The sequence below is a fragment of the Vagococcus jeotgali genome (genome assembly GCF_035918315.1).
In the GTDB taxonomy this organism is placed as follows: Bacteria; Bacillota; Bacilli; order Lactobacillales; family Vagococcaceae; genus Vagococcus; species Vagococcus jeotgali.
The window spans coordinates 980416-1038086 of sequence record NZ_CP142146.1 but is presented as its reverse complement, the minus strand read 5'-3'; the positions used below and the strand labels follow the sequence as shown (position 1 = coordinate 1038086).

General features: G+C 32.9%; 59 protein-coding genes and 1 riboswitch (2 of these 60 only partly in view). Of the genes, 40 read left to right on the top strand and 19 right to left on the bottom strand.

Features of this window, described 5'->3' with window-relative positions; translation table 11 throughout:
• The 6 genes from VSF34_RS05370 to VSF34_RS05345 all read left to right on the top strand — a co-directional run.
• Positions 1–528, top strand: partial view of a hypothetical protein gene (locus tag VSF34_RS05370; RefSeq protein ID WP_326716341.1) — the 3' portion only. 288 nt of this gene lie to the left of the window's left edge; only the last 528 of its 816 coding nucleotides appear in the window; its start codon lies beyond the left edge, outside the window; it ends in the stop codon at positions 526–528.
• 42 nt (positions 529–570) lie between these two features.
• Positions 571–1908, top strand: coding sequence for a UDP-N-acetylmuramate--L-alanine ligase (gene murC, locus VSF34_RS05365; protein ID WP_326716340.1), 1338 nt, complete (start codon positions 571–573; stop codon positions 1906–1908).
• 42 nt (positions 1909–1950) lie between these two features.
• Positions 1951–2637, top strand: a complete 687-nt coding sequence (locus VSF34_RS05360) for a Bax inhibitor-1/YccA family protein (protein WP_326716339.1) — start codon at positions 1951–1953, stop codon at positions 2635–2637.
• A 149-nt stretch (positions 2638–2786) separates the two neighbouring features.
• On the top strand, positions 2787–3167 hold the full coding sequence (locus tag VSF34_RS05355) for a GntR family transcriptional regulator (RefSeq protein WP_326716338.1): 381 nt from the start codon (positions 2787–2789) through the stop codon (positions 3165–3167).
• Positions 3168–3316: 149 nt separating this feature from the next.
• Complete coding sequence (locus VSF34_RS05350) at positions 3317–4486, top strand: IS256 family transposase (protein WP_326716337.1); 1170 nt, start codon at positions 3317–3319, stop codon at positions 4484–4486.
• 92 nt (positions 4487–4578) lie between these two features.
• Positions 4579–5517, top strand: a complete 939-nt coding sequence (locus tag VSF34_RS05345) for a DUF5808 domain-containing protein (protein ID WP_326716336.1) — start codon at positions 4579–4581, stop codon at positions 5515–5517.
• A 120-nt stretch (positions 5518–5637) separates the two neighbouring features.
• Here the strand turns inward: VSF34_RS05345 and VSF34_RS05340 are convergent, their stop codons facing one another.
• Entirely contained in the window at positions 5638–6807 is a 1170-nt protein-coding gene (locus tag VSF34_RS05340; RefSeq protein WP_326716335.1) for an IS256 family transposase, read from the bottom strand.
• A 139-nt stretch (positions 6808–6946) separates the two neighbouring features.
• Here VSF34_RS05340 and VSF34_RS05335 point away from each other — a divergent pair, with 139 nt between their 5' ends.
• The 3 genes from VSF34_RS05335 to VSF34_RS05325 are packed head-to-tail and all read left to right on the top strand — an operon-like array spanning position 6947 to position 8832.
• Entirely contained in the window at positions 6947–7159 is a 213-nt protein-coding gene (locus VSF34_RS05335) for a PLDc N-terminal domain-containing protein (protein ID WP_326716334.1), read from the top strand.
• Between the two features lie 3 nt (positions 7160–7162).
• On the top strand, positions 7163–8071 hold the full coding sequence (locus VSF34_RS05330) for an ABC transporter ATP-binding protein (RefSeq protein ID WP_326716333.1): 909 nt from the start codon (positions 7163–7165) through the stop codon (positions 8069–8071).
• Positions 8068–8832 carry an ABC transporter permease gene (locus VSF34_RS05325; protein ID WP_326716332.1) on the top strand — a complete coding sequence of 255 codons (765 nt, stop codon included), beginning with the start codon at positions 8068–8070 and terminating at the stop codon, positions 8830–8832. Before VSF34_RS05330 ends, VSF34_RS05325 begins: the two co-directional genes overlap by 4 nt.
• Before the next feature lie 63 nt (positions 8833–8895).
• Here VSF34_RS05325 and VSF34_RS05320 read toward each other — a convergent pair whose 3' ends face one another.
• The gene (locus tag VSF34_RS05320) at positions 8896–9855 is read right to left on the bottom strand and encodes an IS30 family transposase (RefSeq protein ID WP_326716331.1); all 960 of its coding nucleotides are present in this window, start codon (positions 9853–9855) and stop codon (positions 8896–8898) included.
• 196 nt (positions 9856–10051) lie between these two features.
• Here VSF34_RS05320 and VSF34_RS05315 point away from each other — a divergent pair, with 196 nt between their 5' ends.
• The 4 genes from VSF34_RS05315 (at position 10052) to coaE (ending at position 14725) form a co-directional block, all read left to right on the top strand.
• Entirely contained in the window at positions 10052–10510 is a 459-nt protein-coding gene (locus VSF34_RS05315) for a dihydrofolate reductase family protein (protein WP_326716330.1), read from the top strand.
• 97 nt (positions 10511–10607) lie between these two features.
• Complete coding sequence (polA, locus tag VSF34_RS05310) at positions 10608–13262, top strand: DNA polymerase I (protein WP_326716329.1); 2655 nt, start codon at positions 10608–10610, stop codon at positions 13260–13262.
• A gap of 12 nt (positions 13263–13274) precedes the next feature.
• Positions 13275–14105 (top strand): DNA-formamidopyrimidine glycosylase, encoded by an 831-nt coding sequence (gene mutM / locus VSF34_RS05305; RefSeq protein WP_326716328.1) that lies wholly within the window; start codon positions 13275–13277, stop codon positions 14103–14105.
• An 11-nt stretch (positions 14106–14116) separates the two neighbouring features.
• Positions 14117–14725 carry a dephospho-CoA kinase gene (coaE, locus tag VSF34_RS05300; RefSeq protein ID WP_326716327.1) on the top strand — a complete coding sequence of 203 codons (609 nt, stop codon included), beginning with the start codon at positions 14117–14119 and terminating at the stop codon, positions 14723–14725.
• Between the two features lie 100 nt (positions 14726–14825).
• On the opposite strand, the gene VSF34_RS05295 is transcribed toward coaE, so the two are convergent.
• The 8 genes from VSF34_RS05295 to VSF34_RS05260 all read right to left on the bottom strand — a co-directional run bounded on the left by VSF34_RS05295 (position 14826) and on the right by VSF34_RS05260 (position 21965).
• Positions 14826–15137 (bottom strand): FtsX-like permease family protein, encoded by a 312-nt coding sequence (locus tag VSF34_RS05295; RefSeq protein ID WP_326716326.1) that lies wholly within the window; start codon positions 15135–15137, stop codon positions 14826–14828.
• A 170-nt stretch (positions 15138–15307) separates the two neighbouring features.
• Entirely contained in the window at positions 15308–16549 is a 1242-nt protein-coding gene (locus tag VSF34_RS05290; RefSeq protein WP_326716325.1) for an IS256 family transposase, read from the bottom strand.
• A 58-nt stretch (positions 16550–16607) separates the two neighbouring features.
• Positions 16608–17588: a hypothetical protein gene (locus VSF34_RS05285; RefSeq protein ID WP_326716324.1), complete on the bottom strand. Its 981-nt coding sequence runs from the start codon at positions 17586–17588 to the stop codon at positions 16608–16610.
• Positions 17589–17591: 3 nt separating this feature from the next.
• The gene (locus VSF34_RS05280) at positions 17592–18551 is read right to left on the bottom strand and encodes an IS30 family transposase (protein ID WP_326716323.1); all 960 of its coding nucleotides are present in this window, start codon (positions 18549–18551) and stop codon (positions 17592–17594) included.
• A gap of 93 nt (positions 18552–18644) precedes the next feature.
• The gene (locus tag VSF34_RS05275) at positions 18645–19406 is read right to left on the bottom strand and encodes an FtsX-like permease family protein (protein WP_326716322.1); all 762 of its coding nucleotides are present in this window, start codon (positions 19404–19406) and stop codon (positions 18645–18647) included.
• Positions 19407–19408: 2 nt separating this feature from the next.
• Complete coding sequence (locus VSF34_RS05270; protein ID WP_326716321.1) at positions 19409–20167, bottom strand: ABC transporter ATP-binding protein; 759 nt, start codon at positions 20165–20167, stop codon at positions 19409–19411.
• Between the two features lie 111 nt (positions 20168–20278).
• A complete protein-coding gene (locus tag VSF34_RS05265) occupies positions 20279–21082 on the bottom strand; it encodes a sensor histidine kinase (protein WP_326716320.1) in 804 nt (267 codons plus the stop codon).
• Between the two features lie 190 nt (positions 21083–21272).
• On the bottom strand, positions 21273–21965 hold the full coding sequence (locus tag VSF34_RS05260) for a response regulator transcription factor (protein WP_326716319.1): 693 nt from the start codon (positions 21963–21965) through the stop codon (positions 21273–21275).
• A gap of 146 nt (positions 21966–22111) precedes the next feature.
• Between VSF34_RS05260 and nrdR the strand changes: the two genes are divergently transcribed.
• From nrdR to dnaI, 3 genes are read left to right on the top strand one after another with little or no spacing between them, the layout of a single operon-like run.
• Positions 22112–22570, top strand: a complete 459-nt coding sequence (gene nrdR, locus VSF34_RS05255) for a transcriptional regulator NrdR (protein ID WP_326716318.1) — start codon at positions 22112–22114, stop codon at positions 22568–22570.
• Between the two features lie 16 nt (positions 22571–22586).
• On the top strand, positions 22587–23978 hold the full coding sequence (locus tag VSF34_RS05250) for a replication initiation and membrane attachment family protein (protein WP_326716317.1): 1392 nt from the start codon (positions 22587–22589) through the stop codon (positions 23976–23978).
• Positions 23978–24913: a primosomal protein DnaI gene (gene dnaI, locus VSF34_RS05245; protein ID WP_326718028.1), complete on the top strand. Its 936-nt coding sequence runs from the start codon at positions 23978–23980 to the stop codon at positions 24911–24913. The genes VSF34_RS05250 and dnaI overlap by 1 nt, the downstream gene beginning before the upstream one ends.
• Before the next feature lie 144 nt (positions 24914–25057).
• On the opposite strand, the gene VSF34_RS05240 is transcribed toward dnaI, so the two are convergent.
• The gene (locus tag VSF34_RS05240) at positions 25058–26443 is read right to left on the bottom strand and encodes an ISNCY family transposase (protein ID WP_326716316.1); all 1386 of its coding nucleotides are present in this window, start codon (positions 26441–26443) and stop codon (positions 25058–25060) included.
• 174 nt (positions 26444–26617) lie between these two features.
• On the opposite strand from VSF34_RS05240, the gene VSF34_RS05235 reads away from it, so the two are divergent.
• Positions 26618–27178: a YceD family protein gene (locus VSF34_RS05235; RefSeq protein WP_326716315.1), complete on the top strand. Its 561-nt coding sequence runs from the start codon at positions 26618–26620 to the stop codon at positions 27176–27178.
• A gap of 56 nt (positions 27179–27234) precedes the next feature.
• Positions 27235–27414, top strand: a complete 180-nt coding sequence (gene rpmF, locus VSF34_RS05230; RefSeq protein ID WP_326716314.1) for a 50S ribosomal protein L32 — start codon at positions 27235–27237, stop codon at positions 27412–27414.
• Between the two features lie 217 nt (positions 27415–27631).
• Here the strand turns inward: rpmF and VSF34_RS05225 are convergent, their stop codons facing one another.
• The 3 genes from VSF34_RS05225 to plsY all read right to left on the bottom strand — a co-directional run bounded on the left by VSF34_RS05225 (position 27632) and on the right by plsY (position 31207).
• The gene (locus VSF34_RS05225; RefSeq protein ID WP_326716313.1) at positions 27632–29017 is read right to left on the bottom strand and encodes an ISNCY family transposase; all 1386 of its coding nucleotides are present in this window, start codon (positions 29015–29017) and stop codon (positions 27632–27634) included.
• A 17-nt stretch (positions 29018–29034) separates the two neighbouring features.
• Positions 29035–30411 carry an ISL3 family transposase gene (locus VSF34_RS05220; protein ID WP_326717153.1) on the bottom strand — a complete coding sequence of 459 codons (1377 nt, stop codon included), beginning with the start codon at positions 30409–30411 and terminating at the stop codon, positions 29035–29037.
• 163 nt (positions 30412–30574) lie between these two features.
• Positions 30575–31207, bottom strand: a complete 633-nt coding sequence (gene plsY, locus VSF34_RS05215; RefSeq protein WP_326717977.1) for a glycerol-3-phosphate 1-O-acyltransferase PlsY — start codon at positions 31205–31207, stop codon at positions 30575–30577.
• Positions 31208–31341: 134 nt separating this feature from the next.
• Here plsY and VSF34_RS05210 point away from each other — a divergent pair, with 134 nt between their 5' ends.
• The gene (locus VSF34_RS05210) at positions 31342–31761 is read left to right on the top strand and encodes a CoA-binding protein (RefSeq protein ID WP_326717976.1); all 420 of its coding nucleotides are present in this window, start codon (positions 31342–31344) and stop codon (positions 31759–31761) included.
• 127 nt (positions 31762–31888) lie between these two features.
• Here the strand turns inward: VSF34_RS05210 and VSF34_RS05205 are convergent, their stop codons facing one another.
• A complete protein-coding gene (locus VSF34_RS05205) occupies positions 31889–33064 on the bottom strand; it encodes a GNAT family N-acetyltransferase (RefSeq protein WP_326718027.1) in 1176 nt (391 codons plus the stop codon).
• A gap of 171 nt (positions 33065–33235) precedes the next feature.
• On the opposite strand from VSF34_RS05205, the gene lepA reads away from it, so the two are divergent.
• From lepA to VSF34_RS05180, 5 genes are all read left to right on the top strand, one after another.
• On the top strand, positions 33236–35071 hold the full coding sequence (gene lepA, locus VSF34_RS05200; protein ID WP_326717975.1) for a translation elongation factor 4: 1836 nt from the start codon (positions 33236–33238) through the stop codon (positions 35069–35071).
• A 424-nt stretch (positions 35072–35495) separates the two neighbouring features.
• Positions 35496–36314, top strand: a complete 819-nt coding sequence (locus VSF34_RS05195) for a hypothetical protein (RefSeq protein WP_326717974.1) — start codon at positions 35496–35498, stop codon at positions 36312–36314.
• Between the two features lie 60 nt (positions 36315–36374).
• A complete protein-coding gene (locus VSF34_RS05190) occupies positions 36375–36716 on the top strand; it encodes a hypothetical protein (protein WP_326717973.1) in 342 nt (113 codons plus the stop codon).
• Positions 36655–36999, top strand: a complete 345-nt coding sequence (locus tag VSF34_RS05185) for a hypothetical protein (RefSeq protein ID WP_326717972.1) — start codon at positions 36655–36657, stop codon at positions 36997–36999. Before VSF34_RS05190 ends, VSF34_RS05185 begins: the two co-directional genes overlap by 62 nt.
• 86 nt (positions 37000–37085) lie before the next feature.
• A complete protein-coding gene (locus VSF34_RS05180; RefSeq protein ID WP_326717971.1) occupies positions 37086–37388 on the top strand; it encodes a hypothetical protein in 303 nt (100 codons plus the stop codon).
• A gap of 157 nt (positions 37389–37545) precedes the next feature.
• Here the strand turns inward: VSF34_RS05180 and VSF34_RS05175 are convergent, their stop codons facing one another.
• A complete protein-coding gene (locus VSF34_RS05175; RefSeq protein WP_326717970.1) occupies positions 37546–37728 on the bottom strand; it encodes a hypothetical protein in 183 nt (60 codons plus the stop codon).
• Positions 37729–37927: 199 nt separating this feature from the next.
• Positions 37928–38986 (bottom strand): IS30 family transposase, encoded by a 1059-nt coding sequence (locus VSF34_RS05170; RefSeq protein WP_326716505.1) that lies wholly within the window; start codon positions 38984–38986, stop codon positions 37928–37930.
• Positions 38987–39129: 143 nt separating this feature from the next.
• Positions 39130–39229: riboswitch (guanidine-I (ykkC/yxkD leader) on the top strand.
• Between the two features lie 57 nt (positions 39230–39286).
• Here VSF34_RS05170 and VSF34_RS05165 point away from each other — a divergent pair.
• From VSF34_RS05165 to VSF34_RS05125, 9 genes are all read left to right on the top strand, one after another.
• The gene (locus tag VSF34_RS05165; protein ID WP_326717969.1) at positions 39287–39619 is read left to right on the top strand and encodes a DMT family transporter; all 333 of its coding nucleotides are present in this window, start codon (positions 39287–39289) and stop codon (positions 39617–39619) included.
• Positions 39620–39934 carry a DMT family transporter gene (locus tag VSF34_RS05160; RefSeq protein WP_326717968.1) on the top strand — a complete coding sequence of 105 codons (315 nt, stop codon included), beginning with the start codon at positions 39620–39622 and terminating at the stop codon, positions 39932–39934.
• Positions 39935–40011: 77 nt separating this feature from the next.
• Positions 40012–40941 carry a manganese-dependent inorganic pyrophosphatase gene (locus VSF34_RS05155; protein WP_326717967.1) on the top strand — a complete coding sequence of 310 codons (930 nt, stop codon included), beginning with the start codon at positions 40012–40014 and terminating at the stop codon, positions 40939–40941.
• A 164-nt stretch (positions 40942–41105) separates the two neighbouring features.
• Entirely contained in the window at positions 41106–41414 is a 309-nt protein-coding gene (locus VSF34_RS05150) for a WxL protein peptidoglycan domain-containing protein (RefSeq protein ID WP_326717966.1), read from the top strand.
• An 84-nt stretch (positions 41415–41498) separates the two neighbouring features.
• Positions 41499–42557 carry an IS30 family transposase gene (locus VSF34_RS05145; protein ID WP_326717965.1) on the top strand — a complete coding sequence of 353 codons (1059 nt, stop codon included), beginning with the start codon at positions 41499–41501 and terminating at the stop codon, positions 42555–42557.
• A gap of 88 nt (positions 42558–42645) precedes the next feature.
• Positions 42646–43320: a DUF3324 domain-containing protein gene (locus tag VSF34_RS05140; protein ID WP_326717964.1), complete on the top strand. Its 675-nt coding sequence runs from the start codon at positions 42646–42648 to the stop codon at positions 43318–43320.
• 191 nt (positions 43321–43511) lie between these two features.
• Complete coding sequence (locus VSF34_RS05135; protein WP_326717963.1) at positions 43512–44459, top strand: DUF1803 domain-containing protein; 948 nt, start codon at positions 43512–43514, stop codon at positions 44457–44459.
• A 64-nt stretch (positions 44460–44523) separates the two neighbouring features.
• Complete coding sequence (locus VSF34_RS05130) at positions 44524–44865, top strand: thioredoxin family protein (protein ID WP_326717962.1); 342 nt, start codon at positions 44524–44526, stop codon at positions 44863–44865.
• 17 nt (positions 44866–44882) lie between these two features.
• A complete protein-coding gene (locus VSF34_RS05125) occupies positions 44883–45284 on the top strand; it encodes a thioredoxin domain-containing protein (RefSeq protein ID WP_326717961.1) in 402 nt (133 codons plus the stop codon).
• Between the two features lie 135 nt (positions 45285–45419).
• Here VSF34_RS05125 and VSF34_RS05120 read toward each other — a convergent pair whose 3' ends face one another.
• Positions 45420–46697: an ISL3 family transposase gene (locus tag VSF34_RS05120; protein ID WP_326716709.1), complete on the bottom strand. Its 1278-nt coding sequence runs from the start codon at positions 46695–46697 to the stop codon at positions 45420–45422.
• A gap of 119 nt (positions 46698–46816) precedes the next feature.
• The gene (locus VSF34_RS05115) at positions 46817–48115 is read right to left on the bottom strand and encodes an ISL3 family transposase (RefSeq protein ID WP_326717960.1); all 1299 of its coding nucleotides are present in this window, start codon (positions 48113–48115) and stop codon (positions 46817–46819) included.
• 327 nt (positions 48116–48442) lie between these two features.
• On the opposite strand from VSF34_RS05115, the gene VSF34_RS05110 reads away from it, so the two are divergent.
• The 7 genes from VSF34_RS05110 to carB form a co-directional block, all read left to right on the top strand.
• The gene (locus VSF34_RS05110; protein ID WP_326717959.1) at positions 48443–49348 is read left to right on the top strand and encodes an RluA family pseudouridine synthase; all 906 of its coding nucleotides are present in this window, start codon (positions 48443–48445) and stop codon (positions 49346–49348) included.
• A 194-nt stretch (positions 49349–49542) separates the two neighbouring features.
• Complete coding sequence (gene pyrR, locus VSF34_RS05105) at positions 49543–50082, top strand: bifunctional pyr operon transcriptional regulator/uracil phosphoribosyltransferase PyrR (protein ID WP_326717958.1); 540 nt, start codon at positions 49543–49545, stop codon at positions 50080–50082.
• Positions 50083–50216: 134 nt separating this feature from the next.
• Positions 50217–51509 carry a solute carrier family 23 protein gene (locus VSF34_RS05100; RefSeq protein WP_326717957.1) on the top strand — a complete coding sequence of 431 codons (1293 nt, stop codon included), beginning with the start codon at positions 50217–50219 and terminating at the stop codon, positions 51507–51509.
• Between the two features lie 15 nt (positions 51510–51524).
• Entirely contained in the window at positions 51525–52451 is a 927-nt protein-coding gene (locus tag VSF34_RS05095; protein ID WP_326717956.1) for an aspartate carbamoyltransferase catalytic subunit, read from the top strand.
• A 10-nt stretch (positions 52452–52461) separates the two neighbouring features.
• Positions 52462–53745 (top strand): dihydroorotase, encoded by a 1284-nt coding sequence (pyrC, locus tag VSF34_RS05090; RefSeq protein WP_326717955.1) that lies wholly within the window; start codon positions 52462–52464, stop codon positions 53743–53745.
• Between the two features lie 3 nt (positions 53746–53748).
• Positions 53749–54831, top strand: a complete 1083-nt coding sequence (locus VSF34_RS05085; RefSeq protein ID WP_326717954.1) for a carbamoyl phosphate synthase small subunit — start codon at positions 53749–53751, stop codon at positions 54829–54831.
• A protein-coding gene (gene carB, locus VSF34_RS05080) for a carbamoyl-phosphate synthase large subunit (protein WP_326717953.1) crosses the window boundary here: on the top strand, positions 54824–57671 show its 5' portion. Its footprint extends 332 nt past the window's final position; 2848 of the gene's 3180 nt are visible here — the first part of the coding sequence; its start codon is at positions 54824–54826; its stop codon lies beyond the right edge, outside the window. The genes VSF34_RS05085 and carB overlap by 8 nt, the downstream gene beginning before the upstream one ends.

The following is a 57671-nucleotide window of genomic DNA, read 5'->3' as shown; positions in this document are numbered from 1 at the left end:
TATACAAAAAAAGAAGTGACTAAAAAGGAAGATAAGTCAAAAACACTTCAAGAAGAAGAGGAAGTATTGGTTAGACAATTAAATAATCAACAATATGTTGAGCCTAAACATCAAGAATACAAATCACCTCAATCAAGTTTTTCAAATAAACTATATGAAACAGATCACTCGGGACGTGCGAAATATAAAAAACGTGAGCATCGTTCAGTTAAGTTTGAATCGTCATATAGTTTACCTGGTAAAAATAAGAAAACAATCTTTAAACCAAAGCACATCCCAGTCTCTATGATTGAAGAAGAAGTTAGCCAGCCACTTGATTCACCTGAAAAAGATGAAGTGATGTCTGATATTTTAAAATTAACAAGAGATAACATGATGATGATGATTGATGATGCAGTAATGTTAGATGATGACCATACTGGTGCTCAATCTGATAAAAAGATAAATAACCGCTTAGAAAAATCACTTTCAACTATTATGGAAGATGAAGCTAATATTAATAAAAAAAATAATTATTTTGATAAATAATAACTAGCAATTAGTGTATTTTAATGAAAGAGGAGCTTTTTAATGGAAATAAATCATAACAAAACATACCATTTTATAGGAATTAAAGGAACAGGTATGAGTGCCTTGGCTTTAATTTTAAAGCAAAAGGGATTTGATGTTCAAGGATCTGATATTGATAAATATATCTTTACTCAACGAGATCTGGAAACCTCAGGAATTAAAATTTCTTCTTTTGATGAAAAAAACATTCAAGATGATATGATTATCATTGCTGGTAATGCATTTCCTGATACACACATTGAAATTCAGACAGCTCTAAAAAAAGGACTTCCAGTTATTCGTTACCACAAGTTTTTAGGGGATTTTTTAGAAAACTTTACAAGTATTGCCATTACAGGATCTCACGGTAAAACGACAACAACAGGTCTTTTATCTCACGTATTCTCTGGAATTGAACCAACGAGTTATTTAATTGGAGACGGAACAGGTCACGGAGAAAAAGATGCTAAGTATTTTTCGTTTGAGGCTTGTGAGTACCGTCGTCACTTTTTAGCATATAATCCGGATTATATTATTATGACAAACATTGATTTTGATCATCCTGATTACTATACAGGAATTGAAGATGTTTATGATGCATTTCAGTCTTTTGCTAGTCAGGCTAAAAAAGGAATTGTAGCTTTTGGTGATGATGACAATTTAAGAAAATTAAAAGCTGATGTCCCTATTTATTATTATGGTTTGACTGATGAAGATGACTTTAAGGCAGTCAATATTAAACGCACGACTGAAGGTTCAAGCTTTGATGTGATGTTTGAAGGAAATACAATTGGTAGTTTTAGAGTACCAGCTTATGGTATTCATAATATTTTAAATGCTTTAAGTGTTGTAGCCATTTCATATTTAGAAGGTTTAGATATGTCAAAAGTTGCTGAAGAAATGGTAACATTTGATGGTGTGAAGCGTCGTTTTAGTGAGAAAAAAGTATCAGATATGGTGATAGTGGATGACTATGCTCATCATCCAGCAGAAATTAAAGTAACTATTGATGCTGCTAGACAAAAGTATCCTGATAAAGAGATTATTGCGATTTTTCAACCTCATACATTTACACGTACCATTGCTCTTTTAGATGAGTTTGCTGATGCTTTAGATGATGCTGATCAAGTATATTTATGTGATATTTTTGGATCAGCTAGAGAAGAAGTGGGCTCAGTTAAAATAGAAGATCTCGGAGAGAAAATCACTAAAGGTGGCGAAGTATTATCACTTGAAAATATGTCACCATTACTTGATTACCATAATGCCGTTACTATTTTTATGGGTGCCGGAGATGTTCAGAAATTTGAAACTGCTTATGAAAAATTATTAGGCCAAACTAGACCTAATACAATGTAATATTTAATTGACCATTATTTTATTTAAGAAAGAGGTTTATTTATGAATCAAAATCCAGTTGTTGAAAAAACAAGTGGCATAACTAAGTTTTACAGCAAGGTTTACGGCTTTCTAGGTTTAGGACTTGCAATCAGTGCTGCTACATCATATGTTGTTTTAATTCCACTTAGAGCGACCGTTTTACCGGCTATTTTAAGTAACCCCTTATTATTTTGGGGACTATGGATTGTTCAGTTAGGATTAGTCGTTTATCTAGGAAAAACTGCTTTTTCTGACTCATCAAAATCATTAGTTGGTTTTATAGCGTACTCTGTTTTAACAGGTATTACAATTTCTATGACACTAGCCATGTATTCCCAAGGCGCTATAATCCGTGCTTTTGTTACAGCTTCAGCTATGTTTATCGCCATGTCACTTATTGGTATCTTTACTAAAAAAGATTTAAGTGGTATTGGTTATGCTTTACGTAGTTTAGTTATTGGTGTGATTATTGGTATTTTATTAAATGCCTTTCTACTAAAAAGTGCACCAGTTGATTACTTTATCACGTTAGCAATGGTTGTTATTTTCTCAGGTTTAATTGCTACAGATAATCAAAAGATTAAAGCCATCTATAATGAGTACGGTGATAAGGGCGCATCAGGCTTAGCTATTTATTGCGCTTTAACACTTTACTTAGATATTGTTAACTTGTTCTTGTCACTTGTTAGAATTTTTGGTAGAGATTAATAAACTATAATAATATAAATTTGACACACTATTTATTAACCATTTGATGGTTGATAAATGGTGTTTTTTCTATTGCTAGCCCATTTTTGTTATAGTTGATATATAACGAAAACCGTTATAGTATATATATAACGAAAGGGGGAACCGTTATGATTTATATTGATACAAAGAGTCTTGTACCAATATACACACAACTTATTTATCAGATAAAACATGCTATTTTAATGGAGGAGTTCATACCTGGAGATGAATTACCTAGTGTTAGGAGTTTAGCAGGAGATATTGGTATTAACCTCCATACTGTCAATAAAGCTTACAAATTATTAGCTGATGAGGGGATAGTTGTCAAAGAAAAAAAGGGGTTTAAAATAAGCTCTACTGTACCAGCAGAGCCTAATGAAGAATATGTTGAACAGATAAAACAAACCATTTACGGATTATTAATTGATGCATCAGTTTACAATATTGATATTGATGAGTTAATAAGACATGGTCAAGAAGATTTAAGGTTAGGTGATATGAATGATTAATATAATGAGTATGATGTTTTTATTTATTGGTGTTCTATTTAGGATAGCGTAAAATATTTTGTGTAAATAGAAATTTAGGGTAGAAAAAAAGAAAGTCCATTCTGTAAAATTAAAGTTACCACACAAAAATTTTATAGGAGGACTTTCTCATGAATAATTTTACTACAGAAATTATGGAAACACTAATCAATAAAGGTGATTTGGATGATTTGTTTCGCCATCATCTAGAGCTAGCTATTAATTCATTATTAAAAGCTGAACTGACAGCATTTCTTGACTATGAAAAATATGATAGATCTGGATTTAATTCAGGTAATTCCCGAAATGGGAATTATTCACGTTCATTTAAAACGGAGTATGGAGAACTAAATTTAGTAATCCCTAGAGATAGGAATGGTGAGTTTTCTCAACAAACATTACCTGCTTATAAAAGAACCAATGACTCTTTAGAAACGACTATTATTCAGCTATTTCAAAAAGGAATAACGATGTCTGAAATCTCTGATTTAATTGAAAAGATGTATGGTCATTATTACACGCCACAAACTATTTCAAACATAAGTAAAATTGTATCTGAAGATGTTTTAGCTTTTAAAGAAAGAACTTTAGAGGCTAAATACTCAGTTATTTTTATGGATGCTACTCATATTCCAGTAAAAAGGAAAACCGTAGCAAAAGAAGCTATTTACATAGTAATTGGTATCCGGTTAGATGGAACCAAAGAAGTTCTAGGATTTACTATTGCTCCAACTGAATCTGCCTACATTTGGAAAGAGATACTTCAAGACCTAAAAGACCGTGGTTTAGAAGAGGTTTTATTAGTTGTAACTGATGGTTTAAACGGTATTCACGATAGCATCCATAGTGTCTATCCAAATGCTCAATTTCAACAATGTTGTGTCCATATCTCTAGAAATATTGCTCATAAGGTTCGTGTTAGTGATCGACAAGAAGTCTGTAATGATTTCAAATTGGTTTATCAAGCAGCTTCAAAAGAAGAAGCTATGAATCAAATAAGTTTTATGATAGATAAATGGAAAAAGCAGTATCCACGAGTAGTTAAATTACTCTTGAATCCTGCTATATTAACTTTCTATAACTTCCCACCATCAATCAGAAGAACTATCTACTCAACTAACTTGATTGAGGGATTTAATAAACAGTTAAAAAAATATACAAAGAGAAAAGAACAATTTCCTAATGAAGAATCTCTGGAGAGATTCCTTGTTTCTCAGTTCAATGAATATAACCAAAAATTTTTAGGCAGAGTACATAAAGGATTTAAGGAAATACAAGATACATTAGAATCAATGTTTTAACTTAAAAAAATGGAATGGATTTTCCATTTACACATAATTCTTGACGCAACCCTATTTAGCATGACTCTCCCTTTTTAATACCACAAAGTATTATGTTTGGTGTCACATTGCCAATTGATGTATTAAACAAAAAAGAAGTCACACAGGCTAAAAAACGGTATAGCTTAATTAATATGGGATTGGGTTTTGTTTTATCTCTTATCTCTTTAAGATTATTTCATTTACCAAGTATTGATGAGCAACAATTCACTATTTGGTTTTTAATTTTTATTATTTTACAATTGTTAGTGGCTAGTGGTATGTATTTTTATAATTACCAACAAATGCTACTAATAAAAAAGAAAGCTTTAGAACATGGTGATACAACAAGTTCGACCATTCCAATTGATTTAAATTTTAGAAAAAAATTAAATATGGTCCCTACTTCACTAATTGTGATAAGTCAGCTAATTATTATTGGTATGACTCTTTATATGACAATTAGTCATCTAGACATGATTCCTAAAGAAATCATTATGCAGTGGGGGTTTGACGGTGAACCTAATCGCATTGTTCCAAAAAGCTGGAGTAGTATTTATAGCTTGATTATCGTTCAAATATTCGTCATGGTAACTTTAGTCATCGCTAATGAAGCTTTTAAAAAGGGAAAACAGCGAGTCACTGGCGTTATCTCTGCAAAAAATAGTCAAAAATACCGACGTATGTCATCTTACTTAAACTTAGTTATGGGGATACTCATTCAAACTTTATTTCTAGCTATCCAACTAACAAGTGTTGTGCCATTTTTAACCTATGTTACATTAGAAAAATTTATTTTTATTGATTTGTTTATTCTATTTGCTGTTATCATCGGAACTATGTTTTTTTACGGACAGTCTGGTAGTCGTTTAAATCATGATAAAAGTAAAGACCAGTACTATGATGACGATAAGTTTTGGAAATTGGGGGTGTTTTACTATAACCCACAAGACCCTTCAGTTTGGGTGGAAAAACGGATGGGATTTGGGTTAACTGTTAATTTTGCTTCATGAAAAAGTTGGGTATTTATTATTGGGATTATTTTGTTTAGTATCTTACTTGTGTTTATCACAACATAATTTGGTTGCGTCAAGAATTATGTGTAAATGGAAAATCCATTCCATTTTTTTAAGTTAAAACATTGATTCTAATGTATCTTGTATTTCCTTAAATCCTTTATGTACTCTGCCTAAAAATTTTTGGTTATATTCATTGAACTGAGAAACAAGGAATCTCTCCAGAGATTCTTCATTAGGAAATTGTTCTTTTCTCTTTGTATATTTTTTTAACTGTTTATTAAATCCCTCAATCAAGTTAGTTGAGTAGATAGTTCTTCTGATTGATGGTGGGAAGTTATAGAAAGTTAATATAGCAGGATTCAAGAGTAATTTAACTACTCGTGGATACTGCTTTTTCCATTTATCTATCATAAAACTTATTTGATTCATAGCTTCTTCTTTTGAAGCTGCTTGATAAACCAATTTGAAATCATTACAGACTTCTTGTCGATCACTAACACGAACCTTATGAGCAATATTTCTAGAGATATGGACACAACATTGTTGAAATTGAGCATTTGGATAGACACTATGGATACTATCGTGAATACCACTTAAACCATCAGTTACAACTAATAAAACCTCTTCTAAACCACGATCTTTTAAATCTTGAAGTATCTCTTTCCAAACATAAGCAGATTCGGTTGGAGCAATAGTAAATCCTAGAACCTCTTTGGTTCCATCCAATCGAATGCCTATCACAATATAAACGGCTTCTTTTGATACGGTTTGTCTCTTTAAAGGAATATGAGTAGCATCCATAAAAATGACTGAGTATTTAGCTTCTAAAGTTCTTTCTTTAAAAGCCAAAACATCTTCAGATACGATTTTACTCATGTTTGAAATAGTTTGTGGTGTGTAATAATGACCATACATTTTTTCAATTAGATCAGAGATTTCAGACATAGTGATCCCTTTTTTAAATAGCTGAATAATAGTAGTTTCTAAGGAATCATTGGTTCTTTTATAGGCTGGTAATGTTTGTTGGGAAAATTCTCCATTTCTATCTCTAGGAATCACCAAATTTAATTCTCCATATTCTGTTTTAAATGAACGTGAGTAATTCCCATTGCGGGAATTACCTGAATTAAATCCAGCTCTATCATACTTTTCGTAGTCAAGAAACGCTGTTAATTCAGCCTGTAATAATGAGTTGATAGCGAGTTCTAAATGACGACGAAATAAATCATCTAAATCACCTTTATTAATTAGTGTTTCCATTATTTCTGTAGTAAAATGAGTCATGAGAAAGTCCTCCTATAAAATTTCTGTGTCGTAACTTTAATTTTACAGAATGGACTTTCTCTTTTTCTACCCTAAATTTCTATTTACACAAAATATTTTACCCTATCCATAATTTTTTAAAAGGAGTTGGTAATTACCAATGAATACTTTATCAGCAAATGACTTTATATCTATGCTACCTTTTTTAATACCTATTCTCATCATTCAATTGGTATTAATGATTATAGCGATTAGAAAAATAATCAAGCAAAAACAATTTCGTTATTTAAATAAGTATGCTTGGCTTATCATTGTCATTCTTTTTCAATTTTTAGGTCCAATTAGTTACTTTATTTTAGAAAAGGAGGGCTAATTATTGTCTATTCTAGAAGTTAAACACCTCAATAAATCATTTGATAGTCAGCCAATATTAGAAGATGTTTCTTTTTCAATAAATAAAGGTGACATTGTTGGATTGATTGGAGAAAATGGGGCAGGAAAAACGACTCTAATGAAGCTCATCATTGGATTATTAAAAATAGATAGTGGCCAGATTACCGTTTGCAATGAGCTGGTAACTTATGGGCATAATAAAACAAATCAATTTATAGGTTATTTACCAGATGTTCCAGAATTTTATGACTATATGACAGCTAGAGAATATTTAGTATTTTGCGGAGGTATTGCTGTTAGCTCAGAAAGCGATATTAATAAACGAGTGGATGAGCTTTTAGTATTAGTAGGTCTAAATGATAGTAACCAGAAAATCAAAAGTTTTTCTAGAGGAATGAAACAACGTCTTGGTGTAGCTCAAGCTTTATTTAATCGTCCAAAACTATTGATTTGCGACGAGCCAACATCAGCCTTAGATCCGATTGGAAGGCAAGACATTCTCAGTATACTAGAGTCAGTCAAACAAGAAACGACGATTATTTTTTCAACTCATATTATTTCTGATATAGAGAAAATATGTGACCGGTTTATTATTTTACATAACCATGAAATAAAACTTGATTTATCTAGATCTGATTTTTTAAAAACATATCGTTCTCAAACGATAGAAATTATTTTTTCAAAGGAGTCATTTCATTTGATTGGTGAATTGTGCGAGTTGTTTCCTTTTAAAAAGGGAAAGACGAATTATCATATTGAGTTAGTTACTGATGATATTTATCAAATGCAACAAGAATTATTTCAATATTTTGTTAAGAAAGATGTTTTTTCAGACAGCATTAGTGTTTACGAAGCCCATCTAGAAGATGTTTTGATAGAGGTGATAAGATGAGACAGTTTACTATCTGTTTAAAAAAAGAATGGACAGAATCCATAAAATCATATAAATTTTTACTTATTGTATCTGTTTTTTGTTTATTTGGATTACTTAATGTCTTCACAGCAAAATTTACACCACAAATTATATCTTTAGTTGTCTCAGAAGAGCTAGCTAGTGTCATACCTCAACCAATTTTATCTGATATATGGATTCAATTTTTTAAAAATGTGGGACAAATTGGGATTTTATTAGTTCTAATTATTTATAGTTCAACTCTAACTTATGAATATGAAAAGGGAACATTGATTTTGCCTATTACAAAAGGGTTATCTAGATGGAAAATACTTATTTTTAAATGGCTCATCGCAATCATAGTGTTTACAATAGGTTATCTATTATCTAGTGGGATTACTTTTATCTATGGTTTAATCTATTTTTCCTACGAGCCAATTGAGCATCTTATTCTAGCGTTGGGTTTATTGTGGTTGTTTACTGTACTTTTCATTACTATTATGTTATTTGCATCAGTAATGATTAACCAGACTTCTGGTGTGTTTTTTATAATGGGGCTATTCTTTTTAGCAATGATGCTTCTAAATGTTGTACCGAGGATTAGAGCATTTAATCCTGTTAATCTTTCACTATGGCCAACCCCACTTATTCAACAAGACATATCAGTGCTTGATACCATACAGCCTATCGTAGTCACCTTGATATTAATTATCCTACTGATCTATACAAGTATTACACAATTTAATAAAAAATCATTATAATATTATCTGAGAATATCAGTTTACTTTTTGAACGTTCAAAGCTAAGATACAGTTTTTCATTTGTCAAATTAAGCTAGACAAAATGTCATTGTCTACATAGCTCAAAAATACTTCTAATGGTGTTTTATAGTTTAATGATTTTCTAGGAATATTATTTCTTTTGGATGCAACAGATTGAATGAAAGATTCATCAACTTCGTTGAAATCCATTTTCTTAGGCAATCCATCCTTACGCAATAGCCCATTAGAATTTTCATTTAAACCTCGTTGTGAAGGTGTACCAGGGTCAGCAAAGTAGATATCAATATCATTTAAGTTACTGATAGATTTCCAGTTAGAAAATTCTTTGCCACAATCAAATGTGATAGATTTAAACAAGTGATTAGGGCATTTTTTTAACCATTCATTTAAGCTATTCTCAATATCTATAGCGTGTCTCCCTGTTGGCTTTAAGGTAATAATAACTTTTGATAACCTTTCAACTAATGTAATAACAGCACTTTTATGATTTTTCCCAACAATAGTGTCACCTTCTAGGTGACCAAATTCACTTTGAAACTCGTTATGCTCAGCGTCTCTCTGATGAATGGTTCGTTTAAATGCTTGTTTACCTCGTTTTTCTTTATGCCCATTAGGTTTTCTTTTACCTTTCATTGATAAAGTTGTGGAATCAAAAGATTCACGCGAGAACAATCTATAAAGTGTCCGAACAGAACAAGAAATAGAAATCTCAGCACGACCGATAATCACGTCAGGAGTCCATCCTTGAGCCACTTTGTTTTGAATATATTTTGTTTCATTATCAGGTAAAGAAATAGGACGCCTTCCACATTTCTTTTTATTTTTTTTGTATCTTTGATAGTAATCTAGAATAGATAATCCCTCATTTAAAGCGTTGTAAACATTATAAATAGTTTGTCTTGATCTTTTTAAAGTATCAGCAACATGTTTAACTTTTTTAGCTTGGTGATAATAAGATTCTATTAAAACAAGCTCGTCTGTAGTAAGATGTATATAGGTCATTTGTGATCACTCTCCTTGTTTTCTTTCGTCGGAAATACAATTTGGACAATTTGAGTGTATCACAAATGATTTTTTTATTTGTCTAGCTTAATTTTACAATCGGCGGTTATAAAAAATTAAGAGGTGTTAGGTAAGGAGTATTTATTTTTACGGGTGTATATCTTTAGACGGATATCTAGCAGACAAGAATCATAATTTGTCTTGGCTTTATGAAACTGGATCAGTGACAGATACTGGTTATGACGATTTTTATAAAAAGATGGATATCACAATTATGGGAAGTAAGACGTTTTCAGCAATTGAGAAATTAGAAAACCGAGATAGTATTTATTCAACAACTAAAAATTATGTTTTTTCAACAAGTAAAATCATTAGTTCTAAAGCTTTTGAAGTAGTATCAAGTGACATTGTTGAATTTATTTCACATTTACCAAAAGACAAAAATGTTTGGCTTGTAGGAGGTAATAAGATATTAAAACCGTTACTAGATGCAGGTATGGTAGACACAATGACCCTTCAAATTGCGCCTGTTTTATTAGGAAATGGTATTCCTTTGTTTACACAAGATGAGGGAGTTAAACGATTTGATTTATTAGAACTTAATCAATATGGGGAGTTTTCCGAATTAGTTTTACAACGACATGATAATAAATAGTTGAAAGATTAGACATCCTCCTTAGGGTGTTTTTTCTTTCGCTTTACGCTTAAAAGTTTGCTAGAATATGAGAAGAAGAACAAGAAGGAGTGTCATGATGGGGAAAAAAGATAAGTTATTATTAGTTGATGGAAATAGTATCGCCTTTAGAGGGTTTTATGCACTCTATCAGTCACTAGATAGATTTAAAAATAGTAATGGCTTGCATACTAATGCCTTATATGCCGTTAATAATATGTTAGAAAATATCTTACAAAAGGAAAAACCAACACACGTTTTAGTTGCTTTTGATGCTGGAAAAACAACTTTTAGACATGCATTTTATGATGATTATAAAGCAGGACGAGCTAAAACACCTAGCGAGTTCAAAGAACAAATGCCCTACATTAGAGATTTAATCGAAGGTCTTGGTATGATGCATTATGAATTAGAAAATTATGAAGCAGATGATATTATCGGGACACTGGCTACAAAATTTGCTAGTCCTGACATGGATGTGGTTGTCTTATCAGGAGATAAAGATTTAACTCAACTTGCCAGTGAGCATGTTAGGGTTGATGTGACAGTTAAAGGTGTGAGTGAAATTGAGTCTTACACACCTGAGCATATTTTAGAAAAATATGAATTAACCCCAACACAAATTATTGACATGAAAGGTCTTGCAGGAGATCAGTCAGATAATATTCCTGGTGTCACTAAAATTGGTGAAAAGACGGCCATTAAACTTTTAAAAGAGTATGGTAGTGTTGAAGGTATCTATGAACACGTTGAGTCAATGAAAAAAAGTAAGATGAAAGAAAATCTTATTAATGAAAAAGAGATTGCTCTACTTAGTAAACGTCTTGCTACAATTGATATTCATTCACCTGTTCCAATTACTTTAGATGAAATGAGCTATCATGGAAGTGACTTAGGAAAACTCATTCCATTTTATAAAGAGATGGATTTTAATGCCTTTTTAGCTAAGTTAGACACCAGCGAAGTTGATGTTGAAGTTAGTGGAAAAACAGAAGTCGAATACGAAGTGGTAGAAACTTTATCAGCTGATATGTTTGAAACCAATATGGCATTTTATGCTGAGATGTTAGAAGAAAATTATCATACATCACCTATTGTTGGTTTTGCTTGGGGGAATGAAGAAAAAATCTATGTTTCAGATAATATGGAACTCTTAAGTGAGCCATTAATGACGGAGTGGTTTGCTAATAAAGATCAGTCTAAAAAAGTATTTGATGCTAAGCGTCAGTACGTGGCTCTAAATCGGTACGGACAACATTTAGAAGGTGTTAAATTTGATATGCTACTGGCAGCTTATGTGGCTGATTCGACAAATAACAGTGATGACTTGTCAGAAATAGCTAATTTTTATGGTTATTATGACGTGGATAGTGATGATGCTATTTATGGAAAAGGTGCTAAACGTGGTATTCCAGAAGATACAAATAGTATGTACGAGCACATAGCTAGAAAAATAATGGCGATTGAAAAGCTATATGAGCAGATTATAGAAAATTTAGAAGAAAAAGATCAAGCAGATTTATTTTATGATATGGAGTTACCTTTAGCCTTTATTTTAGCTGATATGGAAATCGAAGGTATTACAGTTGACGCGTCAAGGCTACAAGAAATGAAAGGTGAATTTGCAGTTAGACTATCAGAAATTGAACAACAAATTTATGAAATCGCTGGAGAAGAATTTAATATCAACTCACCAAAACAATTAGGTGTGATCTTATTTGAGAAGATGGGGTTACCTGTTATTAAAAAAACAAAAACAGGCTACTCCACAGCTGTAGATGTTTTAGAGAAATTACACGATGAGTCTCCAATTATTGAATGGATTTTATTATATCGCCAACTAGCTAAGATTCAATCGACTTATGTAGAAGGCCTACTTAAAGTGATTTTTGAAGATAATAAAATCCACACAAGATATGTTCAAACACTGACTCAAACAGGAAGACTTAGTTCAGTAGATCCTAACCTTCAAAACATCCCAGTAAGATTGGAAGAAGGGCGTAAAATTAGACAGGCTTTTGTTCCAAGAGAAAAAGGTTGGAAGTTATTTGCATCAGATTACTCGCAAATTGAGCTACGTGTTTTAGCTGATATTTCAAATGATGAACATTTAAGACAAGCTTTTATTGATGGATTAGATATTCACTCTAGCACAGCTATGAGAGTTTTTGGTATTGATTCACCAGATGAAGTAGATAGTAACATGAGAAGACAAGCTAAAGCTGTTAACTTTGGAATTGTATACGGGATTAGTGATTACGGTTTATCTCAAAATTTAGGAATTACAAGAAAAGAGGCACAGACATTTATTGACAGATATTTTTCTATGTATCCTGGTGTGCAAACATATATGGCAGACATCGTACGTGAAGCAAAAGATAAAGGTTATGTAGAAACACTTTATCATAGAAGACGTTATTTACCAGATATTAACGCAAGAAACTTTAATTTACGTTCATTTGCTGAAAGAACAGCTATTAATACACCAATTCAAGGTAGTGCAGCTGATATTTTAAAAATTGCTATGATTAAAATAAACAAAAAATTAAAAGAATCAAATATGAAAGCAACAATGCTTCTTCAAGTACATGATGAACTTGTTTTTGAGGCACCTGAGGAAGAAATTCCAGCTCTTAAGCAATTGGTAGAAGAGACAATGAATCATGCTGTTGAATTAAGCGTACCACTTCAAGCTGATAGTAGTGTTGGAAATACGTGGTACGAAGCGAAGTAAGGGAGTGAGTGTATGCCAGAATTACCAGAAGTTGAAACCGTTAGAAAAGGATTAGAACAGCTTGTACTTGGTAAAAAAATTCAATCTGTTGACGTATTATGGGGAAAAATTATTGATTCACCAGATGTTGATACCTTTAAACATGAATTAATTGGTCAAACGATTGAAAAGATGGATAGACGAGGAAAGTTTTTAATTTTTGAATTAACTAACTATGATTTAATTAGCCACCTAAGAATGGAAGGGAAATTTGAATATCATGAATCAAGTGAGGATATCACCAAACATACCCATGTCTTATTTACCTTCACTGATGGGAGTCAATTACGGTATTTAGATGTTCGAAAATTTGGTCGTTTTAATTTAGTTAAAAAAGGGGAAGCTAAAGATTATAAAGGGATAAAAAAATTAGGTCCAGAACCGATTTTACCTGACTTTGATTTAGAAGACTTTGAAAATGGCTTGAAAAATAAAACTAAGGCCATTAAGCCCTTACTACTTGATCAAACATTAGTGACAGGGCTTGGAAATATCTATGTTGATGAAGCTCTTTTTAAGTCACGCATCCATCCTGAACAACCAGCCAATACACTAAGCAAAAAGGAAGTTAAAATCCTTCATCAAGCTATCATAGATGTATTAGGTGAAGCTGTTGAGGCTGGTGGAACAACAATTAGAACTTATAAAAATGCTCTAGGAGATGCGGGTACTTTCCAAATTTCTTTAAATGTTTACGGAAAACAAGGCGAGTCTTGTATCAGATGTGGCACAGAAATTTCTAAAATAAAAGTAGCCCAGCGCGGGACACATTTTTGTTCATTATGCCAAGTGGTACATAAATAGGAGGAGTCAATATGACATATATCTTAGGTCTAACTGGTGGTATTGCTTCTGGTAAAAGCACTATTAGTCAGTTTTTTAAAGAACAGAGTGTTCCAGTTGTAGATGCTGATATAGTGGCTAGAGACATTGTAGAGCCAGGCACAAAAGGTTTAGCTGACATTGCTTTACATTTTGGTACGGGTATATTATTACCAAATGGTTCCTTAAATCGTAAAAAACTAGGTCGTATTATTTTTTCTGATGAAAAAAAACGTTTATTACTAGATGATATTTTAAAAACCCCATTAAAAAAAGGTATAGATGAAAAAATTAATTTTTATCGGAATCAGAATTATCCCTTAATTGTCCTTGATGCTCCTCTTTTATTTGAAGCAGGTTATACACATATAGTTGATGAAGTTATGGTAAGCTATGTTTCAAGAGATGTTCAAATCAAGAGGTTACAAACACGTGATGATATCGACTCTATTGAAGCTAGAAAAAAAATAGCTAGTCAATTATCATTAGCTGATAAAAAAGAAATGGCTGATGTGGTCATTGATAATTCTGGAACAATTGAGCAAACTTATAAGCAAGTAGAGGACTGGTTAGAAACTTTTAAAAGTAAGTTATCAATATAGCCACAGAAGACTAATAGATTTGTTTTAAATCAATATAGAGCTGATGAATCGATTTTTTGATTCACCAGCTCTATTTTTTATCCCCTTAGTTAATAAAGAGTTATTTTCTCTCAACTAATTTATAATATGTTCGTGATGTCAGTAGATACATGAATAAGTAGATGATAAAAAATAGAATGACAGTCACTATACAAGTCATCAATAAAAGCCTATCATTAGATAAACCAAACAAAATGAGTAGTTTGCTTATGATTGGAAAGGCAAATACCAAGTTAAGTGTTGCTAAAGCAATTGGAAAAAAGAATACCATTAACACTTGGCTTTGAATTGATTTTTTAACCTCTTTTTTACTCATTCCAATCCGTTGCATGATTTGGAATCTCTCTTTATCTTGCAGACCTGGGTTTGTCAAGTTAAGTGTGTAAATTCTTTAAAAATAAAAATAGAAACTCAATTTGACAATGAGTCGTCCTGTGATAATCTCTAGGAATAAGAGGGTATTTTTAATAAACCTCTTGTCCCGATAAAAAATCGCAGGACGAGAGACTCGTTGTCAAATTTTATATGTCTCACTTATTTTGATTAGTAACGATTATATTTTTCGACACGTTTTGAAAAAGAGTCGTTGACCGTTAATTGGTTAAGCACCATAGCCCAATTATGAACATGCCCACCTTCCCATTTACTTTGAAGTTCTTTCACTCGAAGATATAATAGCTTAAGAAGGGCATTCTCATTAGGGAAAGCTCCTTTTTTAGTTACCTTGCGGAAACTAGAGTGAACACTTTCTACAGCATTTGTCGTGTACATTATTTTTCGAATAGCTGAGCCGTAATCAAATAATTGTTCGACATGGTGGAAATTTCTTTTCCAAACATCAATAGCTCCAGGATAGACTGCCCACTTTGTTTGAAAGGTATCAAAAGCTGTTTGAGCCGCTTTTAAAGAGGAGGCACTGTAAAAAGACTTCATATCCTTACAAACCTCTTTATAACTTTTACTTGGCACATAACGAAGGGCATTTCTAACTAAATGGACCAGACAACGTTGAACGACAACACCTGGGAAAATAGCTTTGGCTCCATTTTCAAGCCCTGATACACCATCCATTGAAATAAACAAAATATCTTCAACGCCACGCTCTTTAATCGCATCAAAAATCTGCATCCATCTATTTTTCGATTCTGTTTGATTTAGCCAAAGACCTAGAATTTCTTTATTTCCTTTTAAATCATAACCAAGAATTGTATACACCGCACATTCTTTCACTTCATAATTTTCTCTTAGAGTGACATACATACAATCGACAAACAAGAAGGCATAGCATTTGGCCAGAGGTCTGATTTGCCATTCCTCAAGTTCTGGTAATATTTGATCTGTGATATCCGACACCATATCATGAGAAATAGTAAAACCATAAATATCTTCAATTGTCGAGGCAATATCTCGTTGACTCATGCCTTTGGCATACATAGAAAGAACTTTTCCTTCAATACTTGAAACGTCTCTGCTTCTTTTAGGAATAATTTCTGGCTCAAAAGAAGCGTCTCTATCTCTAGGAACCTGAATGTCTAATTCACCAAAACTTGTTTTTAATTTTTTATTTCCATATCCATTCCGTCTGTTTTGAGTTTCTTTTTCTTGTCTTGACTGATTCTCATAACCTAAATGATTATCTAATTCTCCACGAAGCATTGCTTCAAACATCGGTCCAAAAACATCTTTTAGGGCTTCTTGCATGTCTTCAACCGATTCTGGTTGATAGGCATCAATAATTGATTGAGCTAACTTCGCTGATTTTTGATCTTTTTTCTTTTTTGTCATGACTTACCACTCCTTTAATCTATTGTAAAAAAAGAAAAACCGCGAAGCAACCCACTACCTAGGATGGTAGGTTACTTACACGGTTTATATTACACTCTCGCAGACCTTCAGATACCTGTTTATAGTAAATAATTAAACCTGTTGATAATGTGAAAGTTAAGCCAAATATCACACCTAAAAATAAAAAACCACCTATAAAATTGGACATATTTCGTTGGTCTTCAATTTTAACAGACATTAAATGATAAGGGTACTGGCTAGAATATTGCTCTCTTAACTCTTTGATAAAATCCATTTTATAACTGTCTTCTCCTGAATAGTTAAGGAAAGCTGTTATATAGTTTTCCTGCTCACGATCACTTGCCACTGTCGAAAATGCTTGGTTGACTTTTTCAATAAACTCATCATTTGAAGTAACTACTAATTTTGCGTTGGTTAGACTTTCTACTTTAGGTAAAAAGCTTAAGCTATCTGGACTATGAACGATATTAAATGTATTCTCCATTATAGTCATCTTATTTTGATTATACTCACCTGATACGTTATACAACCAAATATCATGTGGTTTCAAATTAATACGCTTCCCGGTAACTCTATTAAATTCATCTTGTGTCATAAAGTAAATTAAATCAGCTTTTTTAAATGATTGAGAGGCCATTTCCTCTTTCGAGATAAGTCTAAACTGTTCTTTATCTTGCTTAAATAAAATACCATCACTAATTACAAAGTATGTGGCTTCATTTACATCTAAAGAATGCTTATTAGCTAGCTCCTCCATAGTATTAACCCATTTTTCTGGATTTTCTTGAACACTGATACTAACATCATATGGGTTGCGGTTATCCACTACATCTTCCATCCCGACATATAAGCTAGATGTTGTAGATAAAGTTATAATAACCATCGTGCTTAATATACTAATACTTGCTAGACCTGCAGCATTTTGTTTCATGCGATACATCATACTTGAAACGGAAATAAAGTGATTTGGTTGATAATAAAATCGTTTGTTTTTCTTTAACAATTTTAAAATTTTCATTTGTCAAATTAAGCTAGACAAAATGTCATTGTCTACATAGCTCAAAAATACTTCTAATGGTGTTTTATAGTTTAATGATTTTCTAGGAATATTATTTCTTTTGGATGCAACAGATTGAATGAAAGATTCATCAACTTCGTTGAAATCCATTTTCTTAGGCAATCCATCCTTACGCAATAGTCCATTAGAATTTTCATTTAAACCTCGTTGTGAAGGTGTACCAGGGTCAGCAAAGTAGATATCAATATCATTTAAGTTACTGATAGATTTCCAGTTAGAAAATTCTTTGCCACAATCAAATGTGATAGATTTAAACAAGTGATTAGGGCATTTTTTTAACCATTCATTTAAGCTATTCTCAATATCTATAGCGTGTCTCCCTGTTGGCTTTAAGGTAATAATAACTTTTGATAACCTTTCAACTAATGTAATAACAGCACTTTTATGATTTTTCCCAACAATAGTGTCACCTTCTAGGTGACCAAATTCACTTTGAAACTCGTTATGCTCAGCGTCTCTCTGATGAATGGTTCGTTTAAATGCTTGTTTACCTCGTTTTTCTTTATGCCCATTAGGTTTTCTTTTACCTTTCATTGGTAAAGTTGTGGAATCAAAAGATTCACGCGAGAACAATCTATAAAGTGTCCGAACAGAACAAGAAATAGAAATCTCAGCACGACCGATAATCACGTCAGGAGTCCATCCTTGAGCCACTTTGTTTTGAATATATTTTGTTTCATTATCAGGTAAAGAAATAGGACGCCTTCCACATTTCTTTTTATTTTTTTTGTATCTTTGATAGTAATCTAGAATAGATAATCCCTCATTTAAAGCGTTGTAAACATTATAAATAGTTTGTCTTGATCTTTTTAAAGTATCAGCAACATGTTTAACTTTTTTAGCTTGGTGATAATAAGATTCTATTAAAACAAGCTCGTCTGTAGTAAGATGTATATAGGTCATTTGTGATCACTCTCCTTGTTTTCTTTCGTCGGAAATACAATTTGGACAATTTGAGTGTATCACAAATGATTTTTTTATTTGTCTAGCTTAATTTTACAATCGGCGAATTAAAATACTTGTTGTAGAAAATAAAGCATATGTTGCTATAATGACTAAAATGACAGCAATAAAAAATTTAACAAAAGCTTCTAGAGGTGACTGGATACTCACAGAGATATAGTAAGCTGTTCCTAACATAATTAAACCGACTATACCAATGAACCAATTCCCTTTTGGTTCCTTTTCACCTTGTTGTGTGCCTTTTAATAATTCGACTGGATTCATCCGGCGTATTTGCCAGCTGTTCCATAAGAATAAGAGAACAAAAATAAGAAGGAAATAGCTCATAATTAACACATAACTATCTAGATTAACAGAAAATGTGAAGTTTACCCCTAAACTGGCCATATTTTTTAAAATCAGAAAACATAATCTAGAAAAAATAGTGCCTATTAATAGTCCAACTATCATTGTTATGATGTAAGCAATTAGTATCTCGAAAAAAAGAACATAGCGAATCTCTTTTTTTCCTAAACCTAATACATTGTACAATCCAAGCTCTTTTTTTCTTTGTTTGAGTAAGAAACTGTTGGTATATATAGAAAAAATAAAAGAAAAAATAAGAATGATGATACTGCCCAAGTCAAATAATTCTTTTGCAGAACTAGCTCCAGGTAAATCACTCATCCCTTTATTATTTAACAAAATTTGCATGATAGTATTCATCACCACCAAAAAAATCATTGATAGTAAGAAGGGAAAGTAAATGGACCGGTTGACTTTTAAATTATTTTTAGCTAATTTTAAATAAAACATGGCTATCCCTCCTTTTGTAGTAGTACAGTCATTGATTCCGAGATAGTCATTAAAAACTCTTCTTGTGTTCTCTCACCACGATAAACTTGATGAAATACTTTACCATCTTTTATAAAAAGCACACGACTAGAATGACTAGCAGCCACAGCACTATGAGTGACCATTAAAATCGTTTGACCTTCCTCATTTAAGTGGTGAAATAAATCGAGTAATTCACTGCTTGTTTTTGAGTCTAGAGCACCTGTAGGCTCATCTGCTAGTAATAGGTCAGGATTAGTGATAATGGCTCTAGCTGATGCTACACGCTGTTTTTGACCACCTGATAATTCATAAGGATAATTATTTAATAATGTATCTAATCCTATTTTTGGTGCTAACTTGTCAAGGCGTTTTTCCATATCCTTGACCGGAGTTTTAGCTAGGACTAAAGGTAGTAAAATATTATCCTTAACAGAAAAATTATCTAGTAAATTAAAATCTTGAAACACAAACCCTAGGTGTTGACGTCTAAATAGAGCAGCATCTTTTTCTGAAATTTTACTGGTGTTTTCTCCGTTAAGTAGAATTTCTCCAGAAGTAGGAGTGTCTAAAGTAGCTAAAAGATTTAGTAACGTGCTTTTTCCAGATCCTGATTCCCCCATAATAGAAACATACTCACCAGATTCTACTGTAAAACTAATATGTTTTAATGCCTCAACACTTTTTCCTCCCAACCGGGTATGGTATGTTTTTTTTATATTGTCAACTTGTAATAATGTCATAAATATCTCCTCCAAGCTTATTGGTACTTTTAGTATAGAGTCTTGTTTAATATTTGGGTACTTACAATAAAATAACCAATCTTACAAATTTGTAAGGTTGGTTATTTTTATTTATTCAACATTAAAATGACGTTGTTCAAACTCCAAAGAAAAACTTGAACCCACATCTAGTGTAGAGGTCACTTTAATAGTAATACCTAAAGACTTGGCTATTTCTTGACTCATATGAAGGCCCAGTCCTGTTGATTTTTTATCCATACGTCCATTAAAACCCGTATATCCTTTTTCAAAAATTCTTGGTACATCTTGTGGTAATAGACCAATTCCAGTGTCTTTGATAGACAATACGCCTCCTTGATTAGAAATAGTAATACGGCCTTTTGGAGTATATTTTATAGCATTGAATAAAAGTTGATCAATAATGAACGTTAACCACTTTTTATCAGTAATGATCTTTTGATCTTCAATTTTTAAGGATAAACTTAAATTTTCTTGACTAAAAAAGGTAGCATATTTTTTGATAGCATCAAAAACGATTTGCTTTAAAGAATATTTGGCAAAAACTAAATCTTGTTCAATAGCTGCTGTTTTTAAATAGTGAAGCATCATGTTAAGATATTCGTCAATTTTAAATAATTCTTTTTTCATAAGAGAGGTATCGATTTTCTCCATTTGACACATTAAATCAAGTGAGGAAACGGGTGTTTTAATTTGGTGAGTCCACATACCGTAATACTCCATTAAGTCATTATATTGTTGTTGGTTTTTTGCTTGCATCGCTTCTTTATCTAGTAACTGGCTTAGTAAAATGGCTTGATAGAGTTTCTCGCTTAAAGAGCTTGCACTTGGTAAATCATCCATCTGAGAAGATTCAATGATTATCTGATGAGACTTAATATATAGAAGTTTCTTCATTTTTTTATTGTAGGCTATAAAGGAGACGATCATAAATACAAGATAGATGACTAAACTAAATAAAAAACCATCTATAAACAATTCTATTGCTAAATTATGCAAAATAATAGTTAGCATAAATATAAAAAGGCAAAGTAAATAAGTGACTATAGCTAAGGATTTATCTCTTAAAAATGAAAAGAAAATATCTTTAAATGTCATTAGGTGTCACCATTATATACCCTTCTCCCTTAATCGTTTGAATCGCTCTTTCTAAACCAATCGTTTCTAGTTTCTTTCTCAACCGATTTATATTAACAGATAATGTATTCGAATCAATAAAATACTCACTTTGCCAAAGTTTTTCAATGATTGTTTCTCTTTTTGTAATTTTGCCTAAGTTTTCATAAAGACATTGAAGAACCTTACTTTCGTTTGGTGTTAAATCTAAAACGGTTGTACTATAAACAATTCGGTTGTCTTGAAAATGTAAGAGATAATCACCGTAATAAAAATCGCTTTGTTGTTGACCAAAAACATAACTTCGTCTAAGTAAAGCCTTAATTTTTGCTACTAACACAGGTAAATCAAATGGCTTACTAATAAAATCATCTGCTCCAGTGTTCATAGCTGTGATAACATTCATATTATCGCTGGCTGATGATAAAAAAATAATCGGTACTTCAGATACTTTACGAATTTCTTGGCACCAATAAAACCCGTTGTAATGTGGCAAAGAAATATCTAGGAGTATTAAATTAGGTGCTAATTCTTGATAGGCCTCTAATATTTTAGAAAAATCACTGGGAACATGACAAGTAAACCCCCATTGGGATAGGTATTCACTAAGTAAAGTAGCTATTGTAGGATCATCTTCTACAATCATAATTTTTTCTTGTATCATGTGCTTTCTCTCCTTCAGAGTGTTTGGTTTATTATAAAGTAAGTTGCCTTTAAATTCAAAAGATGTTAGGTGAAGATTACTGTACCAATAGGCATTATACGTGTTATAATACAGCTATGAAAAGTTTCAAGAAGAGGTGAGCAACCATGCAATGTCCAAGGTGCCAATATAATGGCTCAAGAGTTGTCGATAGTCGACCTACTGATGATGGTAGATCTATCAGACGAAGAAGAGAATGTGAAGAATGTGGGTTTAGGTTTACAACGTTTGAACGTGTTGAAGTTACACCCCTTTTAGTTATAAAGAAAAATGGTGCTAGGGAGGAGTTTAACCGAGAAAAAGTATTACGAGGTTTAATTCGCTCAGCGGAAAAACGCCCTGTTTCTATGGAACAAATGGAGCAGGTAGTTGACCAAGTTGAACATAGAATTAGAAGTCGAGGAGAAAATGAAGTCTCAACTAATCTAATTGGTGAATACGTTATGGAAGATTTAGTTGGCTTAGATGAGATTGCCTATATTAGATTTGCTAGTGTGTATCGTCAATTTAAAGACATGAGTGTTTTCTTAAAAGAATTACAAGAAATTATTGATAAAGAAAAATAAAAAGGAGAGTAAATAAGTGGTAGAATCATTTAAAAGTATGCAACCTAAGGACACGTTTGAGCTGAAACATTCTGGTCTTTTAAGTCAAGAAGATAACCGTGTTCTAAATCTTTTGTACCAGCCAATCATAGGATCAAAAGCATACACTTTGTTTTTAAATCTATTAATGAATCACCATGAATTTGCTAAAACTAATAATCATTTTGCCTTAATGGACTTAATGAATGAAGGTGGTCCAAGTCTTTATGAGTCTAGAATCAGATTAGAGGCGATTGGTTTGTTGAAGACTTATGTTAGAAAAATTGATACGGGGTATCATTATATATATATTATTCAACCCGTTTTACCGGCACATGCTTTTTTATCTGATGATGTTTTGAGCATCTTATTATTAGATAGGGTAGGAGAAGCTAGATTTAACCGCTTAGTAGACAAGTTCTCTATTGATCATGGTCACCTTAATGATTTTACTGATATTTCAAAGAATTATGTCGATGTCTTTCATATTAGATCAGAGGCTTTCGTAACAGAAGAACCTCTTTTAAATCACGTGAAAGATCAAGTCGAAATTCCTGAGGCAAATGTTCCCCAGATTGATAATGTCGCTTTTGACTGGGAGTTTTTTATGGATAATCTTTCAGCGTATCATTTAAATCAGGCTTTCTTAAAAGATAATTTAAAAGAAATCGTTCTGATGTATCACTCGTTGTACGGGATTGATGAATTAGAGATGTCCAATTTAGTAAAACGCCATATTGATCATGTGACAGATCAAATAGATATTAAATCATTTAAACAACAAGTTTATTCTCAGTATCATCAGGCTAACCGTACTAAACATAATAAGCCAAAAGCTACATTAGAGCAAGTGAGCCAACATCAAGTAAAGAACTATGAAAAACAATTGAGAAGTCAAGGGCTATCTCAAAATGAAATCACACTTATTATCACTTGTGAACAAAACCCTCCGCTTGTTTTTTTAAAAGCATTAAAAGAACAAAAAGGGGGATTTGTTGCTGGTAATGAAAGATGGGCGATTGAAAATTTGAAAAAAAATTCAAATTTATCAAATTCTGTTATCAATGTGTTGATTCATTATCTACTAGTTGTCTTAAAGCATGATTCTATTAATCAAAATTTATTGAATACTGTAGCTAATAATTGGGCACAAAATAAAGTAACAACAGCAGTAGAAGCTCTAGCACAAGCAAAAGCATTTAAAGAAGAGAAACAAAAACCAAAACAAAACCAATCATATAAAAAGTCATATCAAACACCAGTTAGAAAAGAAACCTTGCCAGATTGGGCAAAAGAAGAGGGGCGCCGTAAAGAAACACCTCTATCTAAAGAAGAACAAGCTAAGATTGACGAGCAGTTAAGACTACTAAATGAAGGAGGTGGATTATGATGCATCACATTAATAAGCATCTAACTGGAACCATCAACAATCAAAATATTAATGAGCGTTTAGCAAGACTTATGGAAGAGGTGGAACAAGATAAAGATGTTCAACATTTTCTTAAAGAACACGAAGATAAGCTAAGCGAGGAAGATATTTTAAGAAGCTCATCTAAATTGTATGAATTTGTTAAAGAAAAAGAGAAATTTTTATCTAACGATGAATCTATGCTAGCACCAGGCTACGAGCCAAAATTATTTTTAAATCATCGCTATATTGATGTGACTTATGTTCCTACAGAACAACTAGTCAAAGAACAGGAAGAAAACATCATAAAAAGACGTGTACATGCAGTATCTATGCCAAAAGATATTAGAGATGCCACACTAAGTGATTTTGAAGTCACTAATGAAAGAAAAGAAGCCTTTAGTGATGCGATTCAATTTATCAATCAATATGACACCTCACCTAATGTCTTTCATCAAGGTTTATATTTATATGGGACCTTTGGTGTTGGTAAAACTTATTTATTAGGAGCCATTGCAAACACTCTGGCAACAAGAGCTCACAAGACAACTCTTATCCATTTCCCAACTTTCTGTGTGGAGATGAAGCAGTCGATTAAAACAGATACTGTCCAATCAAAATTAAATACAATTAAAAAAGCACCTATTTTAATGATTGATGATATTGGAGCAGACTCCATGAGTAGTTGGATTAGAGATGATATCTTGGGTGTTATTCTACAATATAGGATGCAAGAGGAGTTACCAACATTTTTTTCTTCCAATTTATCCATGGAACAATTAGAAAACGAACACTTACGCTTTTCGCAAAAAGGAGAAGATGAGCCTCTAAAAGCGATGCGAATTATGGAGAGAATTAGATTTTTATCTAAGCAGGTCACCATGATTGGTGATAATCGTAGGTTATATCAAGATTAAAGTGGTTTGAGCTCTTTATTTATAAAAACAGATGTCAATCGAACATAAAAATGTCCCAAAATGAGGGCTCACATTAGCGCAATCTTTACTGCGTAAAACTTGCACTAATGTGACCATTATTGGTAAAATAAGGTACTTTTTGTTTCAGGCTGTTTTTTCAGCCTCATATTCTTCGATAGTACGGTCAATACTTTGAAGATACCTTTTGAAAGACTCAAGTTTCCACGGATGTGACTGTGGTGGAATGTACTTGCGTCTTTCTTTTTTTATATCTGAAGAAACCCCATCAAACTCTTTTGAATAGGTCTCGTGGGTTTTTAATCGTCTAGTAGGATAAATTTTTTCTGCTATATTAACATAAATCTCCCCGTTAAAAGCTTTTATAATTAATGCTTTTGTTTTTCTTGTAAAATATTTGTCGCTACTACCTTCCATTGGAAGATAAAATTTATTTTGATACTTAATATGATGGCCATTATCGACTATACGATGAGAGACAGTAGCTAGTAATAAATTAATTTCAGCTGTTGTAGGAGAAGTTTCATAAACACTTTCTGCAGTTTTGTGACCAAATTGTCGATTAAACTTTCGAATCCATACAGATAGAAATTGATTAGCCTCCTCTATAGAATGTATATTTGCTATCTCAAGATCAACAGGCAATCTTGATTGCACTGTCCCATTTAAACGTTCTACACGACCTTTCGCTTGAGGAATAGAGGATGTTTTTATGTCAATACCTAATTGATGACAAGCAAACCCAAACTGCGTGAACGTATCTTCTTCTACAGCTTTTGTTGATTTTCTGTTGTACTCAAAGACGGTTCGTTTATCTGTTAGAAAAGTGGCAGGAATCCCTTGTTTTGTCAGAATTTGATGAAGAACATGGTAATAACCATTGAGCGTTTCCTGTTGGTCAAAATAAGCGCCAACAATATTACCTGATGCGTCGTCAATAGCTAAATGAAGATGAGTTATTTGATTTCCAAACCAATTATATGAACTAGCATCTAATTGAATTAATTCTCCTTTGTATTTTTTTCTAGGTCGACTAGGATGGGTCTTTTCAGGGAGTTCTAGGTAGTCTTCAGCTCTTGGAACCAATAGGTTCTCTGATTGTTTGGTTTGTTGACCTTCTTGCTTTATTAATTGTTTGAGTCTTCTTTTTGTCTTTTTTTGAGCCTTTGGTGAAAGTATTTTTGCTTTGTACAGGATGCTTCTAATTGTAGTATCTGTATAACAGATATGATGGTCGTTTTTCAGTATTTCAGTAAAATGCCTAATATTTGGTTTAATACTAAACGATTGATAACTAGTGATTATTTGTTGTTTTACTTTTTCAGGCACAGAGTGCTTATTTTTTCTCCCTCGATTTTTATGGACAAATGCTGATTTACCATTTTCCCTGTATGATTTCACTAAACGGTTAATTTGTCGTATAGATAAATTAAGTTCAACACTAGCTCTCTTTTTTTGTTTTTTATTTTCAGCGACAGCTTTAATAACTTGATACTTTTTGGTTTCATTCATTGTTAGATTTATCCTTTTCATAAAGTTATTTTATCATTTTGGGACATTTTGTCTTTCGACCTACTTAGGACATTATCACTTTCGAATGATATTTGAGCTCTTTATTTATAAAAACAGATTGACAAAGGAAAAACGTACTAGTATAATTACTTTTGTTGCTTAAGGAGTGATAGAATGAAATGGGCTTTATCAGAATTAAATAAATTTAGAGACGGTCAATTAGACTTCTCTGAAACTATTGATTTATCGGACTCTTTAAAAATAAGAGACCATTCCATATTAAATGTGGAGCCAATTACAGTCGATGGATTTTTGCAAGTAAATCGTGAAGGTTACTTAGCGCATTACGTAGCAAAAACAGTCATTACCATGCCATCTTCAAGATCGTTGGAGCCAGTGGAAATTCCAATGGCATTATCTGTTGATGAAGAATACATGACTCAAAGACAGTATGATGCGATTACTGATTTATCAGAAGATGAAAAAAACTTAATTATAGTATTAGAAAAAGACTTAATTGATCTTTCAGAATCAATCGAAGACTTTATTCTACTAAACTTACCAATGCAAGTTTTAACTGAAGATGAAAAGCAATCAACTGATTACCCAAAAGGTGACTTTTGGACTGTTGTTTCAGAAGACGAGCTGAAAAAAGAGCGCGAAATCGAAGCAACAACAACTATTGATCCTCGTCTTGCAAAATTATCAGAGTTATTTAACGAAGATGGTGAGTAAGATTGGAATATATGTGACTCTTGTCACGTATCTAAGTGTTAGGGAGGTGTATGTAAATGGCTGTACCAGCAAGAAGAACGTCAAAGGCTAAAAAAGCTAGACGTCGTACTCATTACAAATTATCAGTGCCAGGTTTAAACGCTTGTAGTAACTGTGGTGAAATGAGAAAACCTCATCATGTGTGCCCTTCATGTGGTTTCTATGATGGAAAAGACGTAATGACAAAAGAAGCATAATCAAACATTTTATGAAAATGGGCTCTTTGTCAAATGATGTGGATGAGTAAAATTAAGTGAATTTAGGCAGCAGAAACCGAATGGTTTTTGCTGCTTTTTTGTTTGTGTCAATCGAACATAAAAATGTCCCAAAATGAGGGCTCACATTAGCGCAATCTTTACTGCGTAAAACTTGCACTAATGTGACCATTATTGGTAAAATAAGGTACTTTTTGTTTCAGGCTGTTTTTTCAGCCTCATATTCTTCGATAGTACGGTCAATACTTTGAAGATACCTTTTGAAAGACTCAAGTTTCCACGGATGTGACTGTGGTGGAATGTACTTGCGTCTTTCTTTTTTTATATCTGAAGAAACCCCATCAAACTCTTTTGAATAGGTCTCGTGGGTTTTTAATCGTCTAGTAGGATAAATTTTTTCTGCTATATTAACATAAATCTCCCCGTTAAAAGCTTTTATAATTAATGCTTTTGTTTTTCTTGTAAAATATTTGTCGCTACTACCTTCCATTGGAAGATAAAATTTATTTTGATACTTAATATGATGGCCATTATCGACTATACGATGAGAGACAGTAGCTAGTAATAAATTAATTTCAGCTGTTGTAGGAGAAGTTTCATAAACACTTTCTGCAGTTTTGTGACCAAATTGTCGATTAAACTTTCGAATCCATACAGATAGAAATTGATTAGCCTCCTCTATAGAATGTATATTTGCTATCTCAAGATCAACAGGCAATCTTGATTGCACTGTCCCATTTAAACGTTCTACACGACCTTTCGCTTGAGGAATAGAGGATGTTTTTATGTCAATACCTAATTGATGACAAGCAAACCCAAACTGCGTGAACGTATCTTCTTCTACAGCTTTTGTTGATTTTCTGTTGTACTCAAAGACGGTTCGTTTATCTGTTAGAAAAGTGGCAGGAATCCCTTGTTTTGTCAGAATTTGATGAAGAACATGGTAATAACCATTGAGCGTTTCCTGTTGGTCAAAATAAGCGCCAGCAATATTACCTGATGCGTCGTCAATAGCTAAATGAAGATGAGTTATTTGATTTCCAAACCAATTATATGAACTAGCATCTAATTGAATTAATTCTCCTTTGTATTTTTTTCTAGGTCGACTAGGATGGGTCTTTTCAGGGAGTTCTAGGTAGTCTTCAGCTCTTGGAACCAATAGGTTCTCTGATTGTTTGGTTTGTTGACCTTCTTGCTTTATTAATTGTTTGAGTCTTCTTTTTGTCTTTTTTTGAGCCTTTGGTGAAAGTATTTTTGCTTTGTACAGGATGCTTCTAATTGTAGTATCTGTATAACAGATATGATGGTCGTTTTTCAGTATTTCAGTAAAATGCCTAATATTTGGTTTAATACTAAACGATTGATAACTAGTGATTATTTGTTGTTTTACTTTTTCAGGCACAGAGTGCTTATTTTTTCTCCCTCGATTTTTATGGACAAATGCTGATTTACCATTTTCCCTGTATGATTTCACTAAACGGTTAATTTGTCGTATAGATAAATTAAGTTCAACACTAGCTCTCTTTTTTTGTTTTTTATTTTCAGCGACAGCTTTAATAACTTGATACTTTTTGGTTTCATTCATTGTTAGATTTATCCTTTTCATAAAGTTATTTTATCATTTTGGGACATTTTGTCTTTCGACCTACTTAGGACATTATCACTTTCGAATGATAAATGGTTTTTGCTGCTTTTTTGTTTGTCTTTGAAACTAAGTAAAATTCTGTATTTATAGTTCTGAAAATTTCTATAGCCGTAAGCTATTCGTTTGATTAATTTAATTTTGTTTATGGAACCTTCTAAACAACCATTTGAATAAGCGTATTTAAAGGTGTTTTCAATTCTTGGTAAATGCTTCTTTAGTGTTCGAATCGAGGTTTTCATTGGAATAGAGATATCTACGTTAGCTAATAATAATAGATCAGAAAAAGTGTCAAAATCATTGTTTTTACTACAGTATAATAGTTCTTGATAAAGTTTATAAGTTTCTGATAACTCTTTGTTTAAGCTAAGTAAATAATCCATGACATCTGTTTCAGGTAAAATACTCTTAAATAAACGCTGATAACGATAATCTGTATAATTCAATTCATTAGAATCTTTTAAAAAGAGTTTCCAATATTTTTTTAGTTTTCGATAATTTTTCATGTCAGTTACATTCGATGTGCGATAACGATTCATCGTCTTAATTCTAGTTATGTTTAAAGAGCGACTGATAAGTTGAACTAAGTGAAAGCGATCAATAATCACCTCAGCATTAGGAAATAGCCTTTTGGCTAATTTAAAATAGGCTGCATTCATATCAACGACAATTGTTTTTACTTGGCGACGAACCTTTAGAGAGTACTTAAGAAAGTGTTTCTCTAGTGTTGGCTTTTTATTATCAATGAGAATATCGATAATTTGGTGTGTAGAGGAATCAGAGTAAATAAAACTGTACTTGCCACTATTGTTTTTAACCGAAGTAAATTCATCAAAACAAAGGTTTTGAGGTAAATATAAAAATTGATTAGATAAGTCTTTACCACCAGATACTAAAATTCTATTAATCGTTGTTGATGAAACAAAATGTCTTTTAGCTAAATCTTTAAACGAGATAGCATCACTTAACTCAATAAGAATTGATTGCTTCACTCTTTTAGCGATAAAACAATGTTTCTCAATTTCTGAAGATTCAGCTAGAAAAGAGGAGTCACAATGACGACAAAGGAATCTCTGTTTCTTTAATAAAAGATAGGTTGGGTAGTGAGCCACACTTAACCACTTTATTCGAGAAGAAATAAACCCATTTTTCACAATAGAAAATTGTTCATTTTTAATGCCACAACAAGGACAAGCTGAAGGAGTGTAAGTAAGAATACCTTTATAAATCTTGGATCTTATCCCTTTAATAAGCTGTTCCTCACAAAAAATAGAATCGAAATAAATATTTTTATCTTTTAAATCTAGCGATAGTCGAATACAATGGTTATGAGACATACGAATCTTCCTTTCTAAAATTTGGTTTGGTCACTTTAATTTTAACGGGAAAGTTCGTATGTTTCTATTATTTTGTAAAAAAATAGATGCGAATGAATTTCTTCATCCACATCAAAAATTATACAACCTGAAAATGTAAAAACCGTTAGACTAACCATGGAGTCTAACGGTTTTTTTGTTTTCTTAAACCAAAATTAATAGTACTTTCAGTGCCATCTTTAATTCGTTTAATATTATCACGATGACGATAGATAATGAAAATAGTAATCGAAGCAGCCAGTATGGTAAGTAACCAGTTTTGTTCATGTAAAATAAACGGAGCATAGATGGGTAAAATCACAGTTGAAATAGTAATAATCACAGCACTAATCATGCTAGATAAACTCACCATACTTGTTAAAAATAAACATAAAATAAACAAGCTAGCCGAGTAAACAAAAAAAGTTGGCGAATAGGCAAGTAGCATACCAGCACTTGTTGCAACAGCTTTTCCACCTTTGAAATGTCCAAAAATTGGGAAAGTATGCCCCAATATAGCAGCAACACCATACCAAAGTGGGTCGATTGGAACATCAAACCAGATCGGTAAACTTGTAGCTATTGTTCCTTTTAAAATATCCATAAATAATACAACAATACCAGCTTTTTTCCCTAATACACGAAAAGTGTTCGTTGTTCCAGTGTTACCACTACCAAAATCCCTTATGTCCTTGTTATAAAATATCTTTCCAATCCAAACACCTGACTGAATTGAACCAAGTAAATAAGCTAAAATAAATAAAAGAACGGCTTTCATTAAAATTCCTCCTCAATTTCAGTGATAAGTTTACCATGAAATAAAAAGGGCGACAATCAAATGAAGGCTTTTTCAAAGAAAAAAAAGGAATTGTTTGGTATGATAAAAGAAATGATATATAGGAGGAATTGTTAATGGGATATGAAGATTTAGGCGATGTAAAGGTTAGAGAAATATTAAAAGAGGCAAAGAATATTGCAGTTGTTGGATTAAGTGATAACCCTGAAAAAACAAGTTATGAAGTAGCAAAAATATTACAAGATGCTGGGTATCGTATCATCCCAGTAAATCCTTTGAAAATCGGAAAAGAAATTTTAGGTGAAAAAGTTTACCCATCTTTGGAATCAGTTGATATTCAAATCGACATTGCTGATGTTTTTAGACCAAGTGATGCTCTGCCAGGTGTTGCTGAAGATTTCTTAAAAAGTAATGCCAAAGTATTTTGGGCTCAATTAGGCATTAGAAATGACGATGTAGCTGATTTATTATATGTTAAAGGCTACGATCAAGTGATTATGGATCGTTGTATTAAAATCGAATATAACGCGCTGTAAAACTAACTCGTCAAAAAATAAAATGGTTAAAAAGTCTATTCCAAGCAACTGGAGTAGACTTTTTATCTTCTAACTATGAATGGTTGACCAGATAGATAAAAAAGACTGACAGTTAAGTCAATCTTTTTTAGAAATAATCACTAAAATAAGCTTCTTGATCTGGAATAATTCTCTCTAATGTTCGTAATGTTTCTTTATCAGTTGTTAAACGTTCTACCCGGTATAAGTAAGAGGGACGTTTATAACTCATTAGTAAGGCAGTTAAAGTTTGAATATCAATATAAACAGGATTACCTATAGCTTCATCTGTAATCGTTAAGTCACTATTTTCATCCCAAGTTAGGCTAAATATACCATTATTCCACTCAGCAATTGGGTCATTCACGACAAAATGAAATGGTTTACCAGTTGAAATAAATGGGTATTTTTGAATAAATTCTCTAACATCTACAATTCTAGCCATAAAATAAGGGTCAATAGATTCTTTAATCTCACTATCTTCAAATAAAAAGGCTATGGACTCATTTTTATAAGTTGTTCCTTCAACAGTTTCTACCATTGAAAAATGAGTTGAGACAAAGCCCCATAAGCCCTTTCTAGCTTCTTGGTTCAAGTAAAACATCTCTTTAATATGAAAAACTCCTTTAGCTATCGAGTAAAAGCAAACACCTTGTGGTACTCCTTCTCGGTTGTAGTAAACAGCTGCAATTCTCTCTTCCTCGTTTTCCCATCTCCAGTACTCTTCCCAGTTTAGTTCCTGACGAATCATAGCACCGTGATTTTGTTTCCCAAACTCGTCGTAAACAGCTAGTACATCTTCATGATTAATTTCTTTTCGTTCGACATAACCTGGGACATCAGCTGGCTTTGGTAATTGAGTATCTTTGACTTTATACTCCATCCTATCAGACATAATTTCCCAACCCTTACGACGATAATAAGGGATATTGTAGGGGTATAAATAAGAAATCCATTGTTCGTTTTCACGCATTTTGGTCAAACCAAGTTTAATTAATTCACTCATTAAACCTAAATTAGCATATTCTGGATAAGTTCCAACACCAGTTAGACCGGCCATAGAATAAAGAGTATCGTGAATATTTACTTCACACGGGTATATAGCTAGCTGGGAAATAAGTTGGTCGTCTTGTATAAACCAACCGTACACATCAGCCTCACGTAAGACGGGGCGTTTGGTACGGATAATTTCTGACTCATCCTCATAACGACCTTCTTCGATGTCAGAATCTGTTACTTGAAAAACATAATGCAATAATTCATTAAATTGTTTTAAATATTTAATTTCAACTTTTTTAAAGTTAAGTTTTTGTGCAAATCTTGTGGGTCCATGTTTCCTCTCCTAAAACTCATAATTGTCTTTATTATAACAAACAAAGTTGGAAAATACTTTAAAAAGACTTCAAACATTGGTATAATTGGAAATGCTGAATTAAAGGAAAGTAGGAGATAGGCAATGAATTTTGAAGAAATGCTAAAAAGACAAGAATCCATTCGTAATTTCTCCATCATCGCACATATTGACCATGGAAAATCAACTTTAGCTGACCGTATTTTACAACACACAGAAACAGTTTCTGACCGTGAAATGCAAGATCAGTTACTTGATTCAATGGATTTAGAAAGAGAACGCGGTATTACGATTAAATTGAATGCCGTTGAATTAACTTACAATGCGAAAGATGGCAATGAATATATTTTTCATTTAATCGATACACCAGGACACGTCGATTTTACTTATGAAGTATCACGTAGCTTAGCTGCCTGTGAAGGTGCTGTCCTTGTTGTTGATGCTGCCCAAGGAATTGAGGCCCAAACACTAGCTAATGTGTATCTGGCTGTTGATAATGATTTAGAGATTATACCTGTTATTAATAAGATTGATTTACCCGCTGCAGATCCAGAACGAGTTCGTGAAGAGATTGAAGAAGTCATTGGTATTGATGCTAGTGAAGCTGTATTAGCTAGTGCAAAAGCTGGTATTGGTATTGAGGATATTTTAGAGCAAATTGTTGAATATGTTCCAGCACCAAGTGGGGATTTAAAAGCACCATTGAAAGCATTAATCTTTGATTCTATTTATGATTCATATCGTGGTGTTGTATTAAATATTCGTGTTATGGACGGTGTTGTGAAACCAGGAGACGTTATTCAATTAATGCACAATGGTAAAGAATATGAAGTCAATGAAGTAGGAATTTTCTCACCAAAAGCTGTTCCTCGTGATATGTTGATGGTAGGAGACGTTGGCTATTTAACAGCAAGTATTAAAAATATCAAGGATACACAAGTAGGGGATACTATTACCTTAGCTAATAACCCAGCAAGTGAAGCGTTAACTGGATATCGTAAAATGAATCCAATGGTTTATTGTGGTCTTTATCCAATCGACACATCTAAATATAATGATTTGCGTGAAGCTTTGGAAAGATTACAATTAAATGACTCTGCTTTATCTTTTGAACCAGAAACATCACAAGCTTTAGGTTTTGGGTTTAGATGTGGTTTCTTAGGTTTATTACATATGGATGTTATCCAAGAGCGTTTAGAGCGTGAATTTAATTTGGGGTTAATTACAACTGCACCTTCTGTTATTTATCATGTTAATAAAACTGATGGGACTCAAGTTACAGTTGATAATCCAGCTGACTTTCCTGAACAAGGTGTCATTGAATCGGTTGAGGAGCCTTTTGTAAAAGCTCAAATCATGGTTCCTAATGAATATGTTGGGGCTGTTATGGAAATCTCTCAACGTAAGCGTGGAGAATTTGTCACGATGGATTACTTAGATGATTACCGGGTTAATATTGTTTATAATATTCCGCTATCTGAAATTGTATTTGATTTCTTTGATAAGCTAAAATCAGGTACAAAAGGTTATGCATCATTAGACTATGAGTTAATTGGTTATAGAACAAGTAACTTAGTTAAGATGGATATTTTATTAAATTCAGAAAAAGTCGATGCACTAAGCTTTATTGTTCATAAAGAATTTGCTTATGAGCGTGGTAAAGCCATTGTTGACAAATTACGTAAATTGATTCCAAGACAACAATTTGAGGTTCCAATTCAATCAGCCATTGGTACTAAAATTGTCTCTCGTACTGATATTAAAGCCTTACGTAAAAACGTATTAGCTAAATGTTATGGTGGGGATATCTCACGTAAACGTAAATTACTTGAAAAACAAAAAGATGGTAAGAAACGTATGAAACAAATCGGCTCTGTAGAAGTTCCACAAGAAGCCTTCATGGCAGTTCTTAAAATGGATGATGATGAACCTAAGAAGTAGCAAGGGTTTGTGAGATTTCAATAATCACTAATTATAGTATTTTCCCACATTTTTCCCACATTCTTCCCACACTTAGTCTAAAAGTGTGGAACAGAGTGTGGTTTTTTGATTGTAGTAACAGTGTTAACACTGATTTTCTATAATGCTAATAACAAAGGGATACCCAATAAAAAATACCTCAGTAGCAGCCTAAACTGTTAACGAGGTATCATTTTTAAAGATTATTCAATCTTTATTTTTTTTCAGTGTTGTGCCATCTTCACGTGCTTTTAGTTCCTTGTAAATATCTTCAGGTGATGGAATCTGTTATTGTGCTTGTCTAACGAACTTAAATATGCCTCTCATTTTTATTTTAAAAAGGGGAAGGTCTATGCTATCTTTAAGTATACATATCTCTATTGATTAATAAAAAAGGATTGGTTTTATGAAAAGAAATAACACACAAGTTAAAACTATTATTATGACAATGATTATAACGATAATTATCACGTTATCCATTTTTTATGCCATTGGTTTATCAAATAATTCAGAAAAAGAAAGTAAAATAAATGAGGAATCTCACGAATTAAGTCATCAAACTTCCTATAAAGAGGTTAAAACTAACACATCATCGTCTACTACAGTAGAAAAATCAAAGAGCAGTACAATAAATAGTTCAACAGTTAAAGAAGACGATAAAACAACACATTCCACATCACAACAACTAGAGAAGCACCTAACTAATCAACAAATGAAGGAGTGGACACATGGGGTGATGACAGAATTTTGGCCAAGAGATACCGAAATAAATTATATTGTGGAAGAACCTTACCTAAATTCTGATGATAACTTAGCTTATGTCACTGTGAGTATTCCTCAAACAGATAATTTTGGAACACTTCGAGTTAACTCAAGTGGTCAACTTGAAGGAATTGGTAATTTTAGTGGGTCCTTAGTAGACTGGGTGATAGTTTCTAAACAATATATGGAATTAGAAACAGCTAAAGAACTTGCTAGTAAAAGAAACCAAAACTTAGAAGAAGAGGCCAAAGAAAGAAAACAAAAAGAAGAGAGCTACTACAACATGATTTATGATGCCAGAGATAAACAACAACAATACATTGACTCAATCGATAATGAACAGGTAAAGCAAAGCGTACAAACTAGCCAGAGTGCTGCCTTTGTTGAGGCTAACTATTTGATCTCAGAATATCCTGAAGATACCGATATCATAAAAAAAGCATTAGGAAGAGTTGTGGATTAGTTTATCTAATAATAACAAATAAATAAAGTGAAAAGGAAGATGATGATGAAGTAGCGTAGTATGTTAAAAACAGCTTTGATTTCAGGAGGTATTGTAGCGATAATAGCGATTTTTTTACTTGTTATCCAGCATAATCATTATAAAAAATCAGAGCAAAGTTACCAAGCTAAAATTGAGCGACTCAAAAAACAAAATGAATTAGAAAATAAGACTGACAAATCAAATAAAACTAGTAAGACTAGTCAATCAACTGACTCAAGTGTCAACGAGATATCAGATGACATGATAGACTTACTGAAAAAGAACTTAACCACATTTACAAAGACTATTCAGACATATAATGACACTAGTAATGACTTATATAAGATTATGCAAAAAAACACGTCATGCAGATCGTTTTGATGAGTCTGAAAGACAAAGTAACCAAGAAGAGCTTGAACGTGTTAGAAGCGAATTTTTAAAGTTACATAACCGTTTATTAGCCAGCGTTGATGTCAATAATGAACAAAGTAAAACTTTAATAGAAGACATTGATATTGTTAAAAATACAAACTTATCCCTATCACATGATGAATCTGATAATGAAACTGTAAATAAAGAATCTAGTTTAGTTGTTAGTCAAGAAGCAATTGATGCCTACGTAAATAGCGAAAAAGAACTGATAGCATCTAGTGATAATGACTAATCATCACTAATATCTATTGAGACCGTTTTCTATCTTTTTTTAATCTTCTTTTGTATAATCAATATATTCAAAAGGAGGTAAACGTGATGATGGATATTTTTGACTTCAGTGACTTTATTGAAGAAAAATACGGGGTTAATACTGACACTAAATTAAAAGTAAGAGTCCCATCAAAACATATTTCTCAAATTATTCCTGTCACATTTTTAAGTGACTATAGTGGGGCATCAGTCGGAATTCTTTGGGAGGATGCTGATATTTCTAATTATGAAGCACTAGGTTTACTGGGAATGTATCATACAACTGGAAAAAATATGGTTTACAACAAAGATGAACAAACTTTAACCATTGATAATGGAGATGGTCATATGATCATTATTGAAGGGTAAATAAAAAGGCTGATATCAGCCTTTTTTATTTTGTTCTAATTAGTCATTATTTTTGTAGTATGATTTTTTCATCATATTGTTTTTTGATATCTTTGAATTCATTGGCTTCAAAGTTATAAGCTGTCCAATTTAAACCAACTGATGGGATTTTTTAGGGTCAGCCATCTTTGGAATAAGTAACAACACCTTTTTTATCAGTATCTGAAGCAAGTTCTCCACCTAATTCATAAGAACTAGGTGAACTACTTGATTCAATTTCTTCCCCGTCAATTATCAAAATAGAGCGGTTTAAATTAGGCATCATCACTTTATCTGATTTATTAGACACAAAAAATGCCATCTCTAGTAAATCTTCTTAATTTTCCCTGCTAAATCCTTCTCAGGTAACCCAAATTTTGTAATAGTGACTCTTTCAACCTGTGTCGTTAACCTTTGCCAAGTCTGATTAAAATCAGTTTTATAATTCTAAATTGCAACATTAAGTTAGCCACTCTGGTAAAAATATCTAAATATCAGTGTTATTTTATTGAACCCCTTACTTACCAACATGTTTTGATCTTTAGATTTTGAATTTCTTCTAAAAATAATGTTGCTGGTTGTCTATAGTCTAAAATTTTACGCGGCAAAAGATTAACTTTTTCAGTAGCCAGTTGTATGAACTGCTTTGAGTAGTGACAGATAGGCGTTCCTTTCGGAACAAATTGCCGTAATAAACCATTATGTCTTTCGTTTGTTCCTCGTTCCCAAGATGAATAAGGGTGAGCAAAGTAGATATCAGTCATTTGTTGCAGAGTATCATCAAGTGAGCTAAATTCACTGCCATTATCAGCAGTAATCGATTGAAATATGCTACTAAATCGGGCTCTTCCAAACTCATATTTTAACTGTTTAATAGCGTAACTAACAGACTCTTCAGTATGATCATCTAGAACAACAGTAATCATGTAGCGAGTTTTTCTTTCAACAAGTGTAAGTAGAGCATTATCATCTTTAGATTTTGAACCAATGACACTGTCTATTTCCCAATGACCAAACTCTTGTCTAGAATCAATTTTGCTAGGTCGTTCATCAATTGATTTTCCAAGAGCTTTTTTATGCTGACGACTTCTTTTCTTTTTAGGTGATAGTCTAACTTTCATCTTGAGATGATGATTTCTGACCGGTAAAAATCCTTTATCAATATAATTATAAAGTGTCTTAGTAGAAACAATAGGTTTATCCCAAGTCCCTAAAGACTTGATAAAACCAACAATTGCATCTGGTGACCAATTAAAGTCTATCATTTGTTTACAGGCATAATTAATAAAATCAACAGCACTAACTAGCTTAGATTTCGAACCACAGCGTTTCCTGTTTTCTATGTATTTAGCTTGCCCCGTATCAGCAAAATAGAGTTGTTTAGCTTTCTTATTTTCTTTGATTTGCGTGGTCGTTCCTCGTTTGAGCTCATTATTTATCGTTTGATGGTGTCGACCTAATCGTCTACCAATTTCTCTATTAGAGTCTCCCATATTATGCCAAACTTCAATAAGCTGCCTTTCCTTTAAGGAAAGATGTTTATAACTAGATGTCTTTGTGTTATTCTTAATTTTCACCATGATAAAAATTCCTTTCGTTGTTGGGTAGTTACTTCAATGATACACGAATTTTTACCATGGTGTTTTTTTATTATTTTAGAGTGGCTAACTTGATTTTACAACTAAGCATTTACTTTTTTTAAATATTTTGCTATATTGTATGGACGATGACTTACTAGGGTTCCGTGGTTGATTTACCAGTCTGGACCAAGAGTAGGCCGCAAGGAATACCTTGTGACACGGAAGGATAAAAACCTGGGAGATGTTAAAACACATTTCCCAGGTTTTTTTGTATTCGTCATTGAAAGGGGAGAAGAGATTATGACAAGAGCATGGATTAAAGTAGTTATAGCAGCCGTATTTGAAGTGTTATGGGTGATAGGATTAAAATACTCTGATACTATACCAGAGTACATCGGAACATTTATCGCTATCTTTTTAAGTTTTTACTTAATGATTAAAGCAGGAGAAAAGATTGCAGTGGGAACTGTGTATGCTGTATTTGTAGGTCTTGGAACAACAGGAACAGTGATTGTAGATACCCTAGTGTTCAAACAATCCATGACCTTACCTAAGCTAATATTTGTGATATTACTATTAATAGGAATTGTTGGGTTAAAATTTGTATTAGATGATAAATTGGAGGCGAAATAAATGGCTTGGGTAGCTTTAGTTTTAGCAGGTTTGTTTGAAATGTTAGGAGTGAATTCAATTAATGGATATTTAAAAGATAAATCAAAGAAAAATATCATTAAATTGATTTTGCTATTCTTAGTGAGCTTTATCTTATTATCTTTTGCTATGGAAATATTACCTATGAGTACAGCTTACGCCGTTTGGACTGGTATTGGTGCAGTGGGTGGTGCTGTTTTAGGGATTATTTTTTACGGAGAATCTAAAAATTGGAAGAGATTACTTTGTATTGGAATTGTGATTGTCGCGACAATTGGACTTAAGGTAGTTAGTTAAGAAATTAAGTCTCAAAGTTTTATTTTTTATGATATAATGGCAAATGTATTTTAAAACACATTGGAGGGAATTTTAATATGACAAAAGTACTTGTTTTTGGTCATCAAAATCCAGATACTGATGCAATTGCATCAGCTATTTCATTTGCATACTTACAAAAAGAATTAGGAGTAAACACAGAAGCAGTGGCTCTTGGGACGCCTAATGAAGAGACACAATACGCTCTTGATTATTTTAAAACAGACACACCTCGTGTGATCACAGAAGCTAAAAGTGAAACAGATAAAGTCATGTTAGTTGATCACAATGAAGCACAACAAAGTGTGAGTGATATTAAAGAATTAGATGTATTAGCAGTCGTTGATCATCACCGTATTGCTAATTTTGAGACAGCTAATCCGCTATATTATAGAGCAGAGCCTGTAGGATGTACAAATACAATTATTTTAAAAATGTTTTTAGAAAATGATATTGTGATTCCAAAAGAAATAGCAGGTTTAATGCTCTCAGCTATCATCTCAGATTCACTATTATTTAAATCGCCAACTTGTACACCAGAAGATACTAAAGCAGCTGAGTACTTGGCAGAGATAGCAGAAGTAGATATGAATACTTATGGTTTAGAAATGTTAAAAGCAGGAACAAACCTTTCTGATAAAACACCTCTAGAATTAATCAATGCTGATGCCAAAACTTTTCCAATGGGAGATAAATCAGTTCGTATTGGTCAAGTAAATACAGTAGACATCAAAGAAGTGTTAAACAGTCAAGATGATTTAGAACTTGCTATGGGTGAAGAAAACAGCGAGCATAGTTTTGATTTATTTATTCTTGTGATCACTAATATTTTAGATAGTGATTCAACGATTTTAGTTGTTGGTGAGCCAAAAGAAAAAGTTGAAGAAGCTTTTAACGTGACGTTAGTAAACAATACAGCTGAATTACCAGGTGTTGTGTCTCGTAAAAAACAAGTAGTACCACAACTAACTGAAAGTTTTTCAAAATAAAAAATATAGATTTAATGAATTTTTATAATTCATTAAATCTTTTTTTTATAGTTACAAATAAATATTTAGTGTATATAAAATAGTTATTTTTATGAATAAACACTATTTTTTTGATAGCGTAAAATATTTTGTCTATTTGTTTATTTAGTTTGCTAGGATTAGTCATGTCGTTATCAGTTGTCGCTGATGAACAACAAATAGGGGCTGATTTTAGTGTGAAACCAGTCTATCCTGAAAATAAAATGAAACCAGAAAGTGGTTATTTTCACTTGAAGGTAACACCAGGGGAATCTCAAACAATAGAGGTTGAAGTGACTAATTATTCTGATAAAGAAAATACTATTTTAGTAGATCGTTACCGAGCGACAACTAGTGATAATGGTCAGATATCTTATAGGGAATATGATCAAGAAAAGGTACAAGGTATACCAATTGATTTTGAAAATATTGGCTTAGTTGTAAAATCAAGTTAGCCACTCTAAAATAATAAAAAAACACCATGGTAAAAATTCGTGTATCATTGAAGTAACTACCCAACAACGAAAGGAATTTTTATCATGGTGAAAATTAAGAATAACACAAAGACATCTAGTTATAAACATCTTTCCTTAAAGGAAAGGCAGCTTATTGAAGTTTGGCATAATATGGGAGACTCTAATAGAGAAATTGGTAGACGATTAGGCCGACACCATCAAACAATAAGTAATGAGCTTAAACGAGGAACGACCACGCAAATCAAAGAAAATAAGAAACATAAACAACTCTATTTTGCTGATACGGGGCAAGCTAAATACATAGAAAACAGGAAACGCTGTGGTTCGAAATCTAAGCTAGTTAGTGCTGTTGATTTTATTAATTATGCTTGTAAACAAATGATAGACTTTAATTGGTCACCAGATGCAATTGTTGGCTTTATCAAGTCTTTAGGGACTTGGGATAAACCTATTGTTTCTACTAAGACACTTTATAATTATATTGATAAAGGATTTTTACCGGTCAGAAATCATCATCTCAAGATGAAAGTTAGACTATCACCTAAAAAGAAAAGAAGTCGTCAGCATAAAAAAGCTCTTGGAAAATCAATTGATGAACGACCTAGCAAAATTGATTCTAGACAAGAGTTTGGTCACTGGGAAATAGACAGTGTCATTGGTTCAAAATCTAAAGATGATAATGCTCTACTTACACTTGTTGAAAGAAAAACTCGCTACATGATTACTGTTGTTCTAGATGATCATACTGAAGAGTCTGTTAGTTACGCTATTAAACAGTTAAAATATGAGTTTGGAAGAGCCCGATTTAGTAGCATATTTCAATCGATTACTGCTGATAATGGCAGTGAATTTAGCTCACTTGATGATACTCTGCAACAAATGACTGATATCTACTTTGCTCACCCTTATTCATCTTGGGAACGAGGAACAAACGAAAGACATAATGGTTTATTACGGCAATTTGTTCCGAAAGGAACGCCTATCTGTCACTACTCAAAGCAGTTCATACAACTGGCTACTGAAAAAGTTAATCTTTTGCCGCGTAAAATTTTAGACTATAGACAACCAGCAACATTATTTTTAGAAGAAATTCAAAATCTAAAGATCAAAACATGTTGGTAAGTAAGGGGTTCAATAAAATAACACTGATATTTAGATATTTTTACCAGAGTGGCTAACTTAATGTTGCAATTTAGATTTTGAAAATATTGTGACTATTTCAGAAAAATCAATAAAAATTGAACCGAATTCGACCAAAAAAGTTCCTGTTATGATAAAGATGCCTGAAAAATCGTTTCCAGGTATGGTGTTAGGTGGATTACGCTTTTATCAAGATGCTCCTGATTTAAAGGGCAAGTCAGGTATCGTGAATACCTTCTCATACAGTAGTCCAGTTTCATTAACAGAAAACAGTGAAGATAAACCTAAAAATGAACTATCTTTGATTAGTGTTCAGCCTAGCCAACGTAACAGTCATCCGTTTATTGAAGCGACACTAGAAAATAAAGCTGCAACTGTTATCGAAAACCTAGTTGTTGATGGTAAAGTATACATTAAGGGTGAGAATGAGCCAATTTATGTAAAAAAAGAAGCCAATTTAGAAATGGCTCCTTATTCCTATTTTAACTTAGGATTTGATTTACATGATTCAATGTTAGAAGCAGGAAAGTATCACCTTGTTTTAAATATTAAGGCTGATGAAGAGGATTATGTTTTTGAGGATGATTTTGAAGCCACGGCAAAGGAAGCTAGGGATTTTAATGAAAATTCTGTTTATGCTCCTGAAAAAAACACCTCATATCTCCTATATATTATCATTGGTTTGATTTTTATTATCTTATTGATTTTTGTAATCTTTATTGTCAAAAATAATATTAGTAAGTAGATTTGAAGTGAATGAAAAAGTATCATATATCCGTAAAGTTAAACTTTAGCATCTACTTTACGGGTGTTTTTTTATTTTGTAAGTCTTCATTCCTCATTAACCAAGTTATAGTATTTTTTCTTTTGATAATGTATTTGACTACAAGCTCTAATCCATTTAGAATGATATGGATGATAAGAAGGAGGTCTTTGATGTACCGACTATTGACTGATAATCATAATTTAGCTGATAAAAAATTGCTGCAAGATAACTTATTACAAAAAGTAATCAATGAGCTACTGGATAATGATAATTTGCTAACCTTGAAAGAGATAAAACGAATGTTTCCAAATGTAGATAATATGGATAACCAAATGAATCAATGGATAAAAAAAGAAGTCATCACTCGAAAAAATGGTAAGTACTCCGTTTGTTGTCCTCTAATTTCTTTAGAAAAATGGCGTATATTGACAGACAAAGTGACATCTTTGTTTGAAGAACACCACGATTTCTTGACTTCTTACTTTCGAGATGCAAGTAAAGAGTTCTCTAGTGAATTAGCTCTAACCCACCTATTACTTGCTTTTTATGAAAATAGTCAAGTAAAGGACAAGCCATTTTTTTGTTTAGAAGTGGCTCAATGTAACCTCTTATTTTTAGAGCTTCCAACCTTATACCAAAAAATTTCAGGAAAAAAAACACAATGGCTTTCTTTTGAATCAGCTAGATTAATAAGTTTAACTATTCCAAGTTACTTCGATTATTTAAATATACCAACTACCCCTAAAATCAAATGTTTTAAAGAAGTCCAAGAACTTATTGGTGATGTTAATCCTACTTATTTCATGACCTATGTGGAGCGAAAAATGAGGCGCTTAAATAAAGGGAAAAGCGTTAGCTCTAACAAAACTGATATTTTTTTAGAAGCTTTAGGCTTAATGAACTATGTTTATATTGAAAATGATACTTATCATTCAAATATGCCTTCTTTTAATTCAGAATTATATGATAGGTGTTATGATTGGACAATAGAGCTATCTCAGAAACTAGATTTATCTCTACCAAAAGTACTTTATTTAGGAATACTTATTTCTTATTTAAATAAAAAAAACATGATTAAAGAGACATCACCGACTCTTTATTTGCTCAGGGATTTGTAAGCATATATATTGGATTACTTTAAAATAATTTATATACTTATGGTAAGAAAAGCGAGGGATAGCTATGTTTAAACAAGTATCTAATATTGATGAATTAAATAACTTAGTCCAAAATAATGAAATGGTTATGGTTTATTTTAGTCAACCAACTTGTAGTGTTTGTCACGGGTTGAAACCACAAGTTGAGAAAAAATTAGCTGAATTTACAGATGACATGTTATTTTTAGATGTTAATACATTAGAAGTACCTGAAGTAACAGGAGAGTATCAAGTGATGACAGTACCTGTGATGTTATTGTTTGTTGATGGTAAAGAATATATGCGAAAAGCTAGATTTATTAGAATGGATGAATTATATCAAGATGTTAAAAAAATAAATAACGGTGTAAAAAGCGTTAATGGATAGGTATGTGAGGAGAAAACATGGGTAAAAAAATATTTTCGACAATTATTTTAGTTGTCATCTCAGCCGGTGTAGGTTATTTCTTTTATACAGAACAACTACAAAGTCAAGCACCTGATGTTGTAGCTGAAGATACGGGGACTTTATCCATTGAAGAAATTGATAAGTCTGATTATGAAAGTTATGACAAAGAGTTTAAAAATTTAGAAAAAAAATATGAATATACAGAAGTATTTGATACGTGGGAAAGTCTAAATGATGATGACGAGGCAGATGTATACCATATTCCTAAGTACCCTAATAAAGACTTATATTTAGTTTATGCTTCAAAACAAGGTGACGGTAAAATTGCAGCTGTATTCAGTGACAAACCTATCGAAGAATCAAAAAAAGGCTCTTCGTCAAATGATGTGGATGAGTAAAATTAAGTGAATTTAGGCAGCAGAAACCGAATGGTTTTTGCTGCTTTTTTGGGCTCTTCGTCAAATCGTGTTGATATTTAAAAATTGATAAAATAAGGGCATTAGAAGAAGGGGGATTTTTCCTCCTTCTTCTTTTTAATTAAATTGAAATGATTGACCTTGAATAAGGAAAATCCGTCGCTTAAAAGTTAAGAAATTTCGGTAACCATAGGCTGTTCGTTTGATAGCTTTGATTCGGTTGTTAATTCCTTCTAAAAAACCATTTGAATAAGAATAATTTAAAGCATTGGTAACACCTTGCCTGAAGGTTTGGAATGTTTTGAATTTGGCTTTAAATTCCTTAGGAAGCTCATTAGAGATAGAATGAGTTAATTCTAAAAATAAGTCTGAATCCTTTGTTTCATAAGCATATTTTAACTCTTGTATATAATCATATGCGATTTTTATAGTTGAGTTATAGGAAAGAAGTTCTTCAATGACACCAACTTGTGTCATACTTTTATTGAAAAGAGGATAATTACTATATGTAGTGGCACTTAATTGACTAGAGTCTTTTAAAAATAGTTTCCAATATTTTTTTATTCTCCGGTATTGTTTTGCTTCTTCATTATCATAACGTTTTAATTGATTCATTTCTTTTATTCTTAGTTGATTAAAAGAACGATTGATATGCTGAATGATATGGAATCTATCTGTCACAATCTCTGCATGTGGAAATACAGTTTTAAGAAGGCCACCGTAGTTGGCATTCATATCCATGACGAGAAACTTCACTTTTAACCGCTCTTTTCTGGAGTATTTCAGGAAGTACTTAATAAGAGAGAAGAGACGTCTATCTGGTAAAATATCAATAATCTTTTTACTTTCAGCATCAGCACAAATAAAGCTCATACCAGATTGACATGACTTAGTTGATTTAAATTCATCGACACATAGTACTTTTGGTAGATGTTGAAAGTTGGTTAGACAGTGGTTGGTAAAGTCGTATAAAACACGTTGTACCGTGTTATCAGAAACATGATGGAATCTAGCGATCTCTTTTCTTGAACGATCTTCTTTCAAATCTAAGGCGATTTGATACTTTAATGTTTTCGATATATGACAATAGTCATCGACTAACGCAGTATCAGCACTGAATGTTGTATGACATTCTTTACATAGATATCGTTCTCTTTTAAGTTCTAAATAAGTTGTGACCCTATTAAACTCTGGTAGTTGTGTTTTAGTAGTATAAGTACCATTTTTAACACACGTATTCTGATGACAAGAGGGGCATATTCTGTCTGGAGACGTTAGTCTTCCCCTTATTATATTTGAGCGTCTACCTCTAATAGTAGCCTCAGTTAACCAATCTTTTTCAAAAATAATAGATTTGTCTGTTAAATTAAGTAATTTTCTAGTATGATTATCCATGGGAACATCCTCCTAATAATTTGGTTTTTGTCGACTTTATTTTATCATGTTTGGATGTTCCTTTTTGTATTTAAAAACAAAAAATCGTATTAATGGAAACTATCCATCAACACGATTTATTATAGACCCCTTTTTTGTTTGTCTTTAAAATTAAGTAAAATTCTGTATTTATAGTTCTGAAAATTTCTATAGCCGTAAGCTATTCGTTTGATTAATTTAATTTTGTTTATGGAACCTTCTAAACAACCATTTGAATAAGCGTATTTAAAGGTGTTTTCAATTCTTGGTAAATGCTTCTTTAGTGTTCGAATCGAGATTTTCATTGGAATAGAGATATCTTCGTTAGCTAATAATAATAGATCAGAAAAAGTGTCAAAATCATTGTTTTTACTACAGTATAATAGTTCTTGATAAAGTTTATAAGTTTCTGATAACTCTTTGTTTAAGCTAAGTAAATAATCCATGACATCTGTTTCAGGTAAAATACTCTTAAATAAACGCTGATAACGATAATCTGTATAATTCAATTCATTAGAATCTTTTAAAAAGAGTTTCCAATATTTTTTTAGTTTTCGATAATTTTTCATGTCAGTTACATTCGATGTGCGATAACGATTCATCGTCTTAATTCTAGTTATGTTTAAAGAACGACTGATAAGTTGAACTAAGTGAAAGCGATCAATAATCACCTCAGCATTAGGAAATAGCCTTTTGGCTAATTTAAAATAGGCTGCATTCATATCAACGACAATTGTTTTTACTTGGCGACGAACCTTTAGAGAGTACTTAAGAAAGTGTTTCTCTAGTGTTAGCTTTTTATTATCAATGAGAATATCGATAATTTGGTGTGTAGAGGAATCAGAGTAAATAAAACTGTACTTGCCACTATTGTTTTTAACCGAAGTAAATTCATCAAAACAAAGGTTTTGAGGTAAATATAAAAATTGATTAGATAAGTCTTTACCACCAGATACTAAAATTCTATTAATCGTTGTTGATGAAACAAAATGTCTTTTAGCTAAATCTTTAAACGAGATAGCATCACTTAACTCAATAAGAATTGATTGCTTCACTCTTTTAGCGATAAAACAATGTTTCTCAATTTCTGAAGATTCAGCTAGAAAAGAGGAGTCACAATGACGACAAAGGAATCTCTGTTTCTTTAATAAAAGATAGGTTGGGTAGTGAGCCACACTTAACCACTTTATTCGAGAAGAAATAAACCCATTTTTCACAATAGAAAATTGTTCATTTTTAATGCCACAACAAGGACAAGCCGAAGGAGTGTAAGTAAGAATACCTTTATAAATCTTGGATCTTATCCCTGTAATAAGCTGTTCCTCACAAAAAATAGAATCGAAATAAATATTTTTATCTTTTAAATCTAGCGATAGTCGAATACAATGGTTATGGGACATACGAATCTTCCTTTCTAAAATTTGGTTTGGTCACTTTAATTTTAACGGGAAAGTTCGTATGTTTCTATTATTTTGTAAAAAAATAGATGCGAATGAATTTCTTCATCCACATCAAAAATTATACAACCCAAAAAAATAGTAAATATCATAGACAATGAGGAGTTGATGCTAAATCAACTCCTTTTTTAGTGAGATCTGAATTGAAAAAGCCAATTGTTTATATGAGCTTCCAGTTGCTTAGAGTAGAACAACTTTTGATTCACTCTGTTTTTTTGTGTGTTAATCTATGTTAGAATTAACAAGGAGATTTAAAAAAGGAGATCAGCTATGACACAATTAAAATATACTGTACAAGATGAGACTGGGCGTATCGATAAGGTAATGACCCAGGTATTTAAAGGTTATTCACGTTCACAAATTCAGCTTTGGTTAAGAAATGGTGCTGTTGAAGTTAATGATGAGGTAGTCAAAGCTAACTACAAGGTGAAGGCAAATGATGTCATTTTAGTCAATGTACCTGAAGTAAAAGGACTGGAATTAACCCCGCAAGATATCCCAGTTGAGATTATCTATGAAGATAAGGATGTAATGGTAGTTAATAAACCTCAAGGCATGGTCGTTCATCCGTCTGCTGGACATCCAGATGGTACTCTTGTCAATGCTCTACTACATCATGCTGATAATCTATCAAGTATTAATGATGTAATCAGACCAGGTATCGTTCATAGAATTGATAAAGATACCACGGGTCTGTTAATGGTAGCTAAAAATGATAAAGCTCATATTGCCTTACAAGAAGAGTTGAAAGATAAAAAAACCATGCGAAAATATGTGGCTCTTGTTCATGGTGTGATTCCTCATGATAAAGGTAAGATTGAAGCACCAATTGGTAGAAGTAAAATCAATCGGCAAAAGCAAGCTGTTGTGGCTGATGGAAAAGATGCTGTGACGCATTTTGAAGTGTTAGAGCGTTTTGATGATTTTACTTTGATTGAATGTGAGCTTGAAACGGGACGTACGCATCAAATCCGTGTACATCTAAATTATATTGAGTATCCAATTGCAGGAGATCCGATGTATGGACCCAAGAAAACATTACCTGGAAATGGTCAGTATTTACACGCCAAAACACTTGGCTTTACTCACCCAGTTACAGGAGAATTAATGTCTTTTGATTCAGAGTTACCTGAGGATTTTACTAATATGTTAGAAGAACTTCGAAAAAAAGATTGATAATTGAGATTGATTAGGTTACAATCAGTACAACAAATAAATAAGTCCTTTAATCGTAGTCCAGAGAGGCTAAGAAGGAGCATGTGAACCATATACGAGTCTATGAATCTGGCTTAGTATATGGATAGTTTAAACATACCCTCTTACCTTGTCTTGGTAAGAGGTTTTTTTATTGAAAAAGGGAGGAAGCTAAGATGACAGAAAAGAAAATAGTGGATGAGATGACATTAAAAAGAGCATTAACTCGGATTACTTATGAGATTATTGAGCGTCATAAAGACCTTGATAACATCGTCCTGATTGGTATTAAAACAAGAGGGATTTTCCTAGCTGAGCGAATAGCTGAGCGAATGAAACAACTTGAAGACAAGGATATACCTGTAGGTGAGCTTGATATTACGCTTTATAGAGATGATCATCATGTTCCAAAACATGAGGAGCCATCTGTTAATGATACAAATGTTCCCTTCTCAATTGAAGGAAAAGAAGTTATCTTAGTCGATGATGTGATTTTCACAGGTCGCACGATTAGAGCAGCGCTGGATGCGGTAATGGATATTGGTAGACCTGAGAGTATCTCACTTGCAGTACTCGTAGATAGAGGTCACAGGGAATTACCAATCAGAGCTGATTATGTTGGGAAAAATATTCCGACTTCTAAAAAAGAACAAATCATTGTATCTGTTAAAGAATATGATGGAAAAGATGAAATTAGTATTAAACAAATTACATAAAGTAGCTTTTTAACCAAGTACAGAGAGACTAGGAAGGGCGAAGAGAATTTGATAGTATCATACTATCAATCTGTTTGCATGTGCCTCGTTTCTATTTTGGAAACGAGGATTTTTTATTATAAAGGAGAAGAAAGATGAGCGAGAAATTTAGAAATGAGGATGTTGTTTTAGACATCCATGATAAACCAACAGGATTAAAATGGTTAGGACTTAGTTTACAGCATTTATTTACCATGTTTGGTGCCACTGTATTAGTACCCATTCTAGTTGGAATTAACCCAGGGATTGCACTATTTAGTTCAGGTCTTGGAACACTTGTGTATCTAACGGTTACAAAAGGAAAAATACCAGCTTATCTGGGAAGTAGTTTTGCCTTTATAGCTGCTATGCAAATGCTAATGGATGATTATGGTTATCCAGCTATTGCACTAGGATCAATTACAACAGGATTTGTGTACTGGATAGTATCTTATTTTGTTAAAAAGTCAGGATCAGCTTGGTTAGATAGGATGTTACCAGCGATTGTTGTTGGACCAGTTGTGATGGTTATTGGACTAGGGTTAGCTGCAAATGCAGCAAATCAAGCCATGTATGCAACAGGAGCAAACGGAGAACAAATTTATAGTGTAAAATTTATTATTGTAGCATTGGTCACTATGTCACTAACGATTTTCTTTAATATGTATCTAAAAGGATTTTTAGGACTTATTCCCATTTTACTAGGGATTGTCTGTGGTTACTTAATAGCTCTAGCTGTGGGAATTGTAGATGTTGTTCCTATTCAAGAAGCAGCATGGTTTGCTTTGCCAGATTTCCAAACCCCTTTTGTTACCTATCAACCTAAATTTTACTTAACAGCAGTCCTGACGATGGCACCAATTGCTTTTGTCACGATGACTGAGCATATTGGGCATTTAATGGTGTTAAATAAACTGACAAAACGTGAATTTTTTAAAGACCCAGGTTTAGATAAAACTCTAAAAGGTGACGGTTTTGCTCAAATTGTAGCTGGTCTTGTAGGGGGGCCTCCTGTAACTAGTTATGGTGAGAATATCGGGGTACTTGCTATTACACGAGTTCATAGCGTCTTTGTTATTGGTGGAGCAGCAGTTCTTGCTATGGCTCTAAGTTTTGTTGGAAAACTAACAGCTCTAATCCAAAGTATTCCAAATCCAGTTATTGCAGGTATTAGCTTCATTCTCTTTGGAGTGATAGCTTCAAGCGGACTTAAAATATTAATTGACAATGACATTGATTTTAACAAAAAACGAAACTTACTGATTGCCTCAGTTATTTTGGTTGTTGGTATCGGTGGGTTGACTTTCCAAGCAGGTCCAGTAGCTGTATCGGGTATGGCTCTAGCAACATTGTTCGGCATCATTTTAAACTTAATATTACCTGAAGAAGCAAAAAGCGAAACAGAATAAAAGGAGAGTTGAATTATGATTATCACATCAGAAATTATTAGTTTGAAACACTTGTTAACAGCTGAATCATTAAGTGATCAAGAGGTCATGGGCTTGATACAAAGGGCTCAAGAATTTAAGCAAGGAGCCCCTTCTACTTTAAGTCAAGAGCAGTATTTTGTATCAAATTTATTTTTTGAAAACAGTACACGAACGCATAAAAGTTTTGAAGTAGCTGAAAAAAAATTAGGCATTGATGTGATAGAGTTTGATACTAAAACCAGTTCGGTTTCTAAAGGAGAATCTTTATATGACACAGTTTTAACTATGTCAGCTATTGGAGCACATGCTTGTGTGATTCGTCACTGGGAAGAGGATTATTACAATGAACTGATCGATAGTAAAACCATTACCACATCCATTATTAATGGGGGTGATGGAAGTGGTAATCATCCAACCCAGTGTCTACTAGATTTATTAACTATCTATGAAGAATATGGGGATTTTGAAAACTTAGATATAGCCATTTGTGGTGATTTAAGCCACTCAAGAGTAGCCAATTCTAATATGAAAATGTTAAAACGCTTAGGAGCTAATTTATATTTTTGTGGACCTACAGAGTGGTATAACAAAAAGTATGAAGCGTACGGGACTTATTTACCAATTGATGACGTTGTTAACCAGGTTGATGTGATGATGATGTTAAGAGTTCAGCATGAACGCCATGATGAGGATAGTATATTTGTAAAAGAAGATTATCATAAAGCATATGGTTTGACTGTTGCAAGAGCTAAAGAAATGAAAGAAGGAGCCATTATTATGCATCCTGCTCCAGTAAACCGAGATGTTGAATTAGCAGATGAGTTAGTTGAGAGTTATCAGTCGCGCATCACACAACAAATGAGTAATGGTGTATTCATGAGAATGGCAATATTAGAAGCAATATTACATGGGAAAGCGTAGGTAGGTGTGGATGAAAACATTAATAAAAAATGGCAATATTGTCACAAGTCAAAATGAGTTAATACCAGTTGATGTATGGATTGAAGATGGATTGATTAAAGGAATAGGAGATTTTAAAGAAATAGAACAAGCGTTTGATGAGGCTTATGATGCTTGTGATGGGCTTATTACTCCAGGGTTAGTTGACGTTCATGTTCATTTTAGAGAGCCAGGGTTTGAGTATAAAGAAACTATTGAAACTGGAAGCAAATCAGCAGCACGTGGTGGATTTACCACAGTGTGTGCGATGCCAAATTTAAATCCTGTGCCAGACACACCTGAAAAATTAAAAACCATTTATAAAAAAATTAAGACAGATAGTGTTGTCAATATTTTACAATATGCACCCATTACTAAGTCACTTAATAGTGAAGAGTTAGTTGATTTTAAAGAACTAAAAGATAGCGGGGCTTTTGCTTTTACAAATGACGGTGTTGGGGTTCAAACAGCTGGTGTGATGTATGAAGCAATGAGAGAAGCAGCTCACCTTAATATGAGTATCGTAGCTCACACAGAAGATGAGAGTTTACTATTTGATGGTGTGATGCATGAAGGCAAAAAAAGTCAAGAGCTTGGTTTACCTGGTATTATGAGTGCCACTGAGTCTTCTCAAATTGCTAGAGATGTCCTGTTAGCTCAAGAAACAGGAGTTCACTATCATGTATGTCATGTATCAACGAAAGAAAGTGTAGAAATTATTCGTCAAGCTAAAAAACATGGTATCAGCGTCACCTGTGAAGTTTGCCCTCATCACTTGATTCTATCAGAAGAAGATATCACAAAAGATCATGGTGATTTTAAAATGAACCCCCCACTTAGAGCCACTGAGGATCAGCAAGCCTTAATTACAGGACTACTTGATGGTACGATTGATTGTATTGCAACAGATCATGCCCCTCACTCTCACGAGGAAAAAGATCAAAGCATGCTTGATTCACCTTTTGGTATTACAGGAAGTGAGACGGCGTTTCAGTTAATGTTTACTCATTTTGTTAAAACAGGTCGTTTTACTTTAAGTGAGATTGTGTATTGGATGAGTGAAGCACCTTCAAAGATATTTGGTTTAAAAACAGGAACACTAAATATCGGCTCTCCTGCAGATATTGCTATTTTTAACTTAGAAGAAAAACATATGATTACTGATAATTTCTTATCAAAATCAAAAAACACACCGTTTATAGGTAGTGAAGTTTACGGAGATACGATGATGACTTTTGTTCATGGTAGAAAAGTATGGGATAAAAAGGAGGCTTAATTAATGAAGCGATTGTTAATATTAGAAGATGAAACTTACTTTGTTGGAGAGGGATTTGGTGCCAAATCTTCTGTTACAGGAGAAATTGTGTTTGCAACTGGAATGAGTGGTTACCAAGAGATGATTACAGATCCAAGCTTTAAAGGTCAACTATTAGTATTTACTAGTCCAACGATTGGTAATTACGGGATTAATCGTGATGATCATGAGTCTATGGTATCAGCTTGTTCAGCTGTTGTTGTAAAAAATGTAGCTAGGGTAGCCTCAAATTGGCGATCGCAACAAACATTAGGCGAGTTTTTAGAAAAAAGAGAAATTCCTGGAATCTCTGGAATTGACACAAGAGCTTTGACGAAAAAAATTAGAGAAAAAGGTGCTATGAAAGCAAGTATTATTGACATGGTCCCAGATTTAGAACATGATTTTGATCAATTAAGAGCGATTGTTTTACCAACTAATCAAGTCCAGGAAGTCTCAACTAATAAACCATATAGTATACCAGGTACAGGTTTTCACGTAGTCGTTGTAGATTTTGGCATGAAACAAAGTATTTTAAGAGAACTAATTAAACGTGATTGTCATATCACAGTAGTACCATACAACACAAGTTCAGAAGTTATTTTATCTTATCAGCCAGATGGTGTCATGTTATCAAATGGCCCAGGAGATCCTAAAGACTTACCTCAAGTCCCTGAAATGATTTTAGACATTCAAAGTCAAGTACCTGTGTTTGGTATTTGTTTAGGACATCAGTTACTTAGTCTAGCTAATGGGGCAGATTCTTATAAAATGCCATTTGGACATCGTGGAAGTAACCATGCAGTTAGAGAAATAGCTTCAGATACGATTTATTTCACGTCACAAAATCATGGGTATGCCATTGACCAAGAAAGTCTAGTAGGAACAGATTTAATGGTAACTCATGTTGATATTAATGATTTATCTGTTGAAGGGGTTAAACATAAAAAATACCCTGCTTTTTCTGTTCAATTTCACCCAGATGCAGCACCTGGTCCTCATGACGGTGTTTCAATTTTTGATGAGTTTATTGAATTAATGGAAAGCGAGGGAAAGACACATGCCTAGAAGAGACGATATAAAAAAAATATTAGTTATCGGGTCAGGGCCTATTATTATTGGTCAAGCAGCAGAATTTGATTATGCAGGAACCCAGGCTTGTTTAGCTCTTAGAGAAGAAGGTTATGAAGTGGTACTGATTAACTCAAACCCTGCGACTATTATGACAGATAAAGATGTAGCAGATAAAGTTTATATCGAACCGATTACTTTAGAATTTGTCATAAAAGTCATTCGTAAAGAAAGGCCGGATGCTATTCTACCAACTCTTGGTGGACAAACAGGACTTAATATGGCAATGTTACTAGATGAGATGGGAATTTTAAAAGAGTTAGATATTGAATTGCTTGGTACAAAAATTAGTGCAATAGATCAAGCAGAGGACCGTGATTTGTTTAAGCAATTAATGGAAGAATTAGATGAACCAATTCCTGAGAGTGTCATTGTTCATACAGTAAAAGAAGCTGTAGCTTTTGGACGTGATATTGGTTACCCCTTGATTGTACGTCCAGCTTTTACTCTAGGAGGAACTGGTGGTGGGATGTGTGATAATGAGGAAGAGTTAATCGAGATTGCAACGAGTGGTATTAGCTTATCACCAGTTGGTCAATGTCTCATCGAAAAAAGTATTGCAGGGTTTAAAGAAATTGAGTTTGAAGTCATGCGTGATAGTAAAGATCAAGGAATTGTCGTTTGTCATATGGAAAACTTTGATCCAGTGGGAATTCATACAGGTGACTCTATCGTCTTTGCCCCTTGTCAAACCTTATCAGATGTGGAAATTCAATTATTAAGAGATGCATCACTTAAGATTATTAAGGCTTTAAAGATTGAGGGTGGTTGTAATGTACAATTAGCTCTTGATCCTGATAGTTTTAACTATTATGTGATTGAAGTTAACCCAAGAGTTAGCAGATCATCAGCTCTAGCTAGTAAAGCTACAGGTATTCCAATTGCTAAATTAGCAGCTAAAATTGCAGTAGGTCTAACTCTTGATGAAATGGTTAATCCCGTGACAGGGACTACGTATGCTATGTTTGAGCCAGCTCTTGATTATGTGGTATCAAAGATTCCAAGATGGGCCTTTGATAAATTTGAGCATGGTGACCGTTTATTAAGTACTCAAATGAAAGCCACAGGTGAGGTTATGGCATTAGGGAGGACTATTGAAGAGTCACTCTTAAAAGCAGTAAGGTCCCTTGAAATTGGTGTAAGTCATATAGAGATAGGCGAAGCTAAAGCCTTGGATGATCACGAATTAGTGAGCGCTATGATTCAAGCTCAAGATGATAGGTTATTTCATATAGCAGAAGCTATCCGAAGAGGGATGAGTATTGAAGATATCGCTACATTTACTAAAATTGATTTATTTTTCCTAGATAAGATTAAACATATTATTGAAATTGAAGAGAATTTAATTGAGTATCCTGATGATTTAGAAATCATCATTAAAGCAAAACAATATGGATTTACAGATAAAAAAATTGCTTCACTGGTTGCTAAAACAGAAGATGAGATTTTAGAGTTAAGAAAAACGCATGGCATTATACCAGTTTATAAAATGGTAGATACTTGTGCAGGAGAGTTTGATTCACAAACACCGTATTTTTATAGCACTTATGAACTTGCAAACGAAAGTATCAAAACTAGTCGTGAATCAATTATTGTCTTAGGATCTGGTCCTATTAGAATCGGACAAGGTGTAGAATTTGATTATGCGACAGTACATTCAGTTAAAGCTATTCAAGAGCTAGGTTATGAAGCTATTGTGATTAATAGTAATCCTGAAACAGTATCAACAGACTTTTCAATCTCTGATAAATTATATTTCGAGCCATTAACATTAGAGGATGTATTAAATATTACTGATTTAGAGCAGCCAAAGGGAGTCATCGTCCAGTTTGGTGGGCAAACTGCCATAAATTTAGCAGAAGGTTTAACAAAACATGGTGTTACAGTGATTGGAACAAGCATAGAAGACCTTGATAGGGCAGAAAATCGTGATAAATTTGAACAAGTTTTAAAAGAATTGGGAATTCCTCAGCCTGAGGGTGCAACTGCAACAAATGAAGTAGATGCGGTGAAGATTGCTGAGAGAATTGGCTATCCTGTACTGGTTAGGCCAAGTTATGTTTTAGGTGGCAGAGCGATGGAAATTGTTTGGAGTACAAAAGATTTAAAACGTTACATGATAGAAGCTGTCAAAGCATCACCAGAGCATCCTGTTTTAATTGATCGATATTTAGTTGGTAAAGAGTGTGAAGTGGATGCAATCTGTGATGGGGAGGATGTTTTAATCCCTGGTATTATGGAGCATATTGAACGAGCTGGTGTTCATTCGGGAGACTCTATGGCAGTCTATCCACCTCAAAATATTAGCCAAGCAGTTCAAGAAAAAATAGTAGATTACACAACAAAACTGGCTTTAGAACTTAATTGTAAAGGTATGATGAATATTCAATTTATTGTACATGATGAAGCAGTTTACGTCATTGAAGTTAACCCAAGAGCTAGTCGAACAGTTCCGTTTTTAAGTAAGGTAGTAGATATTCCGATGGCTAATGTAGCTACAAAGTTGATACTAGGTAAGACGCTAAAAGATTTAGGGTATAACAATGGATTATATAAAGAAAGCAACTTGGTTCATATTAAAGCACCAGTCTTCTCATTTGCAAAACTACATGAGGTAGATACCCACCTAGGTCCAGAGATGAAATCTACTGGTGAGGTCATGGGAAGTGACATGACAAAAGAAAAAGCTCTTTATAAAGCCTTTGAAGCTAGTGGTATGCATGTAGATGATTATGGCACAGTTTTAATTACAGTATCAGATGATGCTAAAGAAGAGG

Bases quoted from the DNA above. Each gene is read 5' to 3' on its own strand.
- murC (WP_326716340.1), top strand. From the start codon at position 571: ATGGAAATAAATCATAACAAAACATACCATTTTATAGGAATTAAAGGA.
- VSF34_RS05360 (WP_326716339.1), top strand. From the start codon at position 1,951: ATGAATCAAAATCCAGTTGTTGAAAAAACAAGTGGCATAACTAAGTTT.
- VSF34_RS05355 (WP_326716338.1), top strand. From the start codon at position 2,787: ATGATTTATATTGATACAAAGAGTCTTGTACCAATATACACACAACTT.
- VSF34_RS05350 (WP_326716337.1), top strand. From the start codon at position 3,317: ATGAATAATTTTACTACAGAAATTATGGAAACACTAATCAATAAAGGT.
- VSF34_RS05345 (WP_326716336.1), top strand. From the start codon at position 4,579: ATGTTTGGTGTCACATTGCCAATTGATGTATTAAACAAAAAAGAAGTC.
- VSF34_RS05340 (WP_326716335.1), bottom strand. From the start codon at position 6,807: ATGACTCATTTTACTACAGAAATAATGGAAACACTAATTAATAAAGGT.
- VSF34_RS05335 (WP_326716334.1), top strand. From the start codon at position 6,947: ATGAATACTTTATCAGCAAATGACTTTATATCTATGCTACCTTTTTTA.
- VSF34_RS05325 (WP_326716332.1), top strand. From the start codon at position 8,068: ATGAGACAGTTTACTATCTGTTTAAAAAAAGAATGGACAGAATCCATA.
- VSF34_RS05320 (WP_326716331.1), bottom strand. From the start codon at position 9,855: ATGACCTATATACATCTTACTACAGACGAGCTTGTTTTAATAGAATCT.
- polA (WP_326716329.1), top strand. From the start codon at position 10,608: ATGGGGAAAAAAGATAAGTTATTATTAGTTGATGGAAATAGTATCGCC.
- mutM (WP_326716328.1), top strand. From the start codon at position 13,275: ATGCCAGAATTACCAGAAGTTGAAACCGTTAGAAAAGGATTAGAACAG.
- coaE (WP_326716327.1), top strand. From the start codon at position 14,117: ATGACATATATCTTAGGTCTAACTGGTGGTATTGCTTCTGGTAAAAGC.
- VSF34_RS05290 (WP_326716325.1), bottom strand. From the start codon at position 16,549: ATGACAAAAAAGAAAAAAGATCAAAAATCAGCGAAGTTAGCTCAATCA.
- VSF34_RS05285 (WP_326716324.1), bottom strand. From the start codon at position 17,588: ATGAAAATTTTAAAATTGTTAAAGAAAAACAAACGATTTTATTATCAA.
- VSF34_RS05280 (WP_326716323.1), bottom strand. From the start codon at position 18,551: ATGACCTATATACATCTTACTACAGACGAGCTTGTTTTAATAGAATCT.
- VSF34_RS05275 (WP_326716322.1), bottom strand. From the start codon at position 19,406: ATGTTTTATTTAAAATTAGCTAAAAATAATTTAAAAGTCAACCGGTCC.
- VSF34_RS05270 (WP_326716321.1), bottom strand. From the start codon at position 20,167: ATGACATTATTACAAGTTGACAATATAAAAAAAACATACCATACCCGG.
- VSF34_RS05265 (WP_326716320.1), bottom strand. From the start codon at position 21,082: ATGAAGAAACTTCTATATATTAAGTCTCATCAGATAATCATTGAATCT.
- VSF34_RS05260 (WP_326716319.1), bottom strand. From the start codon at position 21,965: ATGATACAAGAAAAAATTATGATTGTAGAAGATGATCCTACAATAGCT.
- nrdR (WP_326716318.1), top strand. From the start codon at position 22,112: ATGCAATGTCCAAGGTGCCAATATAATGGCTCAAGAGTTGTCGATAGT.
- dnaI (WP_326718028.1), top strand. From the start codon at position 23,978: ATGCATCACATTAATAAGCATCTAACTGGAACCATCAACAATCAAAAT.
- VSF34_RS05240 (WP_326716316.1), bottom strand. From the start codon at position 26,443: ATGAATGAAACCAAAAAGTATCAAGTTATTAAAGCTGTCGCTGAAAAT.
- VSF34_RS05235 (WP_326716315.1), top strand. From the start codon at position 26,618: ATGAAATGGGCTTTATCAGAATTAAATAAATTTAGAGACGGTCAATTA.
- rpmF (WP_326716314.1), top strand. From the start codon at position 27,235: ATGGCTGTACCAGCAAGAAGAACGTCAAAGGCTAAAAAAGCTAGACGT.
- VSF34_RS05225 (WP_326716313.1), bottom strand. From the start codon at position 29,017: ATGAATGAAACCAAAAAGTATCAAGTTATTAAAGCTGTCGCTGAAAAT.
- VSF34_RS05220 (WP_326717153.1), bottom strand. From the start codon at position 30,411: ATGTCTCATAACCATTGTATTCGACTATCGCTAGATTTAAAAGATAAA.
- plsY (WP_326717977.1), bottom strand. From the start codon at position 31,207: ATGAAAGCCGTTCTTTTATTTATTTTAGCTTATTTACTTGGTTCAATT.
- VSF34_RS05210 (WP_326717976.1), top strand. From the start codon at position 31,342: ATGGGATATGAAGATTTAGGCGATGTAAAGGTTAGAGAAATATTAAAA.
- lepA (WP_326717975.1), top strand. From the start codon at position 33,236: ATGAATTTTGAAGAAATGCTAAAAAGACAAGAATCCATTCGTAATTTC.
- VSF34_RS05195 (WP_326717974.1), top strand. From the start codon at position 35,496: ATGAAAAGAAATAACACACAAGTTAAAACTATTATTATGACAATGATT.
- VSF34_RS05190 (WP_326717973.1), top strand. From the start codon at position 36,375: ATGTTAAAAACAGCTTTGATTTCAGGAGGTATTGTAGCGATAATAGCG.
- VSF34_RS05185 (WP_326717972.1), top strand. From the start codon at position 36,655: ATGACACTAGTAATGACTTATATAAGATTATGCAAAAAAACACGTCAT.
- VSF34_RS05180 (WP_326717971.1), top strand. From the start codon at position 37,086: ATGATGGATATTTTTGACTTCAGTGACTTTATTGAAGAAAAATACGGG.
- VSF34_RS05175 (WP_326717970.1), bottom strand. From the start codon at position 37,728: ATGGCATTTTTTGTGTCTAATAAATCAGATAAAGTGATGATGCCTAAT.
- VSF34_RS05170 (WP_326716505.1), bottom strand. From the start codon at position 38,986: ATGGTGAAAATTAAGAATAACACAAAGACATCTAGTTATAAACATCTT.
- VSF34_RS05165 (WP_326717969.1), top strand. From the start codon at position 39,287: ATGACAAGAGCATGGATTAAAGTAGTTATAGCAGCCGTATTTGAAGTG.
- VSF34_RS05160 (WP_326717968.1), top strand. From the start codon at position 39,620: ATGGCTTGGGTAGCTTTAGTTTTAGCAGGTTTGTTTGAAATGTTAGGA.
- VSF34_RS05155 (WP_326717967.1), top strand. From the start codon at position 40,012: ATGACAAAAGTACTTGTTTTTGGTCATCAAAATCCAGATACTGATGCA.
- VSF34_RS05150 (WP_326717966.1), top strand. From the start codon at position 41,106: ATGTCGTTATCAGTTGTCGCTGATGAACAACAAATAGGGGCTGATTTT.
- VSF34_RS05145 (WP_326717965.1), top strand. From the start codon at position 41,499: ATGGTGAAAATTAAGAATAACACAAAGACATCTAGTTATAAACATCTT.
- VSF34_RS05135 (WP_326717963.1), top strand. From the start codon at position 43,512: ATGTACCGACTATTGACTGATAATCATAATTTAGCTGATAAAAAATTG.
- VSF34_RS05130 (WP_326717962.1), top strand. From the start codon at position 44,524: ATGTTTAAACAAGTATCTAATATTGATGAATTAAATAACTTAGTCCAA.
- VSF34_RS05125 (WP_326717961.1), top strand. From the start codon at position 44,883: ATGGGTAAAAAAATATTTTCGACAATTATTTTAGTTGTCATCTCAGCC.
- VSF34_RS05120 (WP_326716709.1), bottom strand. From the start codon at position 46,697: ATGGATAATCATACTAGAAAATTACTTAATTTAACAGACAAATCTATT.
- VSF34_RS05115 (WP_326717960.1), bottom strand. From the start codon at position 48,115: ATGTCCCATAACCATTGTATTCGACTATCGCTAGATTTAAAAGATAAA.
- VSF34_RS05110 (WP_326717959.1), top strand. From the start codon at position 48,443: ATGACACAATTAAAATATACTGTACAAGATGAGACTGGGCGTATCGAT.
- pyrR (WP_326717958.1), top strand. From the start codon at position 49,543: ATGACAGAAAAGAAAATAGTGGATGAGATGACATTAAAAAGAGCATTA.
- VSF34_RS05100 (WP_326717957.1), top strand. From the start codon at position 50,217: ATGAGCGAGAAATTTAGAAATGAGGATGTTGTTTTAGACATCCATGAT.
- VSF34_RS05095 (WP_326717956.1), top strand. From the start codon at position 51,525: ATGATTATCACATCAGAAATTATTAGTTTGAAACACTTGTTAACAGCT.
- pyrC (WP_326717955.1), top strand. From the start codon at position 52,462: ATGAAAACATTAATAAAAAATGGCAATATTGTCACAAGTCAAAATGAG.
- VSF34_RS05085 (WP_326717954.1), top strand. From the start codon at position 53,749: ATGAAGCGATTGTTAATATTAGAAGATGAAACTTACTTTGTTGGAGAG.